At 60.5% G+C, this 57,236-nt stretch carries 50 protein-coding genes and 7 pseudogenes (1 of these 57 running past the window's edge); 9 read left to right on the top strand and 48 right to left on the bottom strand.

Going from position 1 to position 57,236, the window contains the following annotated elements; translation table 11 throughout:
• The 4 genes from IVA82_RS01240 to IVA82_RS48445 all read right to left on the bottom strand — a co-directional run.
• Window positions 1–1,025, bottom strand: partial view of a sulfite exporter TauE/SafE family protein gene (locus tag IVA82_RS01240; RefSeq protein ID WP_247388533.1) — the 5' portion only. It extends 10 nt beyond the left edge of the window; 1,025 of the gene's 1,035 nt are visible here — the first part of the coding sequence; the start codon lies at window positions 1,023–1,025; its stop codon lies beyond the left edge, outside the window.
• 318 nt (window positions 1,026–1,343) lie between these two features.
• Window positions 1,344–1,970 (bottom strand): TerC family protein, encoded by a 627-nt coding sequence (locus IVA82_RS01235; RefSeq protein WP_247388534.1) that lies wholly within the window; start codon window positions 1,968–1,970, stop codon window positions 1,344–1,346.
• A complete protein-coding gene (locus tag IVA82_RS01230; protein ID WP_247388535.1) occupies window positions 1,963–2,298 on the bottom strand; it encodes a hypothetical protein in 336 nt (111 codons plus the stop codon). The genes IVA82_RS01235 and IVA82_RS01230 overlap by 8 nt, the downstream gene beginning before the upstream one ends.
• 98 nt (window positions 2,299–2,396) lie before the next feature.
• The gene (locus IVA82_RS48445) at window positions 2,397–2,528 is read right to left on the bottom strand and encodes a hypothetical protein (RefSeq protein ID WP_256469598.1); all 132 of its coding nucleotides are present in this window, start codon (window positions 2,526–2,528) and stop codon (window positions 2,397–2,399) included.
• 525 nt (window positions 2,529–3,053) lie between these two features.
• On the opposite strand from IVA82_RS48445, the gene IVA82_RS01225 reads away from it, so the two are divergent.
• Window positions 3,054–3,287, top strand: coding sequence for a hypothetical protein (locus IVA82_RS01225; RefSeq protein WP_247388536.1), 234 nt, complete (start codon window positions 3,054–3,056; stop codon window positions 3,285–3,287).
• A gap of 667 nt (window positions 3,288–3,954) precedes the next feature.
• Here IVA82_RS01225 and IVA82_RS01220 read toward each other — a convergent pair.
• Window positions 3,955–4,155: a hypothetical protein gene (locus tag IVA82_RS01220; protein ID WP_247388537.1), complete on the bottom strand. Its 201-nt coding sequence runs from the start codon at window positions 4,153–4,155 to the stop codon at window positions 3,955–3,957.
• Window positions 4,156–4,271: 116 nt separating this feature from the next.
• Window positions 4,272–5,600 (bottom strand): hypothetical protein, encoded by a 1,329-nt coding sequence (locus IVA82_RS01215; protein WP_247388538.1) that lies wholly within the window; start codon window positions 5,598–5,600, stop codon window positions 4,272–4,274.
• A gap of 1,623 nt (window positions 5,601–7,223) precedes the next feature.
• On the opposite strand from IVA82_RS01215, the gene IVA82_RS01210 reads away from it, so the two are divergent.
• Window positions 7,224–8,084, top strand: coding sequence for an SPASM domain-containing protein (locus IVA82_RS01210; protein ID WP_247388539.1), 861 nt, complete (start codon window positions 7,224–7,226; stop codon window positions 8,082–8,084).
• A 115-nt stretch (window positions 8,085–8,199) separates the two neighbouring features.
• A complete protein-coding gene (sugE, locus tag IVA82_RS01205; RefSeq protein WP_247279066.1) occupies window positions 8,200–8,514 on the top strand; it encodes a quaternary ammonium compound efflux SMR transporter SugE in 315 nt (104 codons plus the stop codon).
• Window positions 8,515–8,537: 23 nt separating this feature from the next.
• Here the strand turns inward: sugE and IVA82_RS01200 are convergent.
• Window positions 8,538–8,866: pseudogene (locus tag IVA82_RS01200) on the bottom strand (inorganic phosphate transporter); the annotation flags it as partial.
• A gap of 261 nt (window positions 8,867–9,127) precedes the next feature.
• On the opposite strand from IVA82_RS01200, the gene IVA82_RS01195 reads away from it, so the two are divergent.
• Window positions 9,128–9,397: a hypothetical protein gene (locus IVA82_RS01195; RefSeq protein WP_247324265.1), complete on the top strand. Its 270-nt coding sequence runs from the start codon at window positions 9,128–9,130 to the stop codon at window positions 9,395–9,397.
• A 67-nt stretch (window positions 9,398–9,464) separates the two neighbouring features.
• On the opposite strand, the gene IVA82_RS01190 is transcribed toward IVA82_RS01195, so the two are convergent.
• The 3 genes from IVA82_RS01190 to IVA82_RS01180 all read right to left on the bottom strand — a co-directional run bounded on the left by IVA82_RS01190 (window position 9,465) and on the right by IVA82_RS01180 (window position 12,083).
• On the bottom strand, window positions 9,465–9,794 hold the full coding sequence (locus IVA82_RS01190; protein ID WP_247324262.1) for a hypothetical protein: 330 nt from the start codon (window positions 9,792–9,794) through the stop codon (window positions 9,465–9,467).
• Window positions 9,795–10,374: 580 nt separating this feature from the next.
• Window positions 10,375–10,896 carry a thermonuclease family protein gene (locus tag IVA82_RS01185; protein WP_247388540.1) on the bottom strand — a complete coding sequence of 174 codons (522 nt, stop codon included), beginning with the start codon at window positions 10,894–10,896 and terminating at the stop codon, window positions 10,375–10,377.
• Window positions 10,897–11,339: 443 nt separating this feature from the next.
• On the bottom strand, window positions 11,340–12,083 hold the full coding sequence (locus IVA82_RS01180) for an energy-coupling factor ABC transporter permease (RefSeq protein ID WP_247388541.1): 744 nt from the start codon (window positions 12,081–12,083) through the stop codon (window positions 11,340–11,342).
• A 734-nt stretch (window positions 12,084–12,817) separates the two neighbouring features.
• Between IVA82_RS01180 and IVA82_RS01175 the strand changes: the two genes are divergently transcribed.
• Window positions 12,818–13,639, top strand: a complete 822-nt coding sequence (locus IVA82_RS01175; RefSeq protein WP_247388542.1) for an RMD1 family protein — start codon at window positions 12,818–12,820, stop codon at window positions 13,637–13,639.
• A gap of 820 nt (window positions 13,640–14,459) precedes the next feature.
• Here IVA82_RS01175 and IVA82_RS01170 read toward each other — a convergent pair.
• The 8 genes and pseudogenes from IVA82_RS01170 to nifH all read right to left on the bottom strand — a co-directional run bounded on the left by IVA82_RS01170 (window position 14,460) and on the right by nifH (window position 22,477).
• Entirely contained in the window at window positions 14,460–14,876 is a 417-nt protein-coding gene (locus tag IVA82_RS01170) for a hypothetical protein (protein ID WP_247388543.1), read from the bottom strand.
• A 666-nt stretch (window positions 14,877–15,542) separates the two neighbouring features.
• Window positions 15,543–15,839, bottom strand: a complete 297-nt coding sequence (locus IVA82_RS01165) for a ferredoxin family protein (RefSeq protein ID WP_247388544.1) — start codon at window positions 15,837–15,839, stop codon at window positions 15,543–15,545.
• A gap of 41 nt (window positions 15,840–15,880) precedes the next feature.
• Complete coding sequence (locus tag IVA82_RS01160; protein WP_247388545.1) at window positions 15,881–17,188, bottom strand: FAD-binding protein; 1,308 nt, start codon at window positions 17,186–17,188, stop codon at window positions 15,881–15,883.
• Between the two features lie 12 nt (window positions 17,189–17,200).
• The gene (locus IVA82_RS01155; protein WP_247388546.1) at window positions 17,201–18,313 is read right to left on the bottom strand and encodes an electron transfer flavoprotein subunit alpha/FixB family protein; all 1,113 of its coding nucleotides are present in this window, start codon (window positions 18,311–18,313) and stop codon (window positions 17,201–17,203) included.
• Window positions 18,314–19,491: 1,178 nt separating this feature from the next.
• Window positions 19,492–19,824 carry a nitrogenase stabilizing/protective protein NifW gene (gene nifW, locus IVA82_RS01150; protein WP_247297554.1) on the bottom strand — a complete coding sequence of 111 codons (333 nt, stop codon included), beginning with the start codon at window positions 19,822–19,824 and terminating at the stop codon, window positions 19,492–19,494.
• A gap of 118 nt (window positions 19,825–19,942) precedes the next feature.
• Window positions 19,943–20,445: pseudogene (locus tag IVA82_RS01145) on the bottom strand (homocitrate synthase); the annotation flags it as partial.
• Window positions 20,446–20,791: 346 nt separating this feature from the next.
• Window positions 20,792–21,487, bottom strand: a complete 696-nt coding sequence (locus IVA82_RS01140) for a nitrogen fixation protein NifQ (protein WP_247388568.1) — start codon at window positions 21,485–21,487, stop codon at window positions 20,792–20,794.
• 99 nt (window positions 21,488–21,586) lie between these two features.
• Window positions 21,587–22,477, bottom strand: a complete 891-nt coding sequence (nifH, locus tag IVA82_RS01135) for a nitrogenase iron protein (protein ID WP_026233535.1) — start codon at window positions 22,475–22,477, stop codon at window positions 21,587–21,589.
• Between the two features lie 518 nt (window positions 22,478–22,995).
• On the opposite strand from nifH, the gene IVA82_RS01130 reads away from it, so the two are divergent.
• Entirely contained in the window at window positions 22,996–23,550 is a 555-nt protein-coding gene (locus IVA82_RS01130) for a peroxiredoxin (protein ID WP_247388569.1), read from the top strand.
• 912 nt (window positions 23,551–24,462) lie between these two features.
• Here the strand turns inward: IVA82_RS01130 and IVA82_RS01125 are convergent.
• The 12 genes from IVA82_RS01125 to IVA82_RS01070 form a co-directional block, all read right to left on the bottom strand.
• Window positions 24,463–24,726: a hypothetical protein gene (locus tag IVA82_RS01125; RefSeq protein ID WP_247388574.1), complete on the bottom strand. Its 264-nt coding sequence runs from the start codon at window positions 24,724–24,726 to the stop codon at window positions 24,463–24,465.
• A gap of 710 nt (window positions 24,727–25,436) precedes the next feature.
• Window positions 25,437–25,703: a DUF6129 family protein gene (locus IVA82_RS01120; protein ID WP_247388547.1), complete on the bottom strand. Its 267-nt coding sequence runs from the start codon at window positions 25,701–25,703 to the stop codon at window positions 25,437–25,439.
• A gap of 11 nt (window positions 25,704–25,714) precedes the next feature.
• Window positions 25,715–26,074: a hypothetical protein gene (locus IVA82_RS01115; protein ID WP_247388548.1), complete on the bottom strand. Its 360-nt coding sequence runs from the start codon at window positions 26,072–26,074 to the stop codon at window positions 25,715–25,717.
• Window positions 26,075–26,085: 11 nt separating this feature from the next.
• Window positions 26,086–26,325, bottom strand: coding sequence for a nitrogen fixation protein NifZ (locus tag IVA82_RS01110; RefSeq protein WP_247388549.1), 240 nt, complete (start codon window positions 26,323–26,325; stop codon window positions 26,086–26,088).
• Window positions 26,322–26,642, bottom strand: a complete 321-nt coding sequence (locus IVA82_RS01105) for a nitrogen fixation protein NifZ (RefSeq protein WP_247388550.1) — start codon at window positions 26,640–26,642, stop codon at window positions 26,322–26,324. The genes IVA82_RS01110 and IVA82_RS01105 overlap by 4 nt, the downstream gene beginning before the upstream one ends.
• Before the next feature lie 1,093 nt (window positions 26,643–27,735).
• Window positions 27,736–27,960 carry a 4Fe-4S binding protein gene (locus IVA82_RS01100; protein ID WP_247297545.1) on the bottom strand — a complete coding sequence of 75 codons (225 nt, stop codon included), beginning with the start codon at window positions 27,958–27,960 and terminating at the stop codon, window positions 27,736–27,738.
• Window positions 27,961–27,975: 15 nt separating this feature from the next.
• Window positions 27,976–29,532 carry a nitrogenase cofactor biosynthesis protein NifB gene (gene nifB, locus IVA82_RS01095; RefSeq protein ID WP_247388551.1) on the bottom strand — a complete coding sequence of 519 codons (1,557 nt, stop codon included), beginning with the start codon at window positions 29,530–29,532 and terminating at the stop codon, window positions 27,976–27,978.
• 633 nt (window positions 29,533–30,165) lie between these two features.
• The gene (locus IVA82_RS01090; protein ID WP_247388552.1) at window positions 30,166–32,277 is read right to left on the bottom strand and encodes a prolyl oligopeptidase family serine peptidase; all 2,112 of its coding nucleotides are present in this window, start codon (window positions 32,275–32,277) and stop codon (window positions 30,166–30,168) included.
• A gap of 393 nt (window positions 32,278–32,670) precedes the next feature.
• Entirely contained in the window at window positions 32,671–32,892 is a 222-nt protein-coding gene (gene nifT / locus IVA82_RS01085; RefSeq protein WP_247279050.1) for a putative nitrogen fixation protein NifT, read from the bottom strand.
• Window positions 32,889–34,082 carry a cysteine desulfurase NifS gene (gene nifS / locus IVA82_RS01080; protein ID WP_247388553.1) on the bottom strand — a complete coding sequence of 398 codons (1,194 nt, stop codon included), beginning with the start codon at window positions 34,080–34,082 and terminating at the stop codon, window positions 32,889–32,891. The genes nifT and nifS overlap by 4 nt, the downstream gene beginning before the upstream one ends.
• Window positions 34,083–34,100: 18 nt before the next feature.
• Window positions 34,101–34,394 carry a NifU family protein gene (locus tag IVA82_RS01075; protein WP_247388554.1) on the bottom strand — a complete coding sequence of 98 codons (294 nt, stop codon included), beginning with the start codon at window positions 34,392–34,394 and terminating at the stop codon, window positions 34,101–34,103.
• A 39-nt stretch (window positions 34,395–34,433) separates the two neighbouring features.
• Window positions 34,434–34,754 (bottom strand): iron-sulfur cluster assembly accessory protein, encoded by a 321-nt coding sequence (locus tag IVA82_RS01070; protein ID WP_247388570.1) that lies wholly within the window; start codon window positions 34,752–34,754, stop codon window positions 34,434–34,436.
• 326 nt (window positions 34,755–35,080) lie between these two features.
• On the opposite strand from IVA82_RS01070, the gene IVA82_RS01065 reads away from it, so the two are divergent.
• Window positions 35,081–35,671: a hypothetical protein gene (locus IVA82_RS01065; protein ID WP_247388555.1), complete on the top strand. Its 591-nt coding sequence runs from the start codon at window positions 35,081–35,083 to the stop codon at window positions 35,669–35,671.
• 638 nt (window positions 35,672–36,309) lie between these two features.
• Here IVA82_RS01065 and IVA82_RS01060 read toward each other — a convergent pair.
• From IVA82_RS01060 to IVA82_RS01015, 10 genes and pseudogenes are all read right to left on the bottom strand, one after another.
• Window positions 36,310–37,020, bottom strand: a complete 711-nt coding sequence (locus IVA82_RS01060) for a hypothetical protein (protein ID WP_247388556.1) — start codon at window positions 37,018–37,020, stop codon at window positions 36,310–36,312.
• Window positions 37,021–37,825: 805 nt separating this feature from the next.
• Complete coding sequence (fni, locus tag IVA82_RS01055; RefSeq protein ID WP_247388557.1) at window positions 37,826–38,875, bottom strand: type 2 isopentenyl-diphosphate Delta-isomerase; 1,050 nt, start codon at window positions 38,873–38,875, stop codon at window positions 37,826–37,828.
• Between the two features lie 85 nt (window positions 38,876–38,960).
• A pseudogene (locus tag IVA82_RS01050) lies at window positions 38,961–39,862 on the bottom strand (hypothetical protein).
• Window positions 39,859–41,409: a hypothetical protein gene (locus tag IVA82_RS01045; RefSeq protein WP_247493129.1), complete on the bottom strand. Its 1,551-nt coding sequence runs from the start codon at window positions 41,407–41,409 to the stop codon at window positions 39,859–39,861. The pseudogene IVA82_RS01050 and the gene IVA82_RS01045 overlap by 4 nt, the downstream one beginning before the upstream one ends.
• Window positions 41,410–41,690: 281 nt before the next feature.
• Window positions 41,691–42,689: a polyprenyl synthetase family protein gene (locus IVA82_RS01040; protein ID WP_247493128.1), complete on the bottom strand. Its 999-nt coding sequence runs from the start codon at window positions 42,687–42,689 to the stop codon at window positions 41,691–41,693.
• 148 nt (window positions 42,690–42,837) lie between these two features.
• Window positions 42,838–44,181, bottom strand: a complete 1,344-nt coding sequence (locus IVA82_RS01035; RefSeq protein WP_247493127.1) for a cytochrome P450 — start codon at window positions 44,179–44,181, stop codon at window positions 42,838–42,840.
• 260 nt (window positions 44,182–44,441) lie between these two features.
• Window positions 44,442–45,002, bottom strand: a pseudogene (locus IVA82_RS01030) (SDR family NAD(P)-dependent oxidoreductase); the annotation flags it as partial.
• Window positions 44,989–45,297 carry a ferredoxin gene (locus IVA82_RS01025; protein WP_247388561.1) on the bottom strand — a complete coding sequence of 103 codons (309 nt, stop codon included), beginning with the start codon at window positions 45,295–45,297 and terminating at the stop codon, window positions 44,989–44,991. The pseudogene IVA82_RS01030 and the gene IVA82_RS01025, both read right to left, overlap by 14 nt.
• 1 nt (window position 45,298) lies before the next feature.
• The gene (locus tag IVA82_RS01020; RefSeq protein ID WP_247388572.1) at window positions 45,299–46,588 is read right to left on the bottom strand and encodes a cytochrome P450; all 1,290 of its coding nucleotides are present in this window, start codon (window positions 46,586–46,588) and stop codon (window positions 45,299–45,301) included.
• 94 nt (window positions 46,589–46,682) lie between these two features.
• Window positions 46,683–46,850, bottom strand: a pseudogene (locus IVA82_RS01015) (cytochrome); the annotation flags it as partial.
• Window positions 46,851–47,434: 584 nt separating this feature from the next.
• Between IVA82_RS01015 and IVA82_RS01010 the strand changes: the two are divergent.
• A pseudogene (locus tag IVA82_RS01010) lies at window positions 47,435–47,855 on the top strand (cation:proton antiporter); the annotation flags it as partial.
• A 125-nt stretch (window positions 47,856–47,980) separates the two neighbouring features.
• On the opposite strand, the gene fdxB reads toward IVA82_RS01010, so the two are convergent.
• The 8 genes from fdxB to nifD form a co-directional block, all read right to left on the bottom strand.
• Window positions 47,981–48,265, bottom strand: a complete 285-nt coding sequence (fdxB, locus tag IVA82_RS01005) for a ferredoxin III, nif-specific (RefSeq protein WP_247279041.1) — start codon at window positions 48,263–48,265, stop codon at window positions 47,981–47,983.
• A gap of 13 nt (window positions 48,266–48,278) precedes the next feature.
• On the bottom strand, window positions 48,279–48,479 hold the full coding sequence (locus IVA82_RS01000; RefSeq protein ID WP_247388562.1) for a CCE_0567 family metalloprotein: 201 nt from the start codon (window positions 48,477–48,479) through the stop codon (window positions 48,279–48,281).
• A 7-nt stretch (window positions 48,480–48,486) separates the two neighbouring features.
• Window positions 48,487–48,957: a NifX-associated nitrogen fixation protein gene (locus IVA82_RS00995; protein ID WP_247388563.1), complete on the bottom strand. Its 471-nt coding sequence runs from the start codon at window positions 48,955–48,957 to the stop codon at window positions 48,487–48,489.
• 10 nt (window positions 48,958–48,967) lie between these two features.
• Window positions 48,968–49,363, bottom strand: a complete 396-nt coding sequence (nifX, locus tag IVA82_RS00990) for a nitrogen fixation protein NifX (protein ID WP_247388564.1) — start codon at window positions 49,361–49,363, stop codon at window positions 48,968–48,970.
• 22 nt (window positions 49,364–49,385) lie between these two features.
• On the bottom strand, window positions 49,386–50,768 hold the full coding sequence (gene nifN, locus IVA82_RS00985) for a nitrogenase iron-molybdenum cofactor biosynthesis protein NifN (RefSeq protein WP_247388565.1): 1,383 nt from the start codon (window positions 50,766–50,768) through the stop codon (window positions 49,386–49,388).
• Window positions 50,769–50,777: 9 nt separating this feature from the next.
• Window positions 50,778–52,421 (bottom strand): nitrogenase iron-molybdenum cofactor biosynthesis protein NifE, encoded by a 1,644-nt coding sequence (nifE, locus tag IVA82_RS00980; RefSeq protein ID WP_247388566.1) that lies wholly within the window; start codon window positions 52,419–52,421, stop codon window positions 50,778–50,780.
• A 117-nt stretch (window positions 52,422–52,538) separates the two neighbouring features.
• Entirely contained in the window at window positions 52,539–54,098 is a 1,560-nt protein-coding gene (nifK, locus tag IVA82_RS00975; protein WP_247388573.1) for a nitrogenase molybdenum-iron protein subunit beta, read from the bottom strand.
• A gap of 81 nt (window positions 54,099–54,179) precedes the next feature.
• Window positions 54,180–55,682, bottom strand: coding sequence for a nitrogenase molybdenum-iron protein alpha chain (gene nifD / locus IVA82_RS00970; RefSeq protein WP_247388567.1), 1,503 nt, complete (start codon window positions 55,680–55,682; stop codon window positions 54,180–54,182).
• Between the two features lie 1,188 nt (window positions 55,683–56,870).
• Between nifD and IVA82_RS00965 the strand changes: the two are divergent.
• Window positions 56,871–57,236 (top strand): annotated as a pseudogene (locus IVA82_RS00965) (hypothetical protein); the annotation flags it as partial.

Genomic DNA, 57,236 nt, shown 5'->3' with positions numbered 1-57,236 from the left:
AGAATTGGAGGCAAAACAGCGAAGATCAGCATGGCAATAGCGAGGATCGCCACAACGTAACCGAGATCGGTGTTAAGCCGAGCAAGCGGGTCGTAGGGAGGTTCGGTCATATCCGAAGCGATGCGATTATCAGGCCCGCTCAGAGCGCTGGGCATAAGCAAAGTTCTTTCGGATCGCCTTGAGGCCGCTCTCCGTGTGAAAAAGATGTACAACAAATAGGCGTCGATCAAAAATGTGAGGACCAAGACGACATAGGCCCAGGGGCTTTCCATCAAATTCAGCTCGATCAATACCCGGGAGAAGCCGAAACCCACGACCCACGCATCAAAGCTCATGCTTATCCGACGAAACGTCTCGGCATCCAGATGGCGAATGACATAGGCGCCGACCGGTACCCCAACCGCAACGCAGGGAACAAACACCCATAAGATGTTCGCGCTTTCAGCTGTAAACAGACCAAGCTGGTAATAGACGATGGCCGTCACACTCGATTCGGCCACGCGAACCAATGCGAGACCGGCGCGAAACTCGGTTTTGATCAGACCTTGGTTGTTGAACAGGATCGCCAACGGCGGCCCCGAGATGGTGGTGACCGAATACAGGATGCCGAGCGTGGCTCCAAAGGGAAGACCGACCAGCCAGGTCGAGCGAATTGGCCTTCGCCACCCGGCGGCTTGGACCAGGATGAGGGGCAGAATAAGTGTGTAGGTCCCCAATTTGATCCAGCCTGGCTCAACCGTGGTGAGAAGCCACGCTCCGATTCCGATGCCGGGCAGGAGCCCGGTGACGATTGGAAACACCCTTTTCCATACAGCGGCAACGCCGTTCAGATTGATGAACAGAACGTAGAAGTTGGTGACCACCTCGACCAGGACGACAGCGGGATTCAGGATGCGATTTGCAAAGAAAACGAGAGCCACCGGCACGGTGAGCGAGGAAAATCCGTAGCCCAGGGCGCCATTTACGAAGGCTGCAAGAAGAGCGACGCCGGCGAGAACGATCACCGCAGTATCAAGAGGAGGCATCGTTGGCTCCCCCATACGGGCAATGGTGGCTCACGGGGCGACCGACCTTTATCCTACCACTCCTGACAGTCTGTTTACAGCTTGGAACCCGGCCTGGGCCCATCAGTATTTTAGAAACGATTCGTACGCTAGATCACCGCACAGAAATGCCTCGCTTCGTTTCAACTGGTTCGGAGCTCTTGCGCGCTTTCCTTCAACCTAGCCGAGCGCCGTCTCCCAGTCGGGCTGACCCCTACTTCCGTTATTGGCCCCAAAGCGGAAGTGCTTCCTATGAGGGCGCCGGAACAGACGCAGGCCACCAAGCAGCGGTATGTCATGTCATATCGACGCTACCTTCATGATATCCAATGTTCCGCGAAAGATCATCTCGACTGCAACGTAGAGAATGACGGCCAGGCCGACGTAAGCAATCCATCGATGATTTTGCAGAAGGCGCGCAATAAGAGAAGCGGCCACGCCCATCATCGCAATGGAAAGCCCCAACCCGAAAATCATGACCACTGGATGCTCGCGTGCCGCCCCTGCGACGGCCAGGACATTATCGAGCGACATGGACACGTCGGCCACGATAATCTGCCAACTCGCTTGGACGAGTGTTTTGCGGGGCTTGCTTCCTGCGCTTGCTCCAGCCTCCTTCGCACCTGCGGGCCCCGTGGAGGAGACGCGCAACTCTCGCCACATCTTCCAACATACCCACAACAACAGGATTCCGCCAGCGAGCAAGAGGCCGACGATCTGGAGGATTTGCGTGGCTAACCCGGCGAACAGCATGCGCAGCATCGTCGCGACGACGATGCCGATCAAAATCGCCTTGGCTCGTTGCGCCTGAGGAAGTCCCGCGGCGGCAAGACCGATGACGATGGCGTTATCGCCAGCGAGCACGAGGTCGATCAGAACGACCTGCGAAAGCACGTTCAGGACATCTGTGATAAGAAATTCAATCACGGGTCAGCGGCTCGAAAAAAAGCGCCACTTGATCCGGTTCGCTGAAAATCGCCGCGGCGCACCCCATCATGGTGAATGCACCGGCAATATCCCATAGCGTCACATTTTCTAGCGTTACATTTTCCGAATCTGCTCGGGCTAAAAGCGCGGCGATCATTGCGTCCGAGAAAAGCAGAATGCTGAGCGCAGGCAGGACGAGTTCGGGCTCCAGCAAGCGGATCATCAAAAATGCCGGAGCCGCGATCAGCATGCTCAATAGCGCGAGCATGCTGAATGAATCCCGCCAGGGACCATTCCTGTTTGTCCAGCTTGCATGAGGAGCAATCATTTTGTCCTCCTGCAGAGGGGCGTCCTAACCGAGTCGGCGCCGCTAATTGACCGGACCACTTCTGGTCTGGATGGCCGGTTTGCCGACGCCTCCCTCGATCAATGTTTTGTCGGACGCCGACCTTCCACTAGCGAAATAACGCCAGCAGCCACCACGGCAATAACGACGACAGTGGCGAGCGCCTCGACCGTGGCCAAGGTCTCGTACCATTTGTTCCAAAGCTCAAGCATGCGCCGGCCTCTGTCGAGAGCCCACCCGCGATCGATAAAATCCACTCTCTGAAGGACGTGCCTTTGCGACCAAAAACACAATGCTACCCATCGACGCGCGGGTTTTAACCGCGCGACAACATGACTTATGCGGCACCGATACGCAGGCCGCTTGGACGCCCGTATATCGCGTGCGCTCCGGATCACGGCGACACGCCTCTGGATCGCAGAGGACTTCCGCCCGTCGTCGGTCAGCTGCGCCAAGTAGCGGGCATAAACGGCGAACGCGAGCTATCTGTCAGCCGCGGCACCGGGATGTCGGCTAGTGACCCATACCGGAAGTCGCGCCTTTTTGCGAACGGTCTTCCGCCCTTGCTGCCTCGCGCAGGCTGTCAGGGATTTGGCCCAGGGCCACCTAGAAATTCGATGGTCCTGTCGTGGAGATCAGTCACCAACCTCCAATCTGCCCGAACGCATGAATTCCAAGAAACTCATCCCACGGTAAATCGGCCAGAGGATCAGCCTCAGGATGGCGTTGCTCTGCACATGAACGCCGACGCTGGCCAGGACATGGAAGACGAGCACGATGGCACCGAACCGCATGAGGATAACGAGCCGTCGTTGGGGTGGACCTCCACCACCGACCAGACCGCGCCGGCTTGGACGGCCAACTACCTTGGCGCCGTCGACCTGGAGGACGGCGTTGGACCGGTGAGGAAGAAGCGCCCGGTGTCGAGGACGGGGAATCGGGTGGTGGTCGGTGCTGGGGTTTTGGGGTAAAAAGCCATCGGCGGCGTGATGTTGCCCCCAAGTTTCACTGCGCCGCTGAGGCCCGCTCTAGCGCAAGCTGGAGCGGGCTTTTTCCTTCGGCGGGCGTTTCCCAATCGTGCTATGCGCCGTCTCGGCCTTGCTCCGGTCACCCACGGGCGTTAACGCTGAGCCCTGAGGCCGCCTTGGAGAATACGGTGAGCAAGGCTCGCGAGTTTATCGACTTCTGGACCGAGAACAGCATCCACGCTGTCGAGCAGTATCGGACTGCCGGCGCGTCGCGGGATGTGGCGGAACTCACGCGGCGTCTTGTCGAGGCTGCGAAAGGGGCAGGGCATTTCGGAAGTCGCGTTGCAGGCCGAGATCGGCGACATCGCCGCTTACATGGAAGACCGGCTTAAAGGCAGCGAACAGGGCTGAAAGCGAACGGCGTAAGTCTACTTAGGTTCTGTCCACCCTACAGACGTCCCCGGGCTCAAGATTAAGCTCCTCAAACAAACGCTGCTGCCTGGGCGTCAGCGGGACATCCAACACTTCCGCAGTCGAACCTTCCGGGACAGCGGCGAGGACCAATGTCGGCGCCTGACTTGGCTTTGCTACCGCAATCCAAACTTGCGTTTGTGCATCGTCGACCGTCACTTCAACGACGGTAAAAGATTTTCCGAAGGACTCAGCCATATCAATCCGGCCGCCGCAATCCCGGCGAGGTCAGCCATTCGCTCATATGCGAGCCGGTTTCGGCCTGTCTGGCTTTTCTCAGAACGAGATCACGTTCGAGACTTGGCGGGAGCGCTTGGGCTTCCTCGCGGAGGCGCTTCGCTTCTTTGGCTAGGCGAACTTCAAGGGGTTCGGTCTGTCTGAAACGGCGGCGCTGCTGCATGATGCGACCTCGGGTCCTAACCGTGGGGTTCGAATTCTCGATTCCTAATATGCCGCTCCGGCAGCGCCGGTTCCTAAATTCAGTTTGGGGCCGCGCTCGGGAACTTCGCTGGCGACTTAGGCTGGAGTCAGAGCGATCGACTGGAGGTATTTCGCCTTGAGCTTCAACCCGTAGCCGTCGCCATACTTCGGCTTGCCGGTGGCGTGGCCAATTAGCTCGTCGGTTAACTCCTCTGGGCACTCCACGGCTTTCAGGCGATCCTTCAGGCTGTGCCGAAACGAATAAACGCCGTACTTAGGTCTCTTCTTCAGCGGCGTATCCTCGCTCACCTTGGGCAACAGATTACCCTTTTTAAAATGCTTCATGAGCGTGGCGCTGAGGTTGTCGCCCTTGTCGAAGTAGCGCGGGAAGCCTGCCGGGTGGCGCTTCATCGCCTCCAGCGCCATTCCGACGAGAGGAATGTCGCGTTCGCTGTGCTCGGTCTTTAACAACCTGCCCTCGGCTTCGACGCGGATATACGGGATCTCTGCGCCCAGCTTGATCCGGCTGTTACTGAGGTTCACGATCTCGCTCGGCCGGCAGCCGGTTTCCATCACGATATAAACCACGTCCTTCGCTTCGACGTTGAGCCCGTCAAGCGCGCCTGGAGCCAGGATCACGTTGCAGATGTGCTCGACCGTGAACGGCGAGCGATTGCCATCCCTGCCGCCCTCAAGGCGCGTGCCGCTGAATACATGGTCCAGCCCAAGCGTGAGGCGCTTGTCGACGGCGCGGATCATTCCGCCGATGTGGCTAATGTTTTTGTTGGCGCTGCTAGCGCTGATGCCCTCTGCGATGGTGCGGGCCTCCCAGAAGTCGGCATAGGCAACGGCGTCGGCGCGCGTAATATCCTGCAGCGCTTTGTCGCCGCGCTGTTCGATCAGGATTTCGACCGCTCTCTTCTTCGCGCCAGTCCATTTGCGCTTTTGATTTGGCGACATTTTCGAGAGCGGCGTTTGCTGCGTTTTCTCGTATTCGGTAAACAGGTCGGAGAGCATCACCCGCGGCTTCTCGACCCCGCCGAGCACGGCGTCCACAATAGCGACGTCCGCTCTGCGCTCGCCTGCCTTCAGGGTCTCTATCCGGGTGAGCAGTTCGCCGATATCGCGCCGCGCTGCTTCGTCTGGCGTGAGATAGTCCAGCCCGTGCGACCGGGCGATGGTCACCGCATCCTTCCACCGCTGCTTGCTGGGCGTGCCGGATGCGAGGCTGCGCCAGTGTGCTTCCTGTTGCTCGTTGAGCCGGGCAGCCACCCTAGCGGCCTTCGCGCCGGTGCGATCGTCGGCAACCGCGATCTTGGTGCTGATGACCACGAACTTGCTCTTGCCACCGAGACCTGCGGAGCCTTTCGGAACGCGGCGATGATACTGCCAATAACCGTTGCGCTTGATCAGGTAATCCGTCATTCCCGCGCCCGATGTATCTACGCGATGTATCTACGTTTACATGCGGTTAAGGCGTCAAAAATGTCAAGCGTGATAGTTAACTGCTTGATTTTGCGATGTTATTGTTGAGGGTGAATGGCGCTCCCTAGGTTCAGCCTTGAGAGGGCCAAGTCGATCCGCTTGATGATCAAGGTGAAGAGAGTTCGGCGATAGAGCCCTGCGGATGTCAATCCCGGCTCGCCTGCACGAGCAGGCGTTACTGAACCAGTTTCGCACCAGAAACGACCCAACCGAAGCGCAACGAGCGCGATCGGATTTAAACAAAAGGACAGCAGAATCAACGAAGCCGATCGTTAGCCCGCGGCTCATAACGGTCCGGTTGCAGATTCGAGTCCTACTCGCTCCACCAGGAATGAGAACCCTATACCCAACAGCGCAAGCCAAAAAAGCGCCGCCACAGTGATCGACGTCGTGGCGATAGCGTGTTGTCTAGTGGATCATCCGAGCACCATTGCTATAGAAAGCCCCTCCTCCCATGCGATTTAGGCTCTGGGCCGCTATTGCTGGACAATGCCGTGAAGATGCGCCGCGCAACAGGCTGGAAAGAGAAGCCCGAGGGACTCTGCTTTTCCTGGAATTTGTGAATAGCCTGTGGTCAGGCTCGATGACGAGATTGTCATCGCGATCATGATATTACCGCGGCCTGAGGCCAAACACATACCAGGCAGGCGTCGATGATGAATGGATGAGTGGTTCCCGGCTCGTGAAAACTCTCGATCGCAAAACTCGACGGGTGGCTCGCGACATGCGGAGCTCACAATCTGTGTTAGCTTGCTGAAGAGAGGACTTCCCGGCCGTATCGGCACCTCATCGGCAGATAGGCCCAATCCGTTGTGGTGCTTTCTGGTGGGCAACTTTGTACCGATGCCGCCACCGGCCTGGTTTGCCGTGCTGGCCTTGATATAGATCTCAGGGCCATTTATCAGCAAGAAGTCAGCACGTGGCGTCGCTGCGATCGATCGCCCAGCCTCACGCGACGTCCTCTCGAGTCTTGGTTTGCGCGTCATAGATTCTGACTCGCAGCATGGGAAACCGCTTCTTCAGCTCAGACTTTGCATTCTCGACGGGGCCAATGGCACTCGCAATCGGAACTTCGCGGGTCGATGCGGGCCACGTTGATCATGATGACGTGGCGCTCGGGGCGGCGGCTACACCGTCACATTTCATAAGAAAGCTGCCATTCAACTCGTTCTCGAGAGAGCTTGAATCGTACGTAGCGTCATATTGTACGCTATCGATCGCGTAGAGTTGCGCTTCGGTTGCGGCATTTGGGACGACATTTATCGCGGACGTGTCGAGTTATGGACAGTACCGCCAATGGCATGACTGATGCTTGTTGGAATAAGCGAGACGTTAGACCAACCCCATCGACGCATGTGCATTCGACAGCCGTCCAATCCTGCTGGACTGGGGCGCTAAGGAGAGAGAGCCGTGGCGCTTTCTTCATCTGTCGCGACCGCGCTTGCGACCGTGCCGTGTCGCGCTGATGGACGACGAATCGAGAATGATGCATGAGCGAACCGGCATGAGATGCAAATCGACGGTCCCCTCAAGGTCTCTTTGTTCCAAACGCGGAGCGCGGAAGTGGACAATATAGAATCGATGACTCTACAGGAGCTGCGCTCCGCAATCAGTGGCGGCAGGGTCTTGGAGATAACTACGACAACGGGCTGTGTCGTCGGATGTTCCTATTGCCCGCAGAACAAGTTTGCCGAACGGCAAAGAGCGATATCCGACGTGAAGCATCTTTCTCTCCAAGATTTCAAGCGATGTCTGGCGCGCGTACCAGCAGCTGTCGACATCAGCTTTTCCGGGTATTCGGAGCCTTGGCTCAATCCGGCTTGCACCGAAATGGTTGAGCATGCCTATGCGTGTGGCCATGGAATCCGAATTTTCACAACCCTGGTAGGGATGAACGGGCGGGATCTAAGACGCTTGCGTGCGCTGCAGTTCCGCGTTTTCCTGGTGCATGTTTTTGATGACGGCACGCACATGGATAGTGGTCTCGTCAGGCGCAACTATGTCGATTTGATGCGCCAACTTGTCGATGCCGACATTTCATCGTTGCTCTTCATAGTCATGGGCGAGGTGCATCCCGAACTTGTCGGCATAATTCCTGACGAAGCGCTGGTTCGCTCGCGTCCGCCGCGCAGCAGGGCTGGCAACGGCGAGAAGATGGTTGGAGCGCGGCAGCCAATCGTTGGAGCACTGACATGTCCTGACGAACGGCAATATCGTAATGTTCTTCTCCCAAACGGCGACGTCACTTTCTGCTGCATGGATTTTGAGCGACGACACGTGTTGGGCAACCTCCTCCGCGACAGGTACAAGGATCTCTTCGAAGGGGCAGCTTTTTGCAAGATTGCCGATCGCATGAACGGAACGGACGGATTTCTGCTTTGTCGATCGTGTGAATTCGCCGAACCAATAACGTCGGAATGCTGATCTTTGAGAGAAGTTGACCCCTGCTCGAAGCGAATCACGAGCCCTGGCAAGGATGGCCTTCCAGCTCATCACCCATCAGCCGCGGGGACGACCCTGCCATGAACGGAGGGCCGCCATGGCTTGGAGCATTTTGTTGGTCGCCGGCCTGCTGGAGGTCGCCTGGGCAATCGGCCTCAAATACACCGAGGGCTTTACCAAGCCCGTTCCGTCCGTGCTCACGCTCGCGGCCATGGCCGGCAGCGTGATCCTGCTCGGCCTTGCTCTAAAGACGCTGCCCATTGGAACTGCTTATGCGGTCTGGACCGGCATCGGTGCGGTCGGCACCGCAGCGCTCGGGATCATCCTGTTCGGAGAACCGGCCGCCGCGTTTCGCCTTGCCAGCATCGGACTGATCGTCGCCGGCATTGTCGGGCTGAAGCTCGTGTCCTGACGAAAACATCGAAAGCATTGACCCCACCAGGTCAGCGCCGCAACGATCGCCGAGGCCGGCACGTGATTCTCCAGGCATAGACGATCGAGCTGGCCACGTTCCAGCGCACCGCCGAGGGGCGCGGCGCGCCGACAATGGCGAGGAAAGTCGCCAAGAACAACATGCTGATGCAAGGCCTCTGGGCCGAGACCATCTGGCCGCGACCTGGTCGTGACGCGAAAGCCCTAGTGCGGACGATACGCCAGCCGCCCATCAGGGTCCCACCGGCATCACGTCTGGCGCAATTCACCACCCAGAACGGCGCGAACAATTCGCTGCCGAGATCGCCGTGCGAATAGAACGGCAATGAAACCCAGCTATGCTGGCTGACCTCCGGGCGACGGTCAAGAAAGGTCGCTTGCCGGAGTTATACGATGCCTGACCTCCGGAGCAGCAGGGGAGAAGATGCAGATCGGCAGATCGTGTTCGTTTGTTCCGAACTGCTTCCGACTATCCCGCGTCGGCACCATCAGGGACTGCCGACCAGTTCAATTGTTAGATCGCAGTCAGGTGAGCTTGCGATCTCTGACTGAGCTCAGCTCCGCGCCTCGAATTGCCGGTGCGACTTCATTGTGTGGCTGCAAAGAAGCTCGATCACCTAATCATCATCGAACTGGCGGTGCCGACGCGCGGCATTCGATTCGTGTTCGACCTCAGACCCGCGGCTTGTTTGAACAATGACCGCTATTGTCGCGTAGACGACATCGCGATCGAAAAACGCCGGGAGCTTGCATCGTGCCCGTCGGCACAGCGTCTGCACACCACGAGGGCATGGGAGCGACGCTGCGAGTTCAGTGGCTCACGCTTCGTTCTGGAAGGCGCGCACTTCGTGTTCGGGAGGTGATATGCGATCTGACGTTCTTGTTCGGGCTGCCGCAGCAGTTGCGCTCGTCGCATGCGGTGTTGCTCATTCAGCGGATCTCCAGCCAGTCGTCAGCGAGCCATGCTGTTTCCAACCGAACGAACAGCTGCATTGTCTTCTGTGGCATTGTTGTGATCGGCGCCTGCAAGGCAGGTCCACACGTCTTTGTCACCGAAACCGCACGTGTGGTGTTCAGCTTCTTACTCGCCCGGCCAAATTCTGGCGTATATCGGAGCAGCCGTGGCTTGAAAAGGCAATCGCGGCCGATATCGCCAACAGCAGCGAAGTCCGGGAAGGGACCTATGCGGCGTTCCCGCGGCAAAGGGCGCAATTCGATTACCGTTGTTTCGATGGGTCCCGCGGAGCCGGCGTTGAGCAAGCGCTCACACCGGCTTGGTCCATCAGATTTGAGTGCGAGTGTATGAGTTTTGGTGGGACAGCATCTGGCGACCTCTGGGAATCAAGCTGCGAGCCCTGGGTATGTCAAAACCTGAAAACTCGAGTCGAATGGAGTAGAGGCAGGCTGCATCCCAAGCCACATTCGTGTTGCCTACCTTGCCCAGTGGTGCCTTGAACGCCACTGGCCTTCTTTCTTCCGCTCAACCTGTACCCGGCGGAATCTGATTGTTTTTTCCGTGCCACGCGTTTGTCTTGTTTAGGCTCCGGAGAACCCGCCATTCTTCTGAGGTAAATGCGGCTCTCTCGCGAACTCAAAAGGCGCCGGCTTGGCATGACCGCGCAAGAATTACGCCGAGAACGATGGCGTTCCTGCGGAGCACGCGATTTTCTGGTCTTGCGACTTTCGCGCTTACGAGAGGTTGAGACCATCTTACTCCTTTGAGCATGGTTGGGCGGCAGTGGGAAGCTTGCTCACTCCGGTCGACGCCAGCTCGCTCGTGACTGTCACCTTGTGCGGAACCGACTGTAATATATATATATTCTGGTGTGGGGAATACGAGTCAAGGATGTGCATTCGCGTCGTCAGAACAACTGGCTGGTCGACCACCTAACCGAATGCACGCTCGATATAGCCAAGGTACGGCAAAGCTGCCCGCCCACAAGCCCAGCCCGGCACGATCGGCCGCGCGTTGCGCAGCTTGGTATCGTCCCCTGGAGTATTGCGCCCAATCGAGCACGAGACCATTACGCACCAACCATTCTCCGAGATCGATGCCATCAGCTGAACAGGTCGCCATCGTCCGTCCACACTCATCCTCCAGGACTGACAGACAACTGACTTCGCGCTCTGCAATGAAGCTTTCAAGATCGCTCGCGGCCCTGAGGCCACATCGATATGGATTGACGTTGATATCTCGGCACATTTGAGTCTTGTCCGGCGCGTCGATGCCCCAGAGCCGAACGCGTGTCCCGTGAATTTCAAGGGTGTCGGTGCTGATGACCTTTGCCGGCCCCGTCAATTCGCCGGCAAACACGATGCTGCACAGTGCGAGCATGGTCAACATCACGATCAATCCATACATGGCGATCTTCTTTGTCGAACTGCGAACATTCCGGCCGAGTGCAGCAGAGCATGGGAAACCACTGAACGGCGCTCCATCGCGGCTGTGCTTAGGAGGGTGCTAATCTTGCATGGGTAAGCTCGTTCGACGGATGACTCCCCGTGTATCAGCAGCGCAAGACGCCCCTCGTGTCCAACCTCGTCCCCGATGCTCTGCGACCAGGCTGCTGCGCCGACCGCATCCCGCCATTCCTCCACGTCGTGGCGGCAGTTCGCCTCGGCCGCATCATGCACCAGCAGGTCGAACTCGGTAGTGCGCGTCCGCTCACTAGCGACCGGGCCGGGGGCCGGCCGCAAGTCGGCGAGATATGATTTCCTGGTCGCCTTGTGTGGAATGAGCATAAGCTCGGCCCCTTGCTGCCACGGAGGCGAGCGCGCGTCGCCCGGGATCGCTGCAGCCCGCCGCTACCGGGGAAAGCGTACGCATCGCTTGAGCAAAACGGGCGACATGACGGTCACCGTTGCTGTCAACAGCAGCATGCCTTCTAGGAGCGGTGGGCGACAGATCCCCTCGCACTCACGCCGCCCAACTTGTTTCGCGAGCGCCAGCACGGCCAGATCAGCCACCGGCTCGAAGGCCACAACTGCATAGGAAACCGCGAACGATGCGACGTTACCGAGGTGCGCGGCGCCGAAGCCCGCGCCATAGAGCACCCAAAACGCGACCCAGACAACGATACCAGATTGATACGCAGTCGAGAGCGCAAGCGCCTTACCGTACTGCAGATCGCGGTAGGCGACCTTGGATGGAATGAGCCGTTTGGCGAGCGCCTGGATCGCAAACAGCGGCACTAGAAGCTTCGTGACATTCATACCATATTGCGGCAGGTCGGTCGGAACAAAGAGGACGCCTTGCAGCAAGAGGCCGAGCGTAAGACCAGAGGCAGCCGGCGCCGCGCCGAACAACAGGAACAGCGTCGAGCCCAGGACGAAGTGCACTTCAGAGACCCCAACCGTAAAGTGCGGCAGGATTTCGAATAACGTGAACACAAGGCCCGTCGCGGCGATGGCTTGCATAGCAAATGACAGAGCGCCCCGCTCGCGTATGGTCTCTACCACAAACTTGGCGACGACGCAGCCCGTCGCAATGCCTGTCGCGTAGCTCAACACGAGCCTGGCGCCTGTTACTATTCCCGATTCGATATGCACGGTCTCAAGTCCTTTCTGCCGTTGTACTCGGGGCCTTGGCTCAAGAATCTTCCGGGACGGTCGTGTGGCAGACGGTTGGAAACGGCACTTCACCTTCCCCACCCTCGGTCCGCTGGTAACGTCCAGTTTTCGCCAGATCGGACCGGGTGTGCACTCAGCCTTCGCTCGGGCTTTGCGACATTTCATAGCAACAGCTATGCCAGCGCCGCTGCCGCGATTAAGGCTCTGAGGGCGCTTTGAAAAGTTCCGCGGGCGCAAGATACGCCGTGTTCTGTAGCCGACATGCTCTGGAGGAAATTGAACACACATCGCGGCCAGTGTTTGGTCTGTGCCGTTTCAAACAATCATTTTCGCTCGCCCATTGAAGCGGAAATCCCGAGGCCGCTGGCGCGAAGACACCGGTTCGGCATCAATCTTGCTCGACCTCGTTCGAGGACGGCGCCTACTGCGCAGCCAAATGTTTGGCGGCCGGGGTCGTCGAATTCCTCCGAGAGCTTGCTGGGTCGTTCGATTGACCTTGCGGCCAAGCATGCACGAACATGGAAATGGCGACGACCCATCCAAACTGTGGAGCCGGCATTTGCCGGATCGCAGCATGATCTCTTCGCGACGCGCCCGGCAAATTCCGCTGCACCGTCTGCCATGAAATTCTGGACGTGTTTGACGCTCCCGGGGGAACGCTATCGCGTCGCAGTGGCGCCACACCGAATGCTAAAATGAACATGGATCAACTTATGCCCGGTAAGTCTGCCGTCTCCGGACAGACGCCGCCCGCCTCGATGCTGCGCATTCGCGCAGTCATGCTGGGCGATCGTATCAACCCGTCGGCTCTCGAAATCGGAACGCTGGTGTCCTCGACGCCGGTCGCTTTCCGCATTCATGGGGGCCTCGTCGTGATCTTCCGCTACGGCGTTATAGTGCTCATCGGGTTGTCGCCCTCGGAAGAAACCGCTCTGATCGAAACCCTGATATCGCGGGTCATCGGTGAACTCAGCTCCTATGAGGAGGAGAGCGCGCAGGCGCAGCTCTGCAACGACCAGAGCGCCGAGGTCATCCTGCCGGGCGGGCGGATTTGTCTCAGAACGTTCAGCGACGATCGGCTGCTGCTGATCGCGGATACGCTAGCCAAGAGCGCGGCGCTGGAGCGAGATGAGCGCCGTGTCGCCGCGGTGTTCGACGTGATTGAACCCTTTGCACGCGAACTAGCCGAGCGCGGCCGGACGCCGCGGCGCCGCAAGGGCATTCTCCAATTGATCGGCAATGCGCTCCTGGTCCAGCAGCACGTCGCGGGCCGCGTCGCCATTGCCGAAAAGCCCGACGCACTCTGGGAGAAGCCGGAACTCGAGCGGCTCTATTCGCGTCTCAAAGACGAATACGAACTGAAGGAGCGTCTTGAGATGCTTGAGCGCAAGCTGTCGGTCATCTCCGGAACGGCTAACGCACTGACGGACATCATCGACACACGGCGCTCGCTGCGTCTTGAGTGGGTTATAGTCGTGCTGATCGTGATGGAAGTTGCGATCGGATGCTTTCAGATTATTACAGCAGCTCACTGAAGTGCGGCTGGCCGCAGCGGGTGAGGCGCCTTCGTGGGTTTGAGCCGGCCTACTGACCGAGCTGGCCGGCATTGATGTGGGACGTGCCATTCGGCCGCACTTCGCTGCGGATTTCGGCTATGTCTTCGCCGTGCTCGTGGACACGAGGTTCGGTGAATTCCTGGTGCGGCTCGCGAACACAGCGAATAGCCGAGGCGAGTTCGGCGCACTTCCCCCCGGGATCGAGCAAGGATAGCGGGTGTATGGCAGACGTGCGGCGGAGCGTTCATGTCGACGATCCAGCGCCACCCAAGAAGGCCCTTTTGCCCAATCTGCAGCGGACCGCCACTCAACTTGTCTGCTATTCTCGACTTGGTCGCGGGGCCGCCGTCCGCCAGGGCGCAGCCAGCGACTACCGAAACAAGGACGGTCTGTTTCACCAGGGCGCCTCACTGAGTTGACCGACCGCCTTTCGCCGCTTTGGCGCGTCGCCGCGGCTCGGTCGACGTGTCCTGCCGTGATTTCCCTTGCTTGGCTGTTAGCGAACGGTTCCATGATTCGCCAGCGCGCAAACGCGCGCTGCAACTGAAAATGAAAGCTCAGAACTGCGGATCTCGTCCTCGCTAACGCGAAGGTCGCCGAGCTTGACGCGGCCGGGACTGCGACCGGTCGTGCATAGCGGCTCCGCGTCAGCGGTAAAGGCTAAACGGATGACAAAGGGAACTATGCCGCGAATTTCGAAGCGGTTTTGACCCTCGCAAGCAGGCGACGAGATTTTCTGACGTCTCCATTCGCTGGGACATTCCATCTGCAGGACTGTCTCTCAAACCGCCCTGGACGCTCACGAGCCCTCGGCAGCTCCTCTCAAATCCGCTTCCGAACCGATCCCGGCATGGCGATCCTTCGCTGGTTCGTTCAGGAGCCCGGCGAGCCTGAGGCCTTCAAGGACTCCTTCGAGCCGCTGTTCGCGAATGATTGCGGCGAGCAGCGAAACGGCCTCTTCTCTATCGACGGTGAAGCAGACGTCAGGCGCTCGCTCAACCAACAGGTCCAGCAAGGTCGGAAGGTCAGCAACGTGGTGGCGTAAGGTGGAGACCACATCATTCGCGAGATAGGTCGCCAAATCAGCATTCGGCGGCGGATCACAGTCCAAGTCGACCTCGGCGCGCTTCTCGATCGCCTGTCGTATCAACTCGCCCTGCCGTCTTGCACTCATCGAGAGCATGAACACCGCATCCGCGAGCTTCTCGCGCGGCAAGCTTCTCAGTTCGGCTATGCGGGCCTGGATATCGCCGACCGAACTCTCACGGCGTGCCTCTGCTCGCCGCGCGTTAGCAGCTGCCCTGCTCTTTTCTAGCCGAACCATCGTCATGCTCTCCGGCCGACCATATATCCCGGCGATACAGGCGAATGAAAGTGAAAAATTGTGTGCTGAATGCGCGCAGCTCGCCTGACGAACGCGGCGGTCGCACGATGGAGTCACAAAGCGTCGTGACCCGCTCGTGCTTGTCTAAGCTACAAGACGCTCGATGGCGCGTTGTCGGGTCGGCAGCTATCGCGAAGCGAAGTCCTGCTTCCAGCGTTCCGTTCGTTGGTGATAGGCAGCGTCGCGAGGCAGTGGCGGCAGGCGGATCGTCGCGAACGTTCCAAGAAGGACGAAACGGGCCAGATATTGGGGAAGAGAACCAGGATCGGTCGACAGATCCGAGATGGACGACCTAATCTCGCCAATGCATTTCACCCTGTTTCGGATCCGCTCGCTTTGGCTATCTCCGGGCATATAATAGCGGGAGCTAGCAAGGGCCCGCCCGGTAGATGGAAAGATTTGGACCGCGATTGAGTCAGGTGAAATCTCAATTTCGCGCGTGATCTCGTTGTATCGCGAGAACGCCGCAGCCTGCCAATCAGCCCCTAGCGCGAGCCTTTAACCAAATTTGAATAGCACACCGTAGCCGCCGCGTGGGTAGCTCCACTCGATATCACCACTTTCTTCGCAGATCACCCGGCAGGTGCCGCACTCCATACACCCGTCGACCGTCACGTCAACATGACCTTTATCGCTGAGCTCGTAGCACCGTGCAGGGCATGCCTTCAGCAACGATAAGAGCCGCGAAGATGGTGTGCTGTGCGGCCGCACCTTGATATGGGCGCGGCCGGAATCAACGAGATAACGATTGTAGAATAGTTTGTCCTCGACACGTCGGGATGGCTCGCTCGGCATTGTTTCTGGCTCCGTCGTTCGTCGTTGTCTTTGGTTTGTGATCACCGCCAGGCCCGGGCAATGCGCAGGGCATCGCTGAACAGTCCAGTCCACGACCGCGCCTTGATGAACGAGCTCAGCATCAGCTTCTCTTTCTCGAGCTTTGGTGTGCCGTCGACGCGCACGTAATCCTGCATCGCCTTGGAGAAGAGCTGCGGATACGTGAGAAAGAAGTTCTGCGAGTGGGTATGCATCAGTGCCGGCATATCCTTGTACTTCTTCAGGTCCTTAATCACGAAGGAATCATTCAGCAGTTTGTTGTAAAGCGAAAGATTTTTGGCCGTCATCGGATCATTTCGCGATTTGATAAGGCAGATCGCTTCCGCGGCGATACGGCCCGACGTCATCGCCAGATTGGAACCCTCGCGATGGATGGCGTTGTTGAGCTGGGCGGCGTCTCCGACAACGACCCAGCCCTCACCACAAAGCTGCGGGATCGCCTTGTATCCACCTTCGGGGATCAAATGCGCGGAATATTCCTTTACTTCCGAACCCTCGATCAACGGCGCGACGGACGGGTGACGCTTGAAGCCCTCGAGCAGGCCGTAAGGCGTCTCGCCGGTACGCTGGAAGTCGGCAACAAGACAGCCGATACCGAGCGAGATGCATTCCTTGTTGGAATAGATGAAGCCCATACCGGTCATGCCGCGGGAGATGGTTCCGGCGGCTTCGATGACGAGCCCCTCGTCGCCTTTGAGATTGAAGCGAGCATCGATTGTCTCGCGCGACAGGAAATGCATCTCCTTGACCGCGAGTGCGACCTTGTCCGGTTTCGGCCGCCCTCTTAAGCCTGCACCCGTCCCGAGCACTCCGTTCACCCCCTCGGCCAGCACGACGACATCTGCATGGATTTCACCCCCATCTCGGTCTGTGCGCACCCCGACGACCCTCCCATGGGAATCCTGGAGGAGCTCGGTCACCGTGGTCTCGCACAGCACCGTGGCGCCGGCCTCGCGGACCTTCTGCGAGAACCATTTATCGAACTGGGCGCGGATGATGGTGTAGCGGTTCGGCTTCTCCTCGTTGAAATCATCGGAGCGATAGTGAATCCCCGTGTGCGAACGATCGTCCACGATCCAGAAGCGTTGCTCGACGAGATGCCGCTCAAGCGGTGCATCTTCTCGGAAATTCGGGATCAGCTTCTCCAGCATATCGGCATAGAGGATGGCGCCTTGCACGTTCTTCGACCCCGAATACTCGCCGCGCTCCAGCTGCAGCACTTTTAGGCCCCGCTCGGCCATGGTAAGCGCTGCCGCATTCCCGCCCATGCCAGCACCGACGACGATCGCGTCGAATCTTTCCTCGATCATAACAAAGCTCCCCTAGCCAGCGATGCGGTCGTGCGAGTGCGGCGACAGCTGCGCGCGGAATGCAGAGGTCAATGCGGGCAACAGTCGAATGGCGTCGGTGACGATGCCGATATGGGCGAAATCGAAGATCGGAGCGTTCTTGTCGGTGTTGATGGCAACGATGAGGTCGCCCCCCTCCACGCCAACGCGATGCTGGATCGCGCCGGAAATACCGGCCGCGATATAGAGCTTTGGCCGAATGGTTTTCCCGGTCTGGCCGATTTGTCGGTCCGAGGTGACCCAGCCCTTCTGGACCAGCGGCCGCGAGCAGCCATATTCGGCGCCAAGCACGTCCGCGAGCTGCTGTACCAGTTGGAAGTTCTCAGGCGATCCCAGACCGAGCCCTCCGGCGACGACCACGTCGGCATAGGCAAGGTTGGACTTTGTAGAATCGCGGTCCGGCAGGAACGAGAGCACTTTTGTGACGATATCTTCTTCTACAAGCCCGAGCGGATGCGAGATGACGCGCCAGACGGCGCCGGTCACGCGCTCGGGCATCGGCATCACGCGCGGACGGACGGTTGCCATCTGTGGACGATAGTTCAGTGTGTAGATCGTGCACAATAGTGAGCCGCCAAACGTCGGCCGGGTCGCTGCAAGCGAGCCGTCGGCATCGACATCGAGCTCGGTGCAGTCAGCAGTTAGGCCGGTGAGCAGTGTGGTGGCCACTGAGCCGGCGAGATCGCGGCCCAGTGTAGTTGCCCCTAGGAGTAGGATTTCCGGCTTGTACGTATTGACCAGCTCTGACAGGGCCTTGGTGTAGGCTTCATTGCGATAATCGGCCAAGAGATCATCCGCGACGATATAGGCGAGGTCGGCGCCGTAGCAGAAGGATTCGGCGACCGCCTGCTGCGTTGTCTCCCCGACCGGGCCGATGACAACCGCGGCGAGGTCAACGTTGAGCTTGTCGGCGAGCCGGCGGCCGGCACCCATCAGCTCCCAGGAGACGGGGTGCACTATCCCGCGTTCCTGCTCGATGAAGACCCAGACGTGCTTATACGCCTTGAATCGTTCGGGCAGCTCCCTCTTGGTCGCCGCGCGACCACCACCCGCGGCCGGAGCTGCGCTTTTGGGTGCGGTGCTCATCATCTGTACTCCCATCCGTGTTCAGTAGCGGCTCGCCAGCGAAGCGTGCTCCGCCTCCAGCTTTGAATTCGCGCGTGAAGATTGCTTCAGTTAAAAGTTCGGCCGCGTGCCCGCCGCCATTTTTTCAACACCGCCTGGCAGCAGCGCGGGGCCGAGACACCCATTGCTGGACCTTTGTCGACGAGCCCGGAAGCACGCCGCTTGGGGTTCTTTCCGGGTTCGGCATTCTGGGCACCATTTGGCAATGGAACTAGTGAGGCACGCAACCGCGCGGTCACGCGAGCCGATCGATTGGTCCCCCTCATCTTCGAGATGCAACCGAGTTGGAACAGATCGAGGACCTGCCAGAGGCTCGGCTGGTGCCATTGTCGGCCGCGAGCTTGCCGGTGAAAACGCGATCCATTACTCTGAATGCCCTCGCAATCTTGCCGATTGCAGCGACACGCCCGCAACTCTTGGCGAGGGCACGAGGGCCGGCGGTGAAGCCGCCCGTCAACGGCGCCGCGCGACCGGCGCTGGAGAGCAAGGGCTCCCTCCGGGAAACCTCGGCCATAGATCGGCCAACGGGAGTGATTTCGTCGACGAATCTTTGGCGCGGATCAAGCGCAGCTTTCAGCTCAGCCATGCCGGAATATGCAACCATCGCTTTGGCGTCGCGACGCATCATGGTGCCGACAGGCAGCGCACGCGAAACTGCGCGGCGTCAAAAACAAACTCGATGCGGACCAAGATGTGCATTCGCTTCTCCAGACTAGCTGAGCATATGTCAGCAATTGTCGTACCAATTGCGCAGACGATGAAAATTGACCGCCAATACAGAATCTTACTGAAGGAAATCGGATTAGCAGCCTCTCACGAGGATCGGAACATTCGATAACCGTGCTGGACCCATGTCCGGAATGCGACAGAAGACAGTCATCCGAATCTTGCTGCGCTTTCCTCGCCAAATATGCGCTCCCCGCTGCCGGCGTACCATTGCAGGCGATAGGTGCACCATGGGCACCAGCTTGAAACGACGGAAATATCAGGGCTGAGCCGTGATTGGCCCTTAAGGAGCCGAGTGTCCAAGCTGCGGATCCGCGAGGCCGTAACTGCAACTTCCGTTTGAATTCGACGCCCTGGGTGGTTGGCAGGTTCTCTGAACCTTCACGCTCCAGAGCACGAGATATAAACTCAATTCACTCCAAAGAACCGAGCTGCACCAATGCTGGATGCTTGTTCGGTTGTGGTGCGGCCGCATCCTTCAGGACCTTGAACACGCGCTGTTCGATCGGGGAGGACGTGACGAAGTCGGCATAGGCCCGTTCAAGCGTGGCCTTGCAACGCGAGGCGATGTCAGGATCGGATGCACCGGTAAACTCCTCGCCCGCGAGATATTGACCCATGCGACGCAGGATATGAAGCCGCGCCACGTCGATGATTTTCGCATCGTACTCGACGCCGAGCAGTGCAAAAAACTCCTCTGCCGCCGAGGCCTTGTTCAATTGCGAAAGGATCCCGTCCGTCGTCATTCTCAACCTCCATTAGATCCGCGCCGAGAAACCGTCCTGGCTCGAATGTTCCAACCTGATCGCGCGATGCGCATGGCTGACCACCCGATCGCCCTCGGTTGACGAGCGATCTCTCGTGAATGTCGCGCCAGATCGCCACCACCGTTTCCTGGGAAACCGGGCCTTTGTGCTCGATGGGCAATGCTTGCTGACGCGCGCGAGAATGGTTTCGGTTTGCTCGGCGGTGACCGAAAGCTGCAACTCGGACAAGAGCGAAGTGATAGCGCCAAGGCCTGAGTGCTTGCCGATTACAATGCGGTGGGAGCGGCCGAGCAACCCCGGGTCCAGCGCTTGGTAGGCGGGCCGGTCTTTTAAGAGGCCATCGACGTGGATGCCGGATTCATGGGTAAAGACATGCTCGCCGACAATCACCTTGTTAAGCGGAATGGTGCGGCACGCTGCGGCTGTAGCGGCGGCCGCGAGTTTTTCCAGTTCGGATAGCAGCACGCCGGTATCACGGCCGTAGAGCTGCCTAAGTGCGACGGCAACTTCCTCCAGCGGCGCATTGCCGGCTCGCTCGCCCAGTCCAATGACCGTCACAGAGGCGTGCGTCGCACCGGCCTTGATCGCCGCCAGCGTATTATGCGCGTGCATTCCGGCGCTTATCGAAGAAGATTTTTGAGCCATCGGGTTCGGTCCAACCACAAGTCGGCGTTCGTAAACAAGTTCAGCGGGGCGGCGATCGAGAGGCGGATGTTGGCGTCGATCGCGCGTCAACATAGAACATCTCGGTGGTAAATGTGACGGTCGCCTCCGCCAGTTATCAAGCCGCGATCATCAGGCGCCGCCGCGTCCTGCTTAGGCCGCCTGTGCGAAGTTGTTTACCCCGGTATCTTTTCAAACCCTCAGTCTCGTCATGTGACAGCTGGCCGAAAGCTCGTCCGATACACCGGGACTCGCGCCGAGGAGGGGGCATCCATTATGAGGCTCAGTCTTGCGAACTTGGGATGGCTTGGACGGAGTCATCGAGACGACGCAGATTATCCCGCCGGCGTCCGGCCATCCGGCTCTCCCCGCTCTCCTCGCCGAAGCAAAGATCAAAATCATTGCATTCCGCGCAGACCGGCGTGGTACACATCACCAGACCGTCATCTTCGCATAGCGTGCGATAGAAGAAGCGCTTCCAGCGCATGTTCTTGGTGTTGCGAGCCGCCAGCGGCCCGAAATGGCGCATCAGGAGGCGGGATAATTCGTCCCGCTCCCGCAGACCGAGATCTTCCCACAGGTGATTAGGCTCCATGGCGCGCCGCGCGATCATCGTCGCGAGCCAGCCGCCGACCTCGCCATGCGTGGAACGTTGCGCCAGCAGGAGGTCGCGCACCATAATCGTCTCGTCAGGAGCCGATAACGCGGACTGTTCGCGCCAGGTACAACTCCTGACCGGGGTGGATGGGAAGTATTGCACCAAGAGCGCATCGAGCTCCTGGTTGGTCAAGCCAGCCCGTTCGGGAAGTTGGCCGCCATCCATAGCGGATGCGGCGAGAACGCAAGCGAGCACATGGCGATCGAAATCGTCATCGTCGCTGATGTCAACTTCTGTTGGATGGCGCCCGGTCAGAAGCCCGTAGAGCTCACTTGCATCGCGCTGCTCGGCGATGAGAGCTGCTGATACAGGAGGTGACATCGTATCGGCCAATTTGCTTTGTGTGCCAATCATGAAGGTCCCCCAGCTTCTGAGTGGACGATGTCGGCCTTCCCCGGTCGAGAAGGCCGACAACATAAACTATGCCGAAACAGCGGCGAGCTCGGCGGCGGTCTTGCCGACCAGGCTCTCGTCGACAGGCTTGATGATGCCGTGCTCCATGAGCATATCCTCGAGCTCGTCCATGCTGATTGGCGTCGGGATGGCGCCTTGTCCCGCATTATTGTGGATCTTGGTCGCGAGATTGCGATAGTGATCCGCCTGCTTGGACTCTGGCGCGTATTCCAGCACAGTCATGCGGCGCAGTTCCGCGTGCTGCACGACATTGTCTCGTGGCACGAAGTAGATCAGCCGGCTGCCGAGCTTCTTGGCAAGAGCATCTGCCAGCTCCAGCTCCTTGTCGGTCTGCCGCTCGTTGCAGATCAGGCCGCCGAGGCGCACGCCGCCGGAATTCGCATACTTCAGAATACCCTTGGAGATGTTGTTGGCGGCATACATCGCCATCATCTCGCCGGACATCACGATGTAGATTTCCTGTGCCTTGTTCTCGCGGATAGGCATCGCGAAGCCGCCGCAGACGACGTCGCCGAGCACGTCGTAAGAGACGTAGTCGATGTCCTCATAGGCGCCATTCTCCTCCAGAAAGTTGATCGAAGTGATCACGCCTCTTCCGGCGCACCCGACCCCCGGCTCTGGACCGCCGGACTCGACGCATCGAATGTCCTTGTAGCCGAGCTTGATGACGTCCTCGATTTCGAGGTCCTCAACGCTGCCGGCATTCGCCGCCAGACTCAGAATGGTATCCTGCGCTTTGGCGTGCAGGATAAGGCGAGTCGAGTCCGCTTTGGGATCACAGCCGACGATGAGAATCCTTTGGCCCAGCTCGGCAAGAGCCGCCAGCGTATTTTGCGACGTTGTCGATTTACCGATGCCACCCTTGCCATAAAACGCGATTTGTCTCAGCGAAGACATGTTGCTCTCCATCAACCGATTGCCAATTTTTCGCGCCGAACGCGCGAGGCTGTTTCTCTCTCAGAAACGTGGGCACACGGGTTTCGGGAAGGAGGCCATCGCTCGCCATCGGCGTCGGCGTGCCCTCAGCCCTCACTCGTTGTTGCTGCATCCAGTTAGCAACTGGCGTGCCATTCGTTCGCACGCGCGTTAAGCTTCTGACTAGGCTCGACTAATAGCGCAATGTCCGAGACTGGATGCTGTGGCGGACCCGACAGCGGCAAGAGCTCTGAGACAAACCCGACAAAGCCCGGGATTCCACTACGAGTGCCGGGCGAAAGAGCGCGGAACAGGGAATGCCGGGCCGAGTCAATTGAGGAGACCACACGGTGCAGATGGGGTTCGAGGACACCGCCATCATCAAAGGCGAATGTTCCACGACCGGCATGATGGGTACTTGCCGTCAGATGGGTGGCATATCGCTTGCTTTGCCAATCGCGGAACGCTGTTTCCGTGTGACGCGATGTTGTGAGGACAATATGCCTGGAATTGGAAGTAAGTTGCCGCCGTTCGACATCACAGGCGTGAAGCCCGGCTTTCACCTGCAAGAGGAGAACGGGCAGAGCGCCTTCGAGACGCTGACTGAGAGGAGTTTCCCCGGAAAATGGAAAGTCATCTTCTTTTACCCGAAGGATTTCACATTCGTCTGCCCAACCGAAATCGCTGAGTTTGCTCGCCTGTCCAAGCAGTTCGCCGATCGCGATGCAATCGTGCTTGGTGGCTCGACCGATAACGAGTTCTGCAAGCTCGCCTGGCGGCGTGAGCACAAGGATCTGCACCGTTTATCGATCTGGCAGTTTGCCGACACCAAGGGCGCACTGGTCGATGGCCTTGGCGTGCGATCGCGTGATGGCATCGCGCATCGCTACACCTTCATCGTCGATCCTGAGAACACGATCCAGCATGTCTATGCGACAAGCCTCAATGTCGGCCGCAGCCCGACGGACACGTTACGCGTTCTGGATGCGATACAGACTGATCAGCTCTGCCCTTGCAATCGCGAGATCGGCGGCGACACGCTTAAAATTGCCTGAGGCAACATATCGAAAGTGCAGCAAGGAGCAGCTCCCGCATTCGAAGGACGTCAGATTCAATCGTTTGTCGGATACCAGATGAGACGATCTTACCGCAAATGCGGCCTGCTGCTAGCGAGTGCGGCCCGCAATTCAATTCTCATTGCCGCCATGGAGTCTGCCGCGGCCGCCGCGCTGTCCTCGCGCGGCAGTCGCGGCGGCGAAATCGACGGTCTCGATGATAACGATGAACAATGTTCACCACCGCTTTGCTTACCTCACAACAAATCCCGCATACAAGAGGATGCCGGCGCGGCTCCGCATGAACATACAAGATACTTGTACGCTTCTGCACCTGCTGGATGCACATCTCCTGCCGGAGTTCCTTTATATTGTCGCCGTACGCCGGACGGCGGCTATTCCCTTCTTTCTGCAGCTTGCCGGCCGGCAGCATCATCAGAGCGATCTGCGTCAGCCGCAGGCCGCTAATGCTGTAGGCCGACGATGCCGGCGCCCACGGACTCGGAAAAATGGTGCAAGCTCCCTCTTGGGGCCACTCGGTTCCAGTCGCCGCGCCTCGAGAAGGGCGGAGGCAGAGGGAGATGGCTCAGCGCCGAATGACGTCTACCGGCCGAGATGATGATCCGCCGGCACGCTCGCGGACCGTATTTCCCAGCTCAGTAAATCTATATTCACGATGTAAGCCGCACAGTGAGACGAACGAGTCGGCTTTATCAGTCCCTGAATTGAAACCATGACAATCGACGAGGTTAGGCCAACTGAGCCGGTCTATCGGGAAATCGGTCAGCTCGTTCATCGCGCGAGCTGACCCTCGGGCGCAGGGACCTGAAACGATCAGGTGGCCGGGCGGTCGTAAGCCGCCTGGCCGTCTCGATCATCACGCCGGTCAATTTCCGAACATTGACGCGTATCTCAGCGCTGGTGACCCAAGCCAATCCCCAAGGTACGTGCTTTCTGTCTTAGAGAGCCCTCGGATCGCTTCATAAGCTTTGAAACCCTAACTACAGGGGTGCGGGCCTTTGAGTGCGCTTTGAGCAGCTTGACGTCATCCTTACTATACTCTTTGCGCTTGGTGCTTTTTGCCACGTGTTCTCCGATTTCGCTTTGCACATTTGCCTGTAGCGCCTTGGTTTTGGCGAAGACGCAACTGCTTCCCATTACCATATCAATGGTCATGGACAACTATTCAAGCGGATTTTTCTCTTCGAGATAAGCACTGGAACTACACGCGAAATTGTCCTCCGTCCTCTGGATCTTTATCCGCGTGACAAACCCGATTCTCGACGTGCACGTCAGCCCCTTCAACATGGAAGCAAGCCATAGAGAAGGGACGCTCGATGCGTCTTCGAAAAACAACGCGAGAAGCGCTTCTTACTTGAATGCACCGACTTCATCAATTTCGTAGAATGATATTTCCAGGCGCCAATACTATTGATGGAGTAGCGCGGATCGGCCGGGACAGTCGCACTGCCTCACTTGCGCGCGCATCATCAACCGGCCTTCACGGCGAGTGCACGGCGTTACCGCGCGAAGAACAAACCTCTTCTCCTATTTTCTGAAGTCCTGCGGACATAAGGGCGAGTACTCACAAAGGCAAATCTTGCGATGCCCGAGCCTTGCTCCTCGTCAGCTGATCGAGCACGGCTCGCTCAGCCAAATTTGATCTGCCGCAGTATCCTTGGTTAACAAGCCGCGTTGAAATACCCAGGCAATTCCGCCTCCAGCGAACACTTCTGCGAGACCATCGCCTGCCCCCGTCTCATGGACCCGATGAACGAGCGAGCGACCTGATCGTGATATTTCCCGGGCCGGCCACTACGGCATTGCAAACAACCCGCGGGCCTAGCCGTCCTGTGTGAGCTTGGCACCGGCAGGCGATTGCTTGATCATGACTTGCCAGAGCGCTTGGCCAGCACAATACCGGTGGCGCGCTGCGGATCATTCGTGATCTGTACACAGTGACCTCCACTGTCGAGGAGATGCAGGTCGAACTTTCCAATCCGGCGGAACGGACACTGCGTCATGTCGGACGCCTCGCAACAAATCCAGGCAAGATGTGGAAATTTCTGCCGGAGCGTCAGGCAGGGCTCAGAGGCTGTATCAACGACGGCGAGCGTCTGCTCGATCTCCGTCAAGTCGCCTTCGAGCACCATCTCCACAATCCTTATTGCCAGAACAAACGTTCAGGGTCGGCGTTCAGAACCGCTGTCGCTAAGCCAAGCCGTTGATGGGTCGAATGCCACTCCCAGACGCCCTTGCGGTGATCTTTGCGGAACAGCTGCCATGCCACTCCAGTCCTATCGTGGTGCAGCAGCGCGACGTCGACGAGGCCGCCCTCCGCATTGATATTGCCTGAGCAGCACGGGCTCTCGACCAGATAGCCGCCAGCAACCGCTGTCACCTTTGGCGAGACATATCGGTAGCGCTCGCTCTTCGTCAGCGCGCGGACGATCCGCCACCGGTCGAGCTCGTTGGGTTGCGCAGGCAATCCGGAATGATGTCGTCTGATGACTGCGGCGTTCATTGCGCGATGTCCTAGACTGCAGAGATTTCTGCCTCGAGGCAGCCAACCACCAACTGCTTGCCGAAGTCGACCATATAAATGGGTAGGTTCGCTTCCGTATGGCGACCGACCTGGACGATCTCACCAATGTACCCGACGCTGACCAGACACTCTTCCGCCGACGCGTCGGGAAAGGAGCCGTCGTTGAGCAGATCGATTGCGGCCTTGACACGTTGGCCTGACCGGTATTTTGGCAATCTTGGTTCGATCATCGGGGTGCCGCTCCTGGCAAGAACGGCTCCTCGCCTTCGCGGTTTCGCGTGACTAGATCGAGTTCCTTGCATTTCATGCCGACGCGATTGCCGGAGACGAGGAATTCGACTCCATAGATATAAAATTGTTGCAGGAATGTGCCGATCGAGATGACATAGCCAAGCTCGCCTTTCTTGACCAGAACCTCACCGATCTCCTTGCCCACATAGGTGCCGTCGTTGCGGATAGTGCGGTTGGCCCGCACGTTGTCACCATAATCAAAGAAGGGGGCGTCCGTCAGCTCGACGATGTCACTATCACGGGCGATGTTGCTCATGCTGCCGTCCCTGTTCCATAGTTCAACTGTACCGCGCCTCGCGGGCGCCCGGCCTTACGGACCGCCCTATCATGATGCTCGATCGACCCCCTCCATTCCCGCACGGCGGCGCTTGCGATCACGGATCGCATGAGCCTGTCGGGATCCCGGTGCAGCAACATCAACGCCCGCAACCTAAACTCCAGATGCTCGAGATAACTATCGTGAGCCCATGGTTGACGTTGAAGAAGCCATCGACGCGGCACGCGCGTCTGTCATCGAGGGCGGCGTGCTTGAGCCGGCCGCCAGCCGCGTGCTTCAGCGCGGGATGCGCACAGCCGACAGAGTCGACCTGATTACCCGGCAACCGAGGGCATTGTGGACGTCATCACTCACGGTCCCGCCTATACGCTCGAGCGTCCCCAACAACACCTTGGCGCCAGCCTTGTCCGCGTCTCCCGACAGCTGCCGTCCTTCCCGAGTTGCCCGAGACGCATCTGCAAGTCGGCAATATGCGTTGAGCGAGAACAGGAAGACCCACACGAGGTGCTCTCATAACAGCCGAATTCCGGCTTGGTGGCGCCGACCGCACCGGTGGCAGGAAATTCGTTTCCGCATCACGTGATCGGGTGCGAACGTTTGGCGTGGCGCAGGTGTACTTTCTGCACCTTCATCGAGGTGATAGGATAGCCCTGTCGTCCTGGGATGACGCTCGGCCGGCTCGACACCGTGCGACCAAAATAGGACTCGCTGAGGACTCTCGGATGACCAACTGAAGAAGGCCTCGGGCATGAATGTCGCCTGATCAATGATGGCCGCAGGTGACTGGATTGATATCGCGGAAGACGGGTCCGCTCTTCGTGGGCCCATCGACGAAATCGATCCTCGACGCTCAAGACAGCGCCTTCGGGCCGACAGGAATAGCTCGACGCGCTCCCGCCGACGCGCGCGTCGCCAGAATATGACTTGGCAACTGGCGAAAACGTTGGCGACCAGGGCGAGCCGTCCACCCGGTCTGAGAAGGCGAAAGCCGCGGCCGGCGCCTCGTCAAGGCGGAGCATCATCCGCCCGAGTTTCTGAACCTTTAGTGTCGTAGTGACATCCATCGTGGCCCTCAAGCAGGCTCCTGGTGACGCGGCAGCGCCGTATCGAGCACGCATGTATTGTCAACCGGGCAAACCGCCACGCATTGCGGCTCATCAAAGTAGGCGGCGCACTCGGTGCATTTCTCAGGATCGATCAGGAAAACGCCGGCTCGCTCGGAAATAGCGAAGTTCGGGCACTGCGTTTCGCACGCCGAACAGCCCGTGCATTGCGAGGCGATGATCTTGAACGGCATTGTCTGAACCCATCCTCAGGCGGCGGAAATCAGCGCATTGCGGCGGGCCGCCGGATCGACCCGCTCAACGTGCTTGATCTTCCCCTCATTGACTTTATCGAGATAGAGTTTGAACCAGGCGATCGCCGAGCCATCAATGAACTCGCAGGCGTACTGATCGACCGGTTCGATTCCGGCCTTGATCAATTCGGCCTTCGGGCAGCCGCCGATCTTTGACACGAACACGGCATGGCAATCGTTGATGGCACCGACGGCGACTTCGAGCTTGCTGTCCTCGCCATGGCCGCCCTGGCAATAGGGATGAATAGGACGATGGCCAACGAATTTTGCGCCTGAAGTCGAGAGCTCGTAGATCTGGAACTCCTTGGCATGACCGAAGTGCTGGTTGATCAATCCCGAGCCCTTGGTTGCAACCGCCACCAGCACCTTGATTTCGCTGGACGCGCTGGCGAGCCCCGCAAGCTGCTCCTGCTTGGCCGCAAGCTTTGCAATGCGCGCCTTCTCGACTTTGGCCTGATAGTCCTTTCGGGCCTGCTCATCATATTTGATGTCCATGGCCATGATCTTTTCCATGGTGAACTCCGCGCCGCGGTCCTCCCCGAGCAGTCCGACGGCGTCGGCGCGGCACTGGCGACAGTGACGCATCATCTTCATCTCGCTTTCGCAGCTATCCTGCAATGCTGTCACTTCCTGAGCGGTCGGGCCGCGTTTCCCGCTGAGACCGAACACAGTGCCGTGCTCGGGCGACGAAATCAGCGGCATCACGTTATGCAGGAAGGCGCCGCGCGACTTCACGGCCTTGTTAACCTCAACCAGATGCTGATCGTTAATCCCGGGAATCATCACCGAATTGACTTTGCACAGGATGCCGCGCGCGGTGAGCATCTCCAGGCCCTGGAGCTGCCGATTGCTGAGGATGCTTGCAGCTTCAATGCCGGTGTAGCGCTTGTGCCGGTAAAAGATCCAGGGATAGATCTTTGCGCCAATATCGGGATCGATCATGTTGATCGTGATCGTCACGTGATCGACCTTGAGTCTTGCGATCGTGTCGACATGATCAGCTAGCGCCAGACCGTTCGTCGAGAGGCACAGCTTGAGATCTGGCGCGAGCTTATTGAGGAGCTCGAACGTCTTGAATGTCTTGTCCGGATTCGCCAGGGGGTCGCCAGGGCCAGCAACGCCGACCACGCTCATCTGAGGGATCGCGGAAGCGACCGCCAGCACCTTCTTGGCGGCCTGCTCCGGCGTCAACTTCTCGCTGACAATGCCGGGGCGCGATTCGTTGGCGCAATCGTATTTACGATTGCAGTAATTGCACTGGATATTGCAGGCGGGTGCGACCGCGACATGCATGCGGGCATAATGGTGGTGCGCCTCCTCGCTGTAGCAGGGATGGTTCTTCACCTTTTCCCAGACCTCATTTGGCACATTGCCGATGCCGGCCTGAGATCCGCAGCTCGCGTTGCCGCTGCCACTGACCGTACCGCAGCTCTTGTGCTTAGCCATGACTTGCATGGTCTCGCTGATCTCGCCGCCGCCGCAGGATACCTGGTGTTGCGCTGAAGTACTCATTTTTCCAATTCTCTTCGCAAGCCGAATCCTTCCAGCAAGCATCCCCAGAGTCGTTTCTGAAAAGCCAAGAGCAACTGGCGTGCCATACCTGCCACAAATGAATTTTGTGCTTCGCTTCAAGCAGTTAGGTAACGCCTGCTTGAATGTCAGTTTTATCAACTCATGTTGGAAAGCTGACAAAAATTGCGATCACAAGAGCCTGGCAGCGCAATTGTGACGGCGGGTACGCTGCTTCATCTATGCCCTTGGGCAAGGAGCTGGCTGGTGTCGTTGAAAGTTGATCTTGTCGCCGAAATGTGACGCGTATGCAAAGCACAATCCGCAAAAGACGTTCCGGACGCTTTGAAGGACAACTTGAACTGGTGATCCTTCGTAGATGCAGACAAGAAGCAGCCCCCGCTACCGACCTATGTCGTGGAAGATCACGCGGGCCCCTGCCTGACACTCCGCAAGGCCTTGTCGGGCAGGTGAAGAGACGCCTGGTGGCCAGGGTCCCGACGGCCACGAATTGGACCGTGCGTCCAAACGTTGGTTGGCATCTCGAATAGTTCGTGCGGGTGTGGACGCCGATCAGATTCGTGAGGCTGCAGCCGCCTCGGTCGACATCGCACGAACTGCCGTCCAACAACTACACTACGTCGCTGACGTCTCGGTATCCAGCCAGCCGATCCTGCTCTTCAGGAAACGCAGGCCCAGCACCAACAAGCCGGCGTGCTCCCTGTTGTCCTTGCCATAACCGTGGCCGCCGGCGGCATGCTCGTAGAAATAAGCCTCATAGCCCATCGCCTGCAGCTTCGCTGCCATTTTGCGCGCATGTCCGGGATGGACGCGATCGTCCCGCCGCCTGGTGGCCATCAGGATCGGTGGATAGGACTGCCCGGGTCTTGCGGCATGATAGGCAGAATAGGTCTTCAGCCACTCCCACTCCTCAGCGTTGTCGGGATCGCCATATTCGGCGAGCCAGTTCGCCCCGGCGAGCAGTTTGGTGTAGCGGCGCATATCGATCAGCGGGACGGTGCAGAACAGTGCGCCAAAGAGCCCGGGATATCGCGTTAGCATGTTGGTAATGAGGATGCCGCCGTTCGATCCACTCTCGGCCCCGATCCGCTTGGCCTGTGTCACGCCGCGCTTAACGAGATCGGCGGCGACGGCTGCGAAATCGTCATGCGACAATCTCTTGCCGGCCAGCCGGCCGGCGTCGTGCCAGCGCGTGCCGAACTCACCGCCGCCGCGCAAATTTGCCTGAACCGTGGTGCCGCCGCAGTCAAGCCAAAGCTTACCGAGCGCGGAATTGTAATACGGTTTCAGAGAGATCCCAAACCCGCCATATCCGCTCAGATGGACCGGCGCGTTGCCGGTCTGTCTGACCGGGCCGGTCTGTAGGTAGGGAATTCGCTCACCGTCGATCGAGATGGCCTCGTGCCGCGTGACCACGCAGTGCTCCGCGGCAAACGTCTTCGGCGCCTGCTTCAGCACGGCGGGACTGCCAACGCCCCGCTCCATCAGGATGAGGGACGGCGGGGTGAGCGGATCCTCGACGTGAGCCAGCAAGTCGCCATTGCTCTCGGACGGATCGCGATCGAGAGACCAGATGTCGATGACGCCAAGATCAGGAAGCCCGCCCAATTGCTCGCGGTTCCAGCCATGATCGGATGGCGTGCAGATCTCGAAGACTGGCCGGAGTTCGTCGAGAATACAAAGCACAACCTTGCCCGCACTCCAAAAGAAGCTCTGCAGCGCACGGCGCGGCCCCGGCTCGAAGAGAATCTCGAACTGGCGGCTGCCCGCCAGGAATGCCGGCAGCGGGATGACGAGCACCGTATCCGCGGCATAGGTCTGCCCTGCCACAGACCAGGCTTCGCGCGGCTTCAGGGCAAGCCAATTGCAATGCGAGCGCATCCAGATGTTACTTGGCAAATCGAGCCTCGCCTTGGCGCCCGTTTCATCGCCCAGCCAGACCACGCAATTGGAGACGTCTGTCGCATCGAGGAACCAGATCCTGGGCGGCACGACAGTGTCGTCAACACTGCAACCGACTGACACATGAGCGGCCTTGGTCTCAAAGATCACTGCCGCTTTGTCAACATGCGTACCACGCCGCCACAGCCTCACCGTGCGCGCATAGCCGGTGGTCGCGGCCATGCCGTCGCCATGGGAGCTTAACAACACCAGCGTATCAGAATCGAGCCATACGCCGCTGCCTTTGGCTTCCGGCAAAATAAAGCCTTCGTGGATGAAGAGCTTCGTGTCAGTGTCGAATTCACGCAAAGTGACGGCATCGCCTCCGCCGCGCGATAGACTTAATATCCATCGCGAGTGATTTCCAGGCGGTGCGGCCGTGGCGTTCAGAAGCCAGTCTTTGCCTTCGCTGACGGCAAGTTGATCCAGGTCGAGCAGGATGTCCCATGACGGCTTCAGCGTGCGATACTCTTCCAGAGTGGTTCGCCGCCAGAGGCCGCGTGGATTATTGGCGTCCCGCCACAGATTGTAGAGATATCCGCCGCGCCGGCTGACATAGGGGATATTGTCAGGTCGGTCGTAAATCGCTGTCAGCGCATCTCTGTCTCGTTCGGCTGCGGGTCCGCCAAACACCTCCAGGGTTCTGCTATTCTGCCGCTCAACGAAGTTCAGCGCCCGCGCGCCTTCGATTTGTTCTAACCATAGATAGGGATCATCGTCAGGAGCGGAGGGCGTTGGCCTTCCAGTTCGCGAGTCGTCGACGCTCCTTGTCTGACCATGCTTCATTTACAACCTTAGTCTTGACGCGTAGTCGACTGATTCAAGGATTTGCATCGCGAACGTTGCATCACGATTTGCAAGCTACGACCTGGCCCGGCGCGAGATTCAATCCTCTCGAAACTGAATCTTGCGGAGTTGCAGCAATTGGCCTGACGCTGTGAAGATGTACGGAATGCAACGACCGGGCTGGCGATGTCAGCACAATGGGCCCTCGCGAGGGCCTCCCCGTCAACGCCATCTCGCTGGCCCAACAGTGCTGGCCTAGGCCGAGATATTGCGTTTGGCACCGTGCGTCGGCCAGGGAATGATGTGGCCTTCCTCGCAGAGGCCGGACCGCTCCGCGAAGATTAGCTTCCGCATCCGCTGGTTTGGCGAGGTTCTGTGGAGTCGCAGCATTCATCATTCGGTTGCTTCGCCGCCGCGCTTCTTGGCGTTGATAGTGATTGGAAGGATGGTGTCACTGGCCATCGCGGGTAGGTCGAGCACCCACCCGTTCGCGATTCTAATCCAACCACCCCACAGCGTCTCGTGCTCACATTCGACAATCGACTCCTCAAGATCCTTCTTGGGCACATAAATCGAAAGCCCCGTCTCGGGCGAACGGCGAATCATGACCTTCATAGGAGCTCCGCAAGTTGTGAGCTCTCGCCCGCGCGCTCCTGACACGCACGCCACAAGGCTCTCTGTTTGGCATTGATGTCCGCCAGGACTTGCAGGACACGATCGATCTCATCGGGCGCCGTCTCGCGCGACAGCGAGAGGCGAACCGCACCGTGCGAAAAGGCCGGTGGTACTCTCATCGCGCGCAGGACATGGGACGGCTCCATCGAGCCGGACGCGCAGGCTGAACCGAGTGAGACGGCAATTCCGTTGCGGTTCAGGTGGTCGACGATGGCCTCTGCTTCGAGATGCTCGAATGCGATGTTGGACGTATTTGGCAAGCGGTTCTTGATATCACCAAGCACGATGCAACAGCCGAGAGCGAGAATGCCTTGCTCCAGCCGGTCGCGAAGCATGCCAATCTGCATCTGCTCTTCTATGAGGTGTGCCGCAGCGAGTTCCGCCGCCTTGCCGAGCCCAATAATGCCCGGAACGTTTTGGGTGCCAGCGCGGCGATGCCGCTCCTGTGCGCCGCCGAAGATCAGCGGTCGGAACTTGATGTCCTTGCGCACATACAGCGCGCCGATCCCCTTCGGACCATGGAGCTTATGGCCGGAGAGCGACAGCATGTCGATGTCCGTAGTCTTCAGGTCAATCGGAATCCGCCCGACCGCCTGGACCGCGTCGGTGTGAAAGAGCGCGCCGACTGAGCGCGCCATCTTGGCGAGGGATTTCACCGGAAAGATAGTACCGGTCTCATTATTGGCCCACATGACCGAGGCGATTGACGTGCGCCTCGACAATGCGTTGCGATAAGCCTCGATGTTCAATCGGCCGCTTGCATCGACCGGAATGACATGGGTCTTGATTCCTCGTCGGCCCAGCTCCTCGGCAAGGGACAGCACGGCTGGATGCTCAACGGCCGTTGTGACGATCTCGTCGCGTCCCTCCTGCACGGCGAGCGCGGACAGGATCGCGGTGTTGTCGGATTCAGTCGCGCCCGAGGTGAAGACGATCTCGTGATCGAATGCCGCGCCAACGAGGGCCTGCAGCTTCCGGCGCGCTTGTTTCAATGCGGGCGCAACCTCAATGCCGAATGCATGCGCGGACGACGCATTGCCGAATTGCCCAGAGAAGAACGGCAGCATTGCCGCGACCACCAAAGGATGTGCGCGGGTCGTCGCGTTGTTATCCAGGTAAATCGGCCGCACGGACTGTCCGCTCTGCACTTAAGGCCCCACTTTGGCAGCTCCGGGGAGCGGGATCAGGCGGACGAATTCGCCGAGCCGCTCGATCAGGCGCGCCTGAATGGCCGCGAGCGTCGTTCCCGCAAGCTTGCATAACATGCAGGCGCCGGTGAGCCTGACCATGATCTTGTTGCCTTCGATTTCGACGAGCTCACAATCCCCACGATCACGCCTGAGGCTTGGCCGAATCTCATCGAGCACGGCGCGGACAATCCGCTCGCGATCGGAAGCCTCTGCAGTCGAAGACTGCTTCGTTCGTTCAGCCTTCAGGCCCATGTTCGATGCTCCTTCCATTGCGAATGGTCCGAAGGCGGCTCAGCTGAACGATTTGCCGCAGGAGCAGCTCGATTTGGCATTTGGGTTATCGAAGCGGAACCCTGATCCTTCGAGCGACACCACGAAATCGATCGTGGTGCCGTTGAGATGCGCCCGGCTCGCGTTGTCGACGAAGACTTTGATCCCGTCTTGCTCGAACACGGGCTCATCGGAGACCGGCTCATGAGCAAGACCCATTTTGTATGTGAACCCTTGGCAACCGCCGCCTTCGACCATGACCCGCAAACCGCTTGCCGGCTGGGCCGTAGAGGAGATTGCGGCCTTCAGTGCGTTGATGGCGCTATCCGTTAGGTTGATCATTTCTGGCTCGCTCTCAGTTTCTGTCGCGAGGCACAATTCGCAAATCCCATGCCAGTCGAGATGCAGCTGAAATCAATAGGTTTTGCAGGCGGCGACCATACGATTTGCGACCTGTCGGCTTTGCGACAGGCGGTTTTCCGGCGTCCCGACCTCATCCGGCCGAGACCTCGTGATGGTGCCAGCACGTATTCATGCACATTGCGCCAAGCCGCCTCTTACGCTGTGCGTCGCTACAGACATAGGCGCACGGCAAACAACTTGCATAAGGTTAGCGGACACGCCGCATTGGGCGTGCATGTAAACGACAGATTGATGAGGAGCCTTCCATGACGTCGATCGACAACACCGCTCTTGGCCAGTTGGACAAGGAGGGGCGGTTGCTGAATGCGGTGCTTAAGACCGAGACAACGAAGTCGGGGCGATTTGGATTTCGGGGCGACATCGCGCTGAAGTTCCAAGCCCAGCTCGCCGACGAAAAACGACCGCCGGACTATTCCATCGAACAAGTTCTTACAATCGCGCAGGAAGGCGAACCGACCATCCCAGTCCTTGCCGGATATCTGCATTCCTTCGCGTATCTACCTCAGGCCGCAAAGGTTCTGGATGGCAGGCTGAGCCCCAAAGGCAGCTATTTCATATTCTGCAACAACATTGATCTGCTCGCGAAATACCGCACCAAGATAGGCGACATCACCTTCCGCATTCTGCCTTGCGACGAATCAACTGTGTGGAAGGAGATGATGGACCTCGCCGGCGTCGACAAGAATGACATCAAGAAGCTCGGTACGGCCGGTAGGCTCGACTACTTGCTCGACGCGGCCAAGGACATCGGTGGATCATACACGGAAATTTCATACGAGGACGGCCTGGCCAAAATGGAGCCAGTGAAGAACAGAAGCGAAAACCGCCCCGTCTGAGGCATCGCCTCAGACCCTCTCTCTCGCCAGCTCGACGAGTATGCCGCAGAGAGAGTCACTGCACCCGCTTCGCCGGAACTGGCTCTGACAAACCCTGGTGATGGACTTATCGCCCTACCTTTCGGGAGATCACACGCCCACTCTGCTAGGCGTGTGTTGGCCAAGAGCACTGTCGTCAATTGCACCGAGGGGCGGCTGGCCGCGGCGGTCCGGCTGACTGCATCCATGGGGATCCGGATATTCCAATGCTCATCGGTTCATGATCGCGGTCACATTTCAGAGGACGGATCGACGATGCATGGATCGGCTTTGGCGCTGTGCGCCAGGCCTTTGCCAGCCTGCATGGCGCAGAGATGTCGCGCGTCGATGCTAGCCAGCCGACAGTTGTCGACGAGCTGGGCCCATGGATGATGGAAACCGACACGGGATTGAGTAACGCGCAGGTTGCATCGTTGGAGAGAACCCAGCGAGCCAGTGCCAAGCGGTTTGCCTCGTACATGCAGTTCCGCAGAGCCTTAAAATGCGACGGCGGGGTGCCGGTTGATCGAGCCAGGCCAAGCGATAGCTGAGCAGACTAGGCCGCACGTCCTCAATGTTGTGAGAACGAAGCGAAGCTATGCAGAATGCCCGAAGCTGTCCTAGACTAGGCTAGAAGTTGCTCCAGGTCGCGGATCGCGCGGCCGACCCGCCCATGGCCACAGACGCCACTTCACGGCTCTGATGTCCCTGTCGATGGTTGGAAGCGCTTCAAAGGGGCCTGATCGGGATCGTACGATGTGATCGGCGATCTGCTGCATGGGCTGGATCTTCATGGCAATATGAAACCAGTCGATGATGTGGGTCGTTGGTTTCGGCATGGCGCGGGGCAGCCGGTTTAGGATTTCGGCCCCGTCCGAGATCACCGTCACATCCCCAAAGCCGCGATATCCAACTTCCTGGAGAGAGTGAAGAGCACGATCGCGGATTGCTTGCTGGTCGGTGCTGCCGGTGACGAAATAGCGACCGCCCCTTTCTCCCCGTCCCCCCGCGGCTGCATCTGGCCACGACGAGCTCGAAATTTCGCGCCGAATGTTGATCAGCGCTACGAACGTGCGCCGTATCAATGCTGATGACGAATTCTTTGCGCCGATCTCCGGGAAGCTGCATCTTAAGCTGGCATTGGTCATCCGTTTGGGACCTCGCACGCCAGTTTCCTGCATGACCTGGTCGTCGAGCCGCTTGCCGATCCTGATGGTACGCTTGCGCACGGTCGCATGCGTCTCAGTCGGTTCAGTGGGCAGGAAATCGGCCAGCACCTTCGGCGCCTGCCGGTAGGGCAGCATGCTTCCTAGCCGCGCCGTCAGTTCCATCAGCTCCGGTGTCGCTCGATCGGGACAAATTTCCTTCAGCGGCGGAAAGCACCGACCATCCCTAGACGGCATTCCCGGCACAGCATCCATCGGGGATTGCGAACCTCAACGGTGCCGCAGACGGTTCGGATCGGGCGTGTCGTGTAGTCCTTGACCGGTCGGAACGTATGGCAGTCCGGGCAAAACGGCGAAGAAGGGCATACGTCTCCGCCTCATGATTCACGACCGCGTTCTGCAGCGCTGCCATGATCTTCTTGCTATCGCCGATCGACAAGCCGATGTCGCCGTCGAACAGGATCTCCCAGCTCTTGTCTATGCGGACCTCCTTCCGGCATGTTTCACCAAGTTCGTTCCGGCCTTCGATCGTAACCCTCCATTCCACCGCCATCGCTTTGTCTCAAAACGATGCTGATGGACTGCTCGAGCCTAACAACCCGTGTTTGACCCCAGAGAAGTTACCGGTCTCCTCACGACGGACTGCGCATGACTCGGGGTCAATGTGGATCGCTACTCCTTCATTGCAATGGACTTGCACCATCTACTCCTTGCCGGTCTCCCGGCGCACCTTGTTCCGACCCCTTCAGGGGCTCAGCTCGTTCGGCGTGGCCGATCACCCCGATCAAAGCACCGACATAAGCGTCGAATGCGGCTTCACTCTCGGCTGTCCAGTCGGGCATCGCGGGGCGCTTCCCTGATCACGAAGCAGCACCCTAACAAATCAGCGCCAGCGCGAATCCACCCGCATCCGCGACTTTCTGACTCAGTAAGACTAGGCGCCCGCCGCCACGTGCGGGCGACGCCGGCATCAACCGGCGGGCAGATGCGCCGAGGGCAACAAGCGCGCCTGACGCAACGCCGCCAGATCAGCCGAGCCGGTGCAGAAGCAGGCGACGGCCAACTGGCGGATGACGATCTCGAAATGCGCGACAACCGCCTCGGTGGATACCGTAGCCGCGCGCAGCACGCCGGCCGCCTGCCCGGCGATGTCCGCGCCCAGGCGAATGGCCTTGGCCACGTCGACGCCGTCGCGGATTCCGCCCGACGCGATCAGCTTCACCGTTGGCAGCGCCTGACGTACCGTCTGCACGCTGGCCGGGGTCGGAATCCCCCAATCGGCGAACGCCATCGCCACTGCACGGTCGGCGGCATCGCGGGCGCGCTCGCCCTCCACCGCGGCCCAACTGGTGCCGCCGGCGCCGGCGACATCGATCACCGCCACACCCGCCTCGACGAGCGCACAGGCCACCGAGGCGGACAGGCCCGACCCCACTTCCTTGGCCACGATCGGCACGCCAACGCTGCGTGCGGCGCGAGCGATCTGCGCCAGGACGCCGCGCCAGTCGCGGTCGCCCTCCGGCTGTACCGCTTCCTGCAGCGGATTGAGATGGACGATGAGTCCATCGGCCTCCAGCGCATCCACCGCCCGGCGCGCCAGGTCCAGGCCGTCGGCCTCGCGCAGTTGCGCAGCGCCGATATTGGCCAGCAAGGGAATGTCTGGGGCCAGGCGGCGCAGCGCGCGCGTCAGCCCCTGGGAGTTGCGGGATTGCAGGCTCACGCGCTGCGAACCGACGCACATGGCGATTCCCAAGGCTTGCGCTGCCTCGCTCAGATGCCGGTTGATGGCCTCGGCGCGTGACATGCCGCCGGTCATGGAGCTGATCAGCAGCGGCGCGCGCATGGTCTTGCCCAGCAGCGAGGCGCGCAGGTCGATCTGCGTCAGGTCCAACTCGGGCAATGCGCAGTGTTCGAATCGGATGTACTCCCAGCCGGCGACGACCGTGGCCGGCGCCGTTCGCCGATCCAGCACGATGTCCAGATGGTCATCCTTGCGCCGGCTCAGGGCGGTGTCGCTCATGCTCGCTCCATCCGTCGCATCGGGCGACGGCGTTGCGTCGGATCGGACCGACGGCAGCGCGCGCACGCCGCCGCCTCCCGCGCGTTCAGGCCGGCGCACGCTGGCCTCCCCCGCAGCGTCGCTGCGGTAGCGGCTGGTCGAGGTCTGATAGTACTGCGCGCGGATGGCCGCCATGGCCTCGATCAACGGTCCCCACGGCGCGGGAAAGCGTTCTGAAGCCATCACCCGGTGCAGCATGCGCGTATGGCCGGCCAGCTCGTCGTTGAGGAACTCCACCACAGGCATAGCCGGATAGCGCTGCAGCAGCAGGATCGCCGCGTTGTCGGCCTCGCCGGCCGACCTGTCCTTGTCGCGTCCATGCAGATCGTTCTGCAGGCGCCCTATCGCGCAGATGAGCCGCAGGACCTGGCGAAACGCCGGACGCGCGCGCAAGGTCGCCATGTCCAGCCCCCACAGCAACGACAGGCAACAGAACACGTTCGTGTAGGCGATCGAATCGATGCCGTTGTGCAGGTACTCGGCGTAGGACCAGCGTTCCGCCCCTACCGCCTGCGCGTGTCCGGCGCGCAGCGCCGCGCAGTAGCACCGGGTATCGTCAAGAAGCTGAGCATAGTCGCGACGATCGTAGGCGAGCGCGGCCAGCGAAGCGCGCAGCACAGCGCAGCCCTCGAATCCGGGGAGCGCGCACGGCACGCCCTGCCCCAGCGCCTGCTCCACCGCAGCGAGCTGCTCCGGCGCGATCAGGCCAAGGTCGTTGCAATCGTCGAGCCAGAACAGCAGCGCCAGTTCGCGATAGAACGCCACGATCAGCGTTTCGTCCTGCGGATCGCGGCCGGTGCGGGCGCTGGTGTCGCGCAGGCTCGGGTGGATGCGCTGCAGGATGTACTGGCCGCCCCTGACCGCTTCCACGGCATGCTCGTCGGCGAACCCGGTCAGGGAACGCCCCCACTCCAGCACCTGCTGCAGCGCGCGTTCGGTCTGGATCATGGCGCCGCTCCTCCTCCCTCGGCCGGGACGCGCCGCCCCCAACGAAGCGCCAGCCACAACCCGGCGAGTTCGGCCACGCGCACGACCCGGGTGGGGCAATACAGTTCCTTGCCGATCCACAGCGGCGTCTGCGGCAATGCATGCGCCGCATGGCGGGCGAGCATCCACTCCAGTGCACGCGCCACCGCCTGCGCGATGCGCCGGCGCCCTGTCGGCTCTTCGCTCCCGTCCATCACGTACAACGCGAACAGCGCATAGGCGGTTTCCTCAAATGTGGACGCGCGACCGGCGCCCCAGCCGCCGTCGTCGCGCTGCGCCTTCAGTAGCGCCGCCAGCGCGCGCTCGTCGCGCCACTGGGGCTTGCCTTGCGCCAGCGCAGCGACCGCATGCGCGGTGGGATACAGCCACGAAACGTGCCATTTTTCGTTGTCCCATAGGCCGTGCGGGTTGCGATTGGCCTCGACGTACGCGCTGGTGCCGGCGGCGGGCTTTCCCAACAGTCGCAACGCATGCAGGGCATGGATGTTGGTCGACACCGAGGCATTGCGCTCGCCGGGGAAGGTGACGAACAGCTCGCCGATTTCGAAATGGCGCAACGCATCGACCGCCGGGTCGCGGCCTGCGAGGCGCAGGACGCACAACGCAACGGCGGTGTCGTCCGCATCGGCCGCGAAGTGCAAGGCCGGGCCCAGACCGCGCACGCCCAGGCGGGCGTCGAGCTGCGCGACGATCACGCGCACCGCCTCGGCGAGCGCGGGATGCGCGAACAGCCCGGCCAGATGCAGGGTGTACAGCGACCAGCATGGCTCGAACACATTGATCGGCCAGACGTTGGGAACGACACCTTCGATGCCGCTGCGCGTCGCCCGCGATGCCGCCTGCAGATACGCGTCGGCGCGCCCGACCTGCGGCGTGCTCCCCTGTGTCACGGCGTGCGCACGACACGCGGCGGTGGCCGCCGGACTGATGCCGATGCTGCCGTCGTCATCCGGGCATGCGGTGGTCAGCGACGTCCCCCAGGCTTCCCAGGAGTGCAGCAACGGATGGCCGCTCGGCAACGTCGCCACCGCCCCCAGCTTGACCAGGCACGCTTGCCGCAACGGCAACAGCGCCGGGTGGCGCGGAAACGCCACGCCGCCCAGCAAGGATGCGGCCTCGCCGCACAACTGCGGCAGGATCAGCTCTGCGCCGATCGGCGCGTCTTCCGGCACCGTATGCGCATAGGGATCGGGCTCGCGCTCGAGGAACCGGGTTGCAGCCTGGACTGCGTCGGCAGCGCCGGGAAGAGGATCGGCACGCTGCAATGCCAGCAACGCCGCCCAAGTGGGCGCATGGCGGAACAGCGGGAAGTCCGCGCTTCCCCATCCTCCATCGGCCTGTTGCTGCGCGATGAGCCACGCGTATGCGTCCTGCCGACCGGTGACGTTGCCGCGGAACTGTAGAGCTCGCGCCGTGTCATAGACGGACGGGCCGACGCTGCCGCCGTCGCTCATCTCGCTCAGCAGGTGGCGCAATTCGGAAAGGATCTGTTCGCACAGGGCGTTCACGCGGGATGTTCCTTCTGCAGACTGTTCGGGCAGAGGCCGCGCACGTCGCCGCAGGCCCGTCGCGGCCCGGCGCATGGGCAGCGCCGGACGGTCGCCCTGCTCCGGCGCGGCGACGCGCCGATGCTGGCGCCGGTCCGCCGCATCGGCTTGCGCGCAGCGCGCCGCGGCCGTGCTGGGCAACCGCTGCGATCGGCGCCGCGGACTCGGACGCAGTGCAGCATGCACCGCTGCCGCCGGCCGATCGCAGCGGCACAGGGGTGACTCCATGCGGACGGGCGCGCTCATGCGCATGGCGCGTGCTTGAACAGATACGCGTTGGCCCGCTGCAGCATCTGCGCCAACCGTTCCGCACGCGGCCCCAGCGGGGCGATCGCCTCCCCGGCGTCGCGCAACAAATCCAGCGCGAACTGGCGCGCTGCCTGCAGCCCCATGATCGACGCGCAGGTCGGCTTCTGCGCCGCCGCGTCCTTGCCGGGGGTCTTGCCCAGCGTCGCGGTATCAGCTGTCGCGTCGAGAATGTCGTCGACCACCTGCAACGCCAGGCCGAAACAGGCGGTGTAGCGATCGAGCGCACAGTACAGCGCAGCGTGCGCGGCATCCTCCGCGATGGCGCATAGCGCGCCCATGCGAACGGACGCGCGCACTAGCGCTCCGCTCTTCATCCGGTGCATCGCCACGATCCTGTCCAGCTCGACGTGCTTTCCGACCAGCGACAGATCCATGGCCTGCCCGCCTGCGGCACCCTCGGCGGACACCGCCTGCGCCAGTTCGCGCACGAGCGCGATACGGTTGTCGCCCGGCGCATCCAGGCTCGCCAGGGTCAGGAAGGCGTGCGCCTGCAGCGCATCGCCGACCAGGATCGCAGTGGCTTCGCCGAACTTGACGTGCACGGTCGGAAGGCCGCGGCGAAGCACGTCGTCGTCCATCGCGGGCAGGTCGTCGTGGACCAGGGTACAGGCATGCATCATCTCGACGGCGGCGCCGACGTCGTCGAGCATGTGCGCCGGCGTGTCGGCCAGTGCGCCGGCAGCCAGACAGAGCAAGGCGCGGGTGCGCTTGCCGCCATTCAAGGTGGCGTAGCGCATCGCCGCCATCAGCTCGGTCTCACCGTCGTCTTCGGCGCAGAGAAGACGCGCCAGCGTCTGTTCGACCCGCCTTGCGCCGTCCTGCATCCAGATCTCCGGCAGCAGCCTGCCGGATGCGCCGCGCAGCTGCGCGCCCAATCCGCCGAGCGCGGAAACGCCAGTTCGCTCGTCGTGTAGCGTAGAACCGGTCTGCATGTTGTTCATGTCCTTCTACCTGACACGGCCACGGCGAGCGCCGAGCCGCCGCGGTGTTGCCGGCGTCGCACCGAGCGCACGCGCCGAGTGCAGCAATGCCGCGCGTCGCCGGCGCCGCTGCCTCGCCACACGGGGATGCGATGCCAGCTCATGAGAATCCGATGCGGATTGTCATGGACGGATGTGCGGTCGGGTAATAGCGCCGGCCTTTTTCGACGTCGCTCAGCAACCGCGGCCGCACCCCGGCCTTGTGCATGGTCAGCGCCAAGGCGATGCAGAACTGCACCAGTTCCAGCCATACCAAGTGGTAGCCGATGCAGACGTGTGGGCCGGTACCGAACTGCAGCATGTCCACCGGCTGGATCGGCTCCGTGCGTTGCAGCCACCGCGCCAGGCGGAACTGATCAGGCGCCTCGTGCAGCAGCGCCGAGGTCGAGAAATGCAGCAGCGGGATGCACAGATGGGTGCCCGCGGGAATGCGCCGCTGGCCGAGTTGCAATTCCTGCAGCGCGCGACGCGGCAGGAGCGTAGCCGTCGGATGTACGCGCAGCGTCTCGCGGAACAGCGCCTCGGCGACCGGACACTGCGCCAGGTCCGCGTGCCGGGTCGGCACCGCGCCCACGCGTTGCGCCTCCTCGACCAGGGCGTCCCACAGCACAGGCTGCCGCGCCAGCTCGATCACCATCCAGGCCATCGTCGAGGCAGTGGTGTCGTGACCCGCAAGCAGCAGCAAGCGGATATTGGCGACCAGGACGTCATCGGAGAGCGCATCTTCGCTGCGATCGAAGGCGCTCACCATCTCGTTGATCAACCCCGTGCGCGCGGCATGCGCGCGCACGTCGCGGACGAACTGGCGCAACTGCGCGTCGATCCAGTCGCGGGCGGCGCGGCCGCGCCGCAAGGGCAGTCCGGGCAGGTCGACCGGGGGCGCGACGATCAACTGCACCACTTGCCGGTACTTGCGATGCCATCCCGGCAGGTCCTGCGCGGGGATTCCCATGAGGCTGAAGATGAGCTTGAGCATCAGGTCGCCGGTTTCGCGCAGGATGGTTACGTCGCCGCGGTCGCGCCACGCCTGCACCCGTGCCCGGATGACGGGCACGAACAGGTCGCCGATGCCGGCCTGGGTCAGCCCCTTGGGCAGGAACGCCGCCTTGATCGCATCGCGCGCCTGCCGGTGCGCGCCGCCGTCCTGGGTAACCAACGTTCCGCCAAGCAATTCGGGCGCGATCTCTTCGATCAGCGCCGAGGACACGTCCTTGTGCCGGAGCAGTGCGAACGCATCCGGATCCACGCAGGTCATCAGGTGTCCGGCAGGGCCGAAATCCAGCCAGAAGTGGCTGCCCAGCGTCCGTTCCGCGCGCCGCAGCAGGCGCGGCAGGTCGCAGACGATGGCGGGAAGATGCCCGACCAGGGGGAAAGCGCCGGCCACGACCGGGATGTCGTGCCGCAGCCGGTGCCGACGGTCCAGCGGGTTGAGCAGCATGTCCATCAGCAGCGCGGCGCCGCGGCCGCTTCGGCGGTGTGCCGGCAGGCCGCGCGGCGCGGCTGTTGCCACCGTCGGCGTACGTCGGCACATGCGCCAGCATGCCGCCGTCGATGCACACGACCTGGCCGGTGATGAACGCAGCATCGTCGTAGAGCAGGAACGCCACCAGCGCGGCCACGTCCATCGGGGCAGCCGACGCGCGGCAGGAGCTGGTGCCGGCGCAGATGCCGTTGCATGCACTCGTCCAGCTTCGCGAGGAGACGCTCGGTCATGACGAGACCCGGCGCAATCGCGTTGCAGCGGATCTGCGCATGACCGTACTGGGTGGCGAGCGAGGCCGACAGCATTTTCATCGCCGCCTTCGACGCGGCGTAGGACGTCTGCGCGGTGTCACCGCTGAGCCCCTGGCACGACGACATGTTGACGATCGCGCCACCGCCGCGGGCGATATGGCCTGCCGGCAGCAGAGCAGCATGCCGCGCAGATTGGTCGCCATGTTCTGATCCCAGACCGCCAGGTCCAGGTCGAGGATCGCACGGTGGCGCGGGGTCAGATGCATGTCGCTCCACCAGCAGGTCGACCCCAGCGAAGTGCCGCTCCGCCGTCTCGAGCAGCGCTGCCACCGCCTGCGCATCGGCGATGTCCATGGCCAGGGCCAGCGCGTGGCCCGCTTCGGCCGCGACCTGCGCGGTGCAGGCGATGGCCGCCGAGCCATCAATGTCGGCCACCACCACTCTGCCGCCCTCGCGTGCGATGGCGAGGGCGCATGCCTTGCCAATGCCGGCGCCGGTCACTACGGCCACCTTGCCTTCAAACCGTGCCATCGTGTCCTCCTGGATTGCGTTGGTCTTTCGCGGCATGCCGCTCGGCCCCCGCAGGAGAAGGCGCAGGGTCGACGCTGGCGCGCTCGTCATCACCAGCGTCGCTTTCGATGAGCCGAATGGCGGCGACCGGGCACTGGCTGGCCGCGAGTCGCACGGCCGCGTGCAGCGCCTGCGGGACCGTCGCCACGCACACTTCGGCCACGCCGTCGGGTTCGCGTTGGCGAAAGGTGCCCGGCAGCGTCAGCACGCACTGCCCGCTGGTTGCGCACAGATCCTGGTCGACCAAGATGCGCATCTCAGCCCCCCTGCGCATGCAGCCGCACCGGCAGCGCGCGGAACGTCCTAAGGAACTCGGAGGTCTCCCGCGTCGGCGGCTCGGCCAATGCCAGCGTGGGGAAGCGCGCCTGGATCCGCGGCAGGCTCTCGGCCAACTGCACCCTGGCCAGTTGCGCACCGAGGCAAAAGCGGATGCCGTGGCCGAAGCTCAGCATGATCTTCCCGTCGGTCGACATGCCAGGACTGGTGCCGTAGAACCGCGCGGGATCGAAACGGTCGGGATCGGCGAAGGCGTCCGGGTCGCGATTGCCGGCCGCGATCAGCACGCGCACGTCCGCGTTCTTCGGGATCACCACGCCGCCCAATTCGATGTCGCGCTGGGCGATACGCAGAGTGGCGCTGAACATGACGGGCGAGTCGCGGCGCAGGACTTCTTCGACGAATGCCTTCACCCCCACGGCGTCTCCCTGAAGCCAGTGCCGCTGTTCGGGATACGCCAGCATCGCCAGGACCGCATGGTCGATGGTCGCAGCAGTGGTTGCGAAGCCGCCCAGCAGCATGCCCCAAAGCATGCTGATCAACTCCGCATCCGACAGCGTGTCGGCATCGTCGTCGTGTGCGCCGACCAGCATCGACACGATGTCGTGGCGGGGATTGGTGCGCTTAAGCTGTATGAGGTCGCCGAAGTAGGCCTGCACCCTGGCGCTGGCCGCGTCCGCCGTGGCGAGCTGGGGGTCGCTGGCGTGCGGGCCCAGGCCTTTCAGAATGGGGTCGATGACGGCGGCGAGCCCGAACATGTCGTCCTGGGGCATGCCGAACAGTTCGGCCAAGACCAGCATGGGCAAGGCCAGCGCGAATTCCCGATGCAGGTCCACCGCCTCCCCGCGCTCCAGCGCGGGCGCCATGCCATCCAGGCGCGCTGCGACGATGCGCGCGATGCTCGGCCGCAGGTTGTCGATCTGGCGCATGGTGAAATCGGGCGAGATCAGCCGGCGCAGACGCGTATGCGTCGGCTGGTCCTTCATCGCTAGTGTAGACGCCAGCAGATTGAGTGACAGGCTGGTCGCCGCACGCGGGAAATAGCGCGCCAGTTCGCCCGGCGCCGGTGCCCGAAACGCATCGCCCGTGGCCGTGAGCGCCCAGTAGATGTCGGCGTGGCGGCTCAACAGAAAGAGGCCCGACGCCGCGCGATGCACCGGATCGTGCTCGCGCAACCAGTGCATAAACGGATACGGGTCGTGGATACGCGCTGGCGACGCCAGTTCGGCGAAGGCGTCCCGGCATGCTGCCGTGGTTTCTTGCACGTCCATCTTGGTTACCTGTTGGCTGGCTGATCTGATCGGCGCGCGCCAGGCGCGCCGGCAAATTGCGGAGAACATCGCGATTCCCGGCGGCGTCCGAGCATCACCAGAGCCCCGGGAACCCCTCGAACCCGCCAGTGATGATCTCCTTGCGCAACTTCGCTCCTTCGGGCGCCACGGCCAGGCGCAGCGCGGGAAAGCGCTGGAAGATCGAACCGAACACCACCTTGAGTTCAAGCCTGGCCAGCGCCACGACGATGCAGTAGTGCGGGCGGCGAGCCTGTTTGGTAGGGGGCGATTTCGCCGAGACCCCCTTCCCATAGAATGCTATCTGATGCGGATTTGACATTTTGCTTTTCTTTCTTCGTTCCATCGATCGCGGTGTCATCCACGAAATGAAGGTCGGTCGGCGGCTCCCGGCTCGCAACGAAGGAGTTTCAAAACTCGTGCCATTCGGGCGACCCAGCAGAAGAAGAAGATTGTGATTGCTTTTCAGCGGATCAGCCTGAGGCCAAACAAGAGCTCGGCGAAATAGGCCGGTGTCGCGGACCAACAAAGGCGACAGAACAGTGTCGGATAGTCGTCAGACGTCAGACCGGCGACACCTTCTTTATCAGTTCTCCTGAATGACGATTCCAGTTGCTTAGTATATCCGGCCTCTCGCAAGTGGACTGCTGTTGCAGCCAAGCCATGATGAGATCCGCGCACGCCGTTCCCAATAAATGGTTGGGGCACGAAGCCCGCTTTTTTACACAGGGCTTACGGTATGCTGATCCACTGTTTCGTCATCACTATTCGCGAGCCTTGCAATCGAGCCAGAAGCGTCAGGTAAACGCGGGATCTCTGCGTTCGTTGCCAGAACAACATCTGTTCGAATCGCTAACAAAGACAGTGCTCCAGATCGACTTCACGTGGTTGTCATGAACGGGATGCTAGCATTCTAGCTCTTCGCGGGAGCGCTCCACGTCGATCTCGCAACATTGGTAAGCCGCGCCGTACCCGTAATCGTTCTTGCCACCTTCGCCACGATCACGTCGACGTTTATCGTTGGCTTTCTATTCTGGCAGGCCGCTGGTCTCCTTGGTCAGTCGCTGCCGCTGTCCTGGGCGCTGGTGTTTGGCGCGCTCATCAGCCTGACCGATCCGGTGGCGGTCATGGGTACGCTCAAAACGTAAAGGCACCTGAAAGTCTCGAGGTCGAGATGCAGGGCGAGTCACTCTTCAACGACGGTGTCGGCATTGTCGTTTTCACGATCCTGCTGGCCTTCGCCTCCGGGGCCCATGCGAGGTCGTGGCCGATTCGGAAAACTGCCGGCTTCACGCCAGAACAGGTCGGATCTGGGCGCTCCCTACCAGCTTGTATCTGACAACTGGCTCGTCGATCTCGTCGGAGAAAGCTAAGTCAACCAGGTGGTGTGTGGGTCTGACAGTTTGTTGGGCACACCCGGGCGCAGGCGCTGCAGCCGATGCAAGCGCCTTCGTCCTTCAGCACCATGACCTTCTTTTCGAGCTCATCGTCGTCCTCGTCGAGATCGATGATCTCGCCACCCTCACTTAGCCCCTTCAGCGTCATGACCTCACGGCCGCAGATCTTGTAGCAGCGGCCGCAGCCGATGCACTTCTTGGGATCGATAGCAACCAGGTAGTCCGGCCTCCAATTGCGACCGTCGCGGGTCCTGAATGACATGGCTAACCGTCCGTTATGTTTTGTCCAGCGCCTGGAGATATTGGCGTTTGCTTTCGAGCTCGCTGAAGGCAGCGTGGGCCTTCTGGGCCACGCTCAGGATCGACGACCAGTTGACCGGCAGCTCCTCGGAGAGGTCGTGGAGGTCCATCTTGGCCTGAGTCGCCTTGGCCGACAGCTTCTTTATTTCCGCTTTCAGAGTTTCGATATCGCTCACACTTGCCTCAACAACTCGCCACTTCCGGGAACTTACGGATCATCTCAACGCCACTGTTGACGAATTTGTCGCCTTGATTGGCGAGATCAGAGAGATGGTCGAAACCAAAGCGATGCACGTCGCGCAGCTGCTTGCTCACGACAACGAGCCGGCCGCCGATTAGCACGATCCGACCGAACCCTTCGTGATGCATCTTCAGCATTGGCGAGATCATCACACCGGTCGCCTTCTCGATCGAGAGCGCAACGGCGTCGAAGAACAGCTCCAGCCGCCATGTCGTGTCCGGGTCGGGATTGCCGACGATCGGCAGCGCACGGCGCTTGCGCTTGTCGAGAACGTAGGGTTCGAGCAGCTCGAGATCCTTTTTGCCCTCCCAGGCGCCGTGGGTGTCCTGGGCGCGCCAGATCTTGATGAGCTCTTTCACAAATGGCCCCTCCGCCGCGGCGGCGGCTGGAGTGACTTCAGACGGATCGGCCATCTTTGTTCCTTCAGGCTTCGAAATCCACCGTACGTTCACGGCTTTTGGTGAGCAGCTTCCGCAGCCAGGGCGGCGGCGATCCCTTCAGCACGGTTTCGAGTTTGACGCAAAGATCGTGGATGGGCTCTGGCTGCAGCACCTTCATGGGATGGATGTTCCTGGCGACGACTCGCGCAGCACCCGAGCCGCCAATCGCCGCAACATAGAGGATTGCGCACTCCCTGATCGCCTCGATCTTCGGCGCGAGCTTATCCTCATTGCCGTCTTCGGTGAGGTCACCGTCGAACTGGATCGCCTCAATAAACCGATGCCCGTCCGGGCCGACCTCGTAGATCGCGATGTTCTTGGCCCAGCCGAAGTGGGCATCGACGTGCTTCAAGTCCTGAGTGGCGAATGCAACTTTCATCCGGGTTGTTTTCTCTCCCTGCTCAATGCAACTGGGGCGGATGGGCCTGCGGGCCGCCGCAGGTTGATCGCCAGGTGTCGGGCGTCGGCCCATGGTTGGCTTCGCGGTCGGTGATGATCAGATTGGCGATGTCAAAGATCAGATCGCGCGTGCCGCGATAGCCAGCGATCGTGAGGTGCGCAGCGCCAACGCGATCGAACATCGGAAAGCCGACCCGGAAGAACGGGACATTGAGTCGCGAAGCGGCCTGGCGACCATGTGAATGCGACATCAAGAGGTCGCAGTCACGCGACCTGGCAAGCTGTTCAAGATCCTCCAGATCGCCGATCAGGACGTCCTCGGTCCTGACCCGCTGGAGCACCGGTGAGTTCGTCGTCGTCACCGCAACACTTACCTGTGCGCCCATCTCGTGGAGCAAGCTGGAGAGATCGAATAACAAGTCCGGCTCGGCGCCGATCGCGAGCTTGCGGCCGCCGATATGGAAATGTGCATCCAGCATGGCGTCTGCCAGCTGTCCACGCTGCCGGCGATATTTCCAGGGCACCGACCGGCCGCTGATCTGGCTCAGGAAGGCGATGAATTCGTCATTTGGGATAAGGCCACAGAGCCGCTCGAACAGACGGAACGGCGTGCCTGTCCGCACCTGCATGGCCTCGGCCGCACGGCGCATTTGCGCGCCGATCGCGATCGTCCAGGCCACCTGCCCCATGGTCGCAATCTCGTCCACTCCAATGCCCCCGATCGTGGTGGGCGTGAATTCGTCGGGGATGTGACCGTCCAGCGAACCGGCAATGTCCGGCAGGAACGAGGGTTTGAGCCCAAAATCCTCAAAAATCGTGCGAAGCTCGTCGAGATCGCCGGGCGTGAGGTGACAACCAGGTAGCACGTTGACGCGGGAGATATCGCGCGGTCTCGCTGTGTCGACGGGAGCCACAAGCACCTCGATCATCCGCGCCACTGTCTTGCCCCAGCCATCCTGAAAGGCATCCTTGAAATCCGGGGTCGAGACGTAGACAAGGGGGAGCTTTTCGAGCTTCGGATGCTTCTGTCGGATCAACCGGATGAATGCTTCGACGTCATCGCCGTTGGTCTCGGTGACGCCAGTCGAATTGATGCCAATGATCTCGGGCTCGACGCGATTGTAGATGTTGAGGATCGCCTGTTCGAGATTCTCGTGGCCACCGAGCACGGTGGCAACCTCGCTCATGGCGGTCGTCTGCATCGGCACGGCTTCATTGAAATGGCGCACGAACAGCGTCAGCCCGAACGAGGTGCAACCTTGCGGGCCGTGCAAAAGCGGCATCGCGCCGCGCAGGCCTAGGAAGGCAAATGAGCCGCCGATCGGCTGGCTCATTTTGAGCGGGTTGACCGAACAGGCTTTTTTCGACGTAGTGACGATCGCCATGCCGTTCCCCTACTCCGCCGCCTGCAGCGCCGGGGGCTGCAGATCGGAACGAATGTCCTTACAAGCAACGCACCGTGCGGTGGAATTGGTGCACGGCTTGGCGGGCCTGGCGAGGTTCGGGCCATGCGCCGCAATCGCGCTCTCGCCACCGCTGGCCTCACTTTCATTGGAGAGACTTATCGTATTGACGTCGTTCTTGCTCGCGTCCCGAACTGGATCAGCGGCTTGCGCATACATCTGCGCAACCGTCCTTGCCTGACGCTTTCGGTCGAACTCATCCCATGGCGCGGCTTGGCGGAGTTGATCCCATATCGGGTTGTAGAGCGCTTTCTCGATCTCCTCCATGAGCTTGACAATCCCGATATAGCCCATATAGGCGTGGCAGCGCTCCTGGTTGATATCGAGCCACGGCGTCCCCGCCTTTAGTGCGACGAATTGCGACTTGCCGCCGGAGAGCATGATGTCGGCTTTTGCGTCCTTTAGCATCTTGTAGATCTCGCGAGGCGACATGTCCTCGATCATGTGGGCGTGCTGGCCCATTAACTCCTTGATACGTTCCTTGTCCTTCTTGGTCGATTTCTTCACGGACGTGCCGACGATCTCGAGCCCGGCCTCTTGCAAAGCGGCCACCATCGACCAGGATTTCACGCCACCGGTGATGAGAACAACCCTCTTGGCGGCAAAGCGTGGCTTGAAACGTTCAATCGCAGCCCAGGCTTTGGTCTCTTCGCGTGCGATCAGGGCTTGCGTGCGTTCCATCAGCTCAGTCGGCGCGCCGCGTTCGATCAGCATGCGCGCGATCTGGCGTAGTGAATCGCTGGAATCCTCAATACCGTAGAACGAGCCTTCAAAAAACGGGATGCCGTAGCGCTGCCTCATCTTGCGTGCGACGTTGATCATTGCCTTTGAGCAGACCATCATCGCGGCTTTGGCTCGGTGCGAATAAGCCACCTCGCGATACTTGCCGTCACCCGAGATGCACGACAGGATCCGGATTCCGAGCTCATCGAGCAGCGGCTTGACCTGCCAGAGCTCGCCCGACAGGTTGTATTCGCCGATGATGTTGATGTCATAGGCAGTGGTGTAATCGGGCTCTGCGGTACCGATGACGTGCTCCAAGAGTGCTTCGCCTGCGAGCTTGTTGCCAAGGTTCTTCGACCCCACAAATCCCGGTGCATTAATGGGAATGACCGGTTTGCCAAATTTGGCGGAGGCCGCCTTGCAGACCGCATCGATGTCGTCACCGATCATTGCGGGCACGCATGTCTGGTAGACGAAGATGGCCTGCGGGTCGTATTTCTCTGTGATCTCCTTGACTGCCCTGTACAGCCGCTTCTCGCCGCCGAACACGATGTCGGTCTCGCTCATGTCCGTGGTGAAGCTTCTGCGCCACAGATCGGAGCCGGAGGAGGCGGAACCGCGATTGTCCCAAGAATTGCCCTCACAGGCGATTGGACCATGCACAAGATGGGCGACGTCGGTGAAGGGCTGCAGTGCGACTTTGGCGCCATCGAAGGCACACCCGCCGGCGACGCCGCCCGGCTTCAGCTGCTTGGTGCATCCATTCTTGCGCTCGACGTTCGACTTGCTTGCGTTCTTGGCGCAGCCCGGTTCGTTAAAGACGTCCCGCATGGTCGTGGGAAGCGAATTCATGGTGTCTCTTTCGGGGATGTCAAGACACCGCACAGACCAAGAGGGTGGCCGGCGGATAACTTGTGATCCCCGCCACAGCGCCGCTGTTCCAGCGGACGATGAGGCGGGGCGCTCGCCTTAGCGTATGATGTCGAAGCTGTAGTCTGTCTTGCCAACCGAGCTGGTTTTTCTATCGATCTCATCAAAGATCTTGTCGAGAATCTTGACCAGCACATTCATGCTACCCTGATAGCCCCACACTGGATAACGATGGTGATGATGGCGATCGAAGATGGGAAACCCGATGCGGATTAGCGGCGTTCCAGTGTCACGCTCGAGATACTTGCCGTAGGTGTTACCGATTAGGAAATCGACTGGTTCTGTGAACAGGAGCGAACGCATGTGCCAGAGATCCTTGCCCGGGAAGGCGCGGCAGTTTTTACCGAACGGCGAGCTCGCGAACAGCGCCTGCATCTTCTGCTCCCAGGCCTTACTCCCGTTGGTCGAGAGCACGTGCGTCGGCTCAGCGCCAAGCTCCAGCAAGAATGCGGCCAGGCCATAGCAGAGGTCGGGATCGCCGTAGATCGCGAACTTCTTGCCGTGAACATGCGCGCTAGAGTCAGCCATTGCGTCTACCAGACGCCCGCGCTCCCGCTCCAGCGCATTTGGAATTGCCTTGTTGGTGATACGCGACAGCGTCATCAGGAAATCGTCCGTGGCGCTGACACCCAGCGGGTGATTGAAGGCGACGACCTCCTGGTCGTGCCCCTTGATGAAGGGCAACGTCTTCTCCGTACAGTATTGCTGCATGGAAATGGTTGCCTTCGCATGGACTGCGTTCGCGGCATCCTGTAGTGTGGTGCCGCCATCATACATGCGGAACTCGCCGTCGGTGGGGGTATCGAACACATCACTGTTATCCGCGAGGATCGTGTAGCCGATCCCCATCAGCTCGAAGATGCGCTTTATCTCACGGGTGTTTCCGACAGTGTAGCCGTCGAAGCCACCGATGAAGTTGATCCAGTTGTTCGCTTTGCGCTGGAGTTTTGGCGCCGTGCCGGCTTTGCCATCCCAGAAATGCTCGAGGATGCCCTTGAGCGTGTTGTCGTAGCCCGTAATGTGGCTACCGACGAATGCAGGAGTGTGAGCGAATGGTACGTCGTAGTCCGCGGGGACTGAACCCTTTTCCTTTGATGTTTTGATGAAGGCGTTGAGGTCGTCGCCAATGACTTCCGCCATGCAGGTCGTGGCGACCGCGATCATCTTCGGCTTGTACATGTTGTAGCTGTTGGCAAGCCCGTCGGTCAGGTTGTTGAGCCCCCCGAACACAGCCGCGTCTTCCGTCATGGACGAGGAGACGCACGAGGTCGGCTCCTTGAAGTGCCGCGACAAATGGCTGCGATAATACGCGACGCAACCCTGGGAGCCGTGGACGAACGGCAGTGTGCGCTCGAACCCGAGCGCGGCGAACACCGCACCTAGCGGCTGGCAAGCCTTCGCCGGATTAACGGTTAGCGCCTCGCGGGCGAAGTTCTTCTCGCGGTATTCGGGCGTCTTGGACCATTCTCCGACACGGTCGACTTCGGCGGGATCGTGCGGATTCTCAAATAGCGCCTTCTTATTGGCCAGCATCTGCTGGTATTCGTCTCCCCGGAAAAGCTCAGAGTGGTCGAGTATGTGTTCGGCGTTCTGTGTCATCATGGCACTCTTCAGGTTCTTGTGTTCGTTCTCCTGCCCTTCCCCTCCTCTGTGGAAGAAAGGGCCCGGGCGTCGGCTTTCCTATTCCGCCGCCATGAGGCTCGGCCGCGGAGCGTCCTTCCAAGGTGCGGTGGTCTTCCCCCAGATCGGGGAGTTGATTGCCATGTCCATGTCTCGGGCGAAGATCGCGAAGCCGTCATAACCGTGGTAAGGACCCGAGTAGTCCCAGGAATGCATTTGGCGGAACGGCACGCCCATTTTTTGGAAGACGTATTTTTCCTTGATACCGGAGCCGACGAGGTCGGGCCGGATCTTTTCTACAAAGCGCTCGAATTCGTAGCCGGTGACATCGTCGTAGATCAGCGTGCCGTCCTTGACGTAGTGCTGGGCGGTGCGCTGATAGTCGTCGTTGTGACCGAACTCATAGCCTGTGCCGACAACATCCATGCCGAGGTCCTCATAGGCGCCGATGACGTGGCGAGGACGTAGGCCGCCGACGAACAGCATTACGGTCTTGCCATCGAGCCGCGGCCGGTATTTCGCGGTCACCGCATCGACCAGCGGCTGATATTTCGCGATGACGCGCTCGGCGCCCTCCTTGATCTTATCATCGAAGAAGCTTGCAATTTTGCGCAGCGACTCCGCGATTTTGGAAGGCCCGAAGAAGTTGTACTCGCACCAGGGAATCCCGAATTTTTCCTCCATGTGCCGTGAGATGTAGTTCATCGAGCGATAGCAATGCAATATGTTGAGCTTCGCTTTCGGCGTCGCCTCCAATTCAGCGAGAGATCCATCCCCGGACCACTGGGCGATGACGCGCAGGCCCATTTCTTCGAGCAGGATCCGTGACGACCAGGCGTCGCCGCCGATGTTGTAGTCGCCGATGATGGCAACGTCATATGGGGTCGGCTCAAATTTAGAGCTGGCTTCTGGGGCGCTCTTGTCGAAGATCCAATCTCGAACGGCGTCGTTCGCGATGTGATGGCCGAGCGATTGTGACACGCCACGAAAACCCTCGCACCGCACAGGCACGATGGTTTTGCCGCCATATTCCTTTGACTTTTCTCTGGAGACTGCCTCGATATCGTCGCCGATCAAACCAATCGGACATTCGGACTGAATGGTGATGCCCCTGTTGAGAGGAAACAGCTCCTGCAGCTCGTCGATGAGTTTGGTGACCTTTTTATCGCCGCCGAACACGATATCCTTTTCCTGGAAATCGGAAGTGAACTGCAGTGTCACGAACGTGTCGATGCCGGTCGTGCCGACGTAGTAGTTGCGCCGCGAGCCCCATGAGTACTGACCACAGCCGACCGGTCCGTGGCTAATGTGGATCATGTCCTTGATCGGCCCCCAGACCACGCCCTTGGAGCCCGCGTAGGCGCAGCCGCGGATGGTCATCACACCCGGAATGGACTTGATATTCGACTTGACGCCACAATCCGACTTCCCCGCCTCGTGAACACTCAGATGCTTGGCGCGCCTTTTGGCGGTCTTCTCTGGGTAGACCTTCAACACCTCATCGATTAGCTGCTTGTTGCGCGCCTTGATCTCTGCGACGCTTTCGGTAGTTGCTCGGCTCATACAAATTTCCTTTCGATTGTCGTCTCAAGTGAAGAAGCGGCGCTTTTCCGGTAGACCGAGGGATTTCCGATCCGGCGTTCAGTATGTGCAACCTCCCCGATCGGTCCTACCGGTCGCAACTTCGCGGCTTCTGGATCATACCGCAGCGGTCGATCAGGATGTTGTAGCTCATCTCGGCTGAGCGTTTGCGAGCGCCCTGTGTGACGCTGTTGATTTGTCGACGGGATCGCTGACCAAGACGCGTCTCGGTGATGTCATGCCCGCCCTCCAGCGATTGGTCATATCCGCTTCTTTACTCGCTCGCGCGCCATCGGGGGGCCTGTCTCTCTACATGTCGATGAAGGGCTAACAGCCGCCTCTTGCGCAGGAGTCTGCAACGAGTGTGCCAGCGCTGGCTGAATACAAAAACCCACGTCTGTAGAGCTAGATAGCTGGCAGGATGCGGATTGTTATAAACCTGACCCTGTCTGGCACCGACAGGCGTACCCGCTAACGCCCTGTCTGAAACAAAACAATCACTTGCGCTCTCCGCCAGCGACATGGCTAGAGTCTTCCCGCGCGCCGACGTCCCTCCGGTGCGCAGCTTTGCTTGGCGCACCCATCGAGCGATCGCAAACACCATCGGTTCGAGATGGACTTCAGCGCACGTAGATGCGCCCATGGTGTTTGCGATCGATCCTAAGAAAGTGGTGATTGAGCTGCACCACCTCTTCCGGATGACTAAGAGAACTCAGTTGTCAGCAGAACGCTTTGTTTCACTTACGCGCGATCTTTCGCTTCGCTCGTCATTCCAGTTGATGTCGTGGAGACGCGCTCTAATGTGGCGACACCCGATCTCGTGGAGAGCATTGGGGCTGATCGATTCTCAACCCGCGATAGCCTTAAAGGCGCAAGCTCGTGGCCCTTCGTCGTTCGGGGTAAAGGGGTCGGCGTTCTACAATGGCCCCGTCCTTGTCATTCGGCAGTCCAGTCGCAGCTCGCTTCAGCATCTCGGTTAGACACGCCACGACGCAATTCGGCGCTTCGATCGGGCGCGCGTCGACTTTTTTCTATCGCCGCTTGCGGGAGCGTGACACGGTGAGCCGAAGCCGGCACGCGGCACCGAGTGCAGCGACAACGAGGCCGGTCTGATGATGAGCGCGAGGCGCTCCTCCCACTGAAGACGGACACCACTAGCCGACCGATTCCATGAAACCAGCCCTCACGGAACTGAACGCATGCTGGGGGCTTCCTCGTTTGAGATTGGCTGAACGAGGATTGGTTATCATGGCGACATGGCGGCAAGCAGTTGAGCTGGCGATGAGCGAGGCAGAAATTGAAGCGTTGACGGCTCTTTCGCGATCCCGAACCGAGCCGGCGAGCCGGGTGTCACGGGCCACGATGCTGCTGGCCTACCGCGAGAACCCATCGTTCTTTGCCGTGGGACGAAGACTTGGCGTGCATCATCAGACGGTGCAGCGCTGCGTTGAGCGGGCGGTCGCTTATGGCGCGCTGGCGGCACTCGACGACCGACCGCGGCCGGGCAAGGAGCCAGTGATCACGCCGGAGGCCAAG

The organism is Bradyrhizobium sp. 142, assembly GCF_023074015.1.
Classification (GTDB): domain Bacteria; phylum Pseudomonadota; class Alphaproteobacteria; order Rhizobiales; family Xanthobacteraceae; genus Bradyrhizobium.
The sequence above is the reverse complement of the archived record's forward strand: the minus strand, read 5'-3'. Positions and strand labels throughout refer to the sequence as shown.

What these genes read in the sequence shown, in the direction of transcription:
- IVA82_RS01115 (WP_247388548.1), bottom strand. Translation starts at nt 26,074, where the DNA reads ATGAACGCCGCAGTCATCAGACGACATCATTCCGGATTGCCTGCGCAA.
- IVA82_RS01140 (WP_247388568.1), bottom strand. Translation starts at nt 21,487, where the DNA reads ATGTCACCTCCTGTATCAGCAGCTCTCATCGCCGAGCAGCGCGATGCA.
- IVA82_RS01020 (WP_247388572.1), bottom strand. Translation starts at nt 46,588, where the DNA reads ATGGACGTGCAAGAAACCACGGCAGCATGCCGGGACGCCTTCGCCGAA.
- IVA82_RS00995 (WP_247388563.1), bottom strand. Translation starts at nt 48,957, where the DNA reads ATGGCCGATCCGTCTGAAGTCACTCCAGCCGCCGCCGCGGCGGAGGGG.
- nifH (WP_026233535.1), bottom strand. Translation starts at nt 22,477, where the DNA reads ATGTCTTCGCTGAGACAAATCGCGTTTTATGGCAAGGGTGGCATCGGT.
- nifT (WP_247279050.1), bottom strand. Translation starts at nt 32,892, where the DNA reads ATGAAGGTCATGATTCGCCGTTCGCCCGAGACGGGGCTTTCGATTTAT.
- IVA82_RS01065 (WP_247388555.1), top strand. Translation starts at nt 35,081, where the DNA reads ATGACGTCGATCGACAACACCGCTCTTGGCCAGTTGGACAAGGAGGGG.
- IVA82_RS01130 (WP_247388569.1), top strand. Translation starts at nt 22,996, where the DNA reads ATGCCTGGAATTGGAAGTAAGTTGCCGCCGTTCGACATCACAGGCGTG.
- IVA82_RS01175 (WP_247388542.1), top strand. Translation starts at nt 12,818, where the DNA reads ATGCCCGGTAAGTCTGCCGTCTCCGGACAGACGCCGCCCGCCTCGATG.
- IVA82_RS01185 (WP_247388540.1), bottom strand. Translation starts at nt 10,896, where the DNA reads ATGTATGGATTGATCGTGATGTTGACCATGCTCGCACTGTGCAGCATC.
- nifD (WP_247388567.1), bottom strand. Translation starts at nt 55,682, where the DNA reads ATGAGCCGAGCAACTACCGAAAGCGTCGCAGAGATCAAGGCGCGCAAC.
- nifK (WP_247388573.1), bottom strand. Translation starts at nt 54,098, where the DNA reads ATGACACAGAACGCCGAACACATACTCGACCACTCTGAGCTTTTCCGG.
- IVA82_RS01110 (WP_247388549.1), bottom strand. Translation starts at nt 26,325, where the DNA reads ATGATCGAACCAAGATTGCCAAAATACCGGTCAGGCCAACGTGTCAAG.
- IVA82_RS01090 (WP_247388552.1), bottom strand. Translation starts at nt 32,277, where the DNA reads ATGAAGCATGGTCAGACAAGGAGCGTCGACGACTCGCGAACTGGAAGG.
- IVA82_RS01060 (WP_247388556.1), bottom strand. Translation starts at nt 37,020, where the DNA reads ATGGAACTGACGGCGCGGCTAGGAAGCATGCTGCCCTACCGGCAGGCG.
- nifB (WP_247388551.1), bottom strand. Translation starts at nt 29,532, where the DNA reads ATGAGTACTTCAGCGCAACACCAGGTATCCTGCGGCGGCGGCGAGATC.
- IVA82_RS01105 (WP_247388550.1), bottom strand. Translation starts at nt 26,642, where the DNA reads ATGAGCAACATCGCCCGTGATAGTGACATCGTCGAGCTGACGGACGCC.
- IVA82_RS01225 (WP_247388536.1), top strand. Translation starts at nt 3,054, where the DNA reads ATGAACGCCGACGCTGGCCAGGACATGGAAGACGAGCACGATGGCACC.
- IVA82_RS01215 (WP_247388538.1), bottom strand. Translation starts at nt 5,600, where the DNA reads ATGACGGATTACCTGATCAAGCGCAACGGTTATTGGCAGTATCATCGC.
- IVA82_RS01125 (WP_247388574.1), bottom strand. Translation starts at nt 24,726, where the DNA reads ATGACCATTGATATGGTAATGGGAAGCAGTTGCGTCTTCGCCAAAACC.
- IVA82_RS01155 (WP_247388546.1), bottom strand. Translation starts at nt 18,313, where the DNA reads ATGAGCACCGCACCCAAAAGCGCAGCTCCGGCCGCGGGTGGTGGTCGC.
- IVA82_RS01035 (WP_247493127.1), bottom strand. Translation starts at nt 44,181, where the DNA reads ATGGACATGCTGCTCAACCCGCTGGACCGTCGGCACCGGCTGCGGCAC.
- IVA82_RS01160 (WP_247388545.1), bottom strand. Translation starts at nt 17,188, where the DNA reads ATGATCGAGGAAAGATTCGACGCGATCGTCGTCGGTGCTGGCATGGGC.
- IVA82_RS48445 (WP_256469598.1), bottom strand. Translation starts at nt 2,528, where the DNA reads ATGCTTGAGCTTTGGAACAAATGGTACGAGACCTTGGCCACGGTCGAG.
- IVA82_RS01075 (WP_247388554.1), bottom strand. Translation starts at nt 34,394, where the DNA reads ATGGGCCTGAAGGCTGAACGAACGAAGCAGTCTTCGACTGCAGAGGCT.
- IVA82_RS01025 (WP_247388561.1), bottom strand. Translation starts at nt 45,297, where the DNA reads ATGCGCATCTTGGTCGACCAGGATCTGTGCGCAACCAGCGGGCAGTGC.
- fni (WP_247388557.1), bottom strand. Translation starts at nt 38,875, where the DNA reads ATGAGCGACACCGCCCTGAGCCGGCGCAAGGATGACCATCTGGACATC.
- fdxB (WP_247279041.1), bottom strand. Translation starts at nt 48,265, where the DNA reads ATGTCATTCAGGACCCGCGACGGTCGCAATTGGAGGCCGGACTACCTG.
- IVA82_RS01230 (WP_247388535.1), bottom strand. Translation starts at nt 2,298, where the DNA reads ATGATTGCTCCTCATGCAAGCTGGACAAACAGGAATGGTCCCTGGCGG.
- sugE (WP_247279066.1), top strand. Translation starts at nt 8,200, where the DNA reads ATGGCTTGGAGCATTTTGTTGGTCGCCGGCCTGCTGGAGGTCGCCTGG.
- IVA82_RS01100 (WP_247297545.1), bottom strand. Translation starts at nt 27,960, where the DNA reads ATGCCGTTCAAGATCATCGCCTCGCAATGCACGGGCTGTTCGGCGTGC.
- nifX (WP_247388564.1), bottom strand. Translation starts at nt 49,363, where the DNA reads ATGAAAGTTGCATTCGCCACTCAGGACTTGAAGCACGTCGATGCCCAC.
- nifW (WP_247297554.1), bottom strand. Translation starts at nt 19,824, where the DNA reads ATGACGACGGACGGGATCCTTTCGCAATTGAACAAGGCCTCGGCGGCA.
- IVA82_RS01120 (WP_247388547.1), bottom strand. Translation starts at nt 25,703, where the DNA reads ATGGTGCTCGAAGGCGACTTGACGGAGATCGAGCAGACGCTCGCCGTC.
- IVA82_RS01040 (WP_247493128.1), bottom strand. Translation starts at nt 42,689, where the DNA reads ATGCAGACCGGTTCTACGCTACACGACGAGCGAACTGGCGTTTCCGCG.
- nifN (WP_247388565.1), bottom strand. Translation starts at nt 50,768, where the DNA reads ATGGCGATCGTCACTACGTCGAAAAAAGCCTGTTCGGTCAACCCGCTC.
- IVA82_RS01220 (WP_247388537.1), bottom strand. Translation starts at nt 4,155, where the DNA reads ATGCAGCAGCGCCGCCGTTTCAGACAGACCGAACCCCTTGAAGTTCGC.
- IVA82_RS01070 (WP_247388570.1), bottom strand. Translation starts at nt 34,754, where the DNA reads ATGATCAACCTAACGGATAGCGCCATCAACGCACTGAAGGCCGCAATC.
- nifE (WP_247388566.1), bottom strand. Translation starts at nt 52,421, where the DNA reads ATGAATTCGCTTCCCACGACCATGCGGGACGTCTTTAACGAACCGGGC.
- IVA82_RS01165 (WP_247388544.1), bottom strand. Translation starts at nt 15,839, where the DNA reads ATGCCGAGCGAGCCATCCCGACGTGTCGAGGACAAACTATTCTACAAT.